Genomic DNA, 56,287 nt, shown 5'->3' on the forward strand with positions numbered 1-56,287 from the left:
AATGTTCAGCGCCGTTTCCATATTGGCCGCCAGCACTGCGCGCGCGGGGGGCAGACCATCGGGCAAAGGGGTCAGGGCTGCATCAGGCAGGCGAAACCGCGACTGGTGCGGGTGCAGTGCAAACACAATGCGGCCCGCAAGCGGGCCTTCCAGCACGCGCCCCACAGCGCAATAGCCGTATTTCACCGGAAACGGGAAATCCCCTTCTTGCGCAGGGCCGCGCATGCGGGTGTGCTCGCTTTCCGGCACGCGCCCTTCAAATACCAGCCGTTCCGTGCCGCGGCTGATGCCGGAATACAGCATTTCCACCAGATCGCCCTTGCCCATGGCACAAGGGCGCAATTCGGCCTGTTCCGGGCCGATACACCATAGCGCGTATTCCGTCATGGCAGCACCCGCCTTTGGTGGGGTACCATAGCCTGCAGCCCCGCGCCGCAGAACGCCCGCGCGCTGTCGCCTGAAAGCCCGCCCCACCCGTAGGTGTATGAAACAAAAGGCACTGGATGCATGGTAGTCCTGTTTATTGCCAAGCGTGTTGAGATGTAGCCCTGTATGGGCCAAGGCAAGCATGCCGCGCGGCAAAGTGTCGCCCAAGCCCCATTGGACCGGCGCGATACCGCGCTAGTTTACGCCAGAATGCAAGAAAGGTTGACCAGATGGACCGTTGGCTGGGCCTCGCCAGATCGTTGATTATTTATCACAATCCCGCGATGATGCGCGGGTGGCGCAGGTTTTACAGTGAAATCCTGCGGCCCGGTGATGTGGTTTTCGATGTGGGCGCGCATGTCGGCACCCGCGCGCGGGCCATGCGCCGCGCGGGCGCAAAGGTTGTCGCGCTAGAGCCGCAATCGCTGTTTGCCAGCTATCTGCGCTTTACCCTGCCGCGCGATATTGTGCTGCTGGAAGCCGCCGTTGGCGCGACCGAGACGGTTGCCGAAATGGCCGTGTCATCGCGCCACCCCACTGTGTCATCCCTGCAATCGAGCTTTGTGGCAGGTGCTGCGAAAGCGCCGGGGTTTGACCATGTGCGCTGGGATCGGGTGCAAAAGGTGCAGATGGTCACGCTGGACGGGCTGATCGCGCGGCACGGTTTGCCAAGCTATATCAAGATCGATGTCGAGGGGTTCGAGCTGGATGTATTGTCCGGCCTGTCGCGCGCGGTGCCGATGCTGTCGGTCGAGTATCTGCCGGGCTTTCCAGACCTGACCCATGCGGTGCTGGACCGCATAGAGGAATTGGGCAAATACCGCTTCAACCCTGTTGTCGGGGAAAACGCGGCGTTTCTGTGGCCGGACTGGCGCAGCGGGGCTGAAATGCGTGAATGGCTGGCGGGGTTGCCCACTGACGCCCCCTCGGGCGATGTGTTTGCACAGGTTGTGCTGGAATAACGCGCATCATTGGCCCCGAAGGCAGGCGGCGAAGGCCGGAAACAGGGCAGGGGTGGCGGTGATGACGGTGCCTGTGGCCTCTGGCCGCTCGGCCATATGCCAGCCTTCGACCTGCGCGCCCGCCTCGCGCAGCAGGACAAGCCCTGCGGCAATGTCCCAAGGCTGCAAGCGCCGTTCCCAGAACCCGTCCAGCCGCCCTGACGCGACATAGGCCAGATCGAGCGCCGCCGCCCCCATGCGCCGCACGCCTGCACATTGGGGCATAAGCCGCGCAATGTCGGCGGCGTGCGCGTCTATATGCGCCATGCCGCCGAAGGGGATGCCGGTGCCGAACAGGGCATCGCCAAGCCGGGCCGTTTCGGCCACCTGTATGGGCTGGCCGTTCAGCGTTGCGCCTGCGCCGCGCGTGGCGGCGAATGTCTCGCGCCGCACGGGGTCATGCACCACGCCAAGGGTCAGTTCGCCCGCATCTTCCAGCGCGATGGACACGGCCCAATGGCCGATGCCGCGCAGGAAATTGGTGGTGCCGTCCAGCGGGTCCACGATCCAGCGCCGCGCGGTTGTGCCTGCGGCGCCGGTTTCCTCGCCCAGCCAGCTGTCGGTGGGGCGTGCAAGGACAAGGGCCGCGCGCAAGTGGTCTTCGGCGGCGCGGTCGGCCTGAGAGACGAAATCGCCCGCGCGCTTGGTCGTCACGCGCAGTTGCGCGCGCGTGGCCCAATGGGCGCGCAATATCTCGCCTGCCTCTTGCGCCACGCGCAGCGCCAGTGAAAGGTCATTTTCCTGTGTCACGGTATGGTTTGCCTGTGGGTAGTGGGGGCTGCGTAAAACCTAGGGCACATCACGGCCACAGCCAGCCTTGCGGGCCACGATATAGGGGTTTTGGGCATAGGCCCCGAAAATGCGCTGCTCGACAATCTCGAACCCTGCATCTTCCAGTGCCTGGCGTAACTGCGCGACACTTAGCATCGTGGCGACCGGAAACACCCCAAACACCCGCAGCACCGCAAACAGCGCGCGCAGCCACAGTTTTACATCTGCAAAACACCATGTCTTGCAGATCAGCAGGCCATGCGGTTGCAGGCTGGCATGGATGCGGGCCAGCAGTTCGGGCATATCGTCCACCAGATGCAGCAGGTTGAAGGCGCAGATTGCATCGAACGGGCCATCTTCCAGCGCGTGCCGGGCGTCGGCAATTTTAAAGCTCACCCCCTCGGCCCCCGGTTTGGATTGCGCAATGCGCACCATTTCGCCCGAAAAGTCGGTGGCAACCCATTGCGCGACCTTCGGCGCAAGATGAATGGCCGTGCCACCTGTGCCACAGCCAAGTTCCAACACGCGGTCGGTGGTGCGCAGATGGGCCGCAGTGGCCGCCAGCATCGCATCATAGGCAGGCACGTCTTTCAGCGGGCGCGCGGCATAGCGCTGCGCGATCCTGTCCCAGAAGCGGCGGTTTTTGTGGCGCGTCATGGGGGCGGTCCTTCGCTTTGGGTCAGTAAAAGCCGATTTCGCGCAGCTCGATTTCCGCGTCATGGTCGCGCCCGAAGGCCACAATGGCAACAGAGCGCAGACTGCCCACACGCGGCACGGCCCGCAGCAACGCGCCAGAGGGGGAAAACGCATCCAGCGGAATGCGGATTTCTGCCCATGTGCCTGTCACGTCAAACCCTGCCTGATAATATTGCCACGGCAAAACTGTGCCGCTGGTGCGCAAATGCACAAAGTAGCGCTGGTCATTGCCGCGCACGACCAGCCGCAGGCCTTGGGTGCCATCTGGTGGCGGGGCTTGCAGGTCCAGCCGCATCTGGATGAAGCCGCCATTATTCGCCGTGCTGACACGTCCTGTCATGCGCGCAAAGGCGACACTGCCCTCTTGTCGCATTTCGACCTGCCCGGTCGAGATGCCGCCCATCACGCCATCCGAGAAGAACCGCCAGCGCGTTTCAGGCTGCATGGTGAAATCTTCGATCAGGGTCTGGCTGGCCAGCATACCGGGGGCAGTGGTGCAGGCCAAAAGCGTGGCGATGAGGACTGGTCTGAAAATGTGCATCTGGTCCTTGGGAGAGAGCGAGGGGCGCGCGGGCGGGTATATCCGGGGTGATATGACCCGCCGCGCCTGTGATCATCTGGTCAGAACAACCGGCACCTTGCAAGAGCGGATCATGGCCGTGGTGGTGGACCCGATGATCAGGGTGCGGATGCGCGAATGCCCGTATGCGCCCATCACCAGCAGGTCAATCTGTGCCTCATCGATCAGCTTGCCAAGCGCGGTTTCCGGCTGGCCCGCAATGACAGAGGTTTCAGCGTCCAGCCCTGCCGCTTTCAGCAGCGCTTTTGCGTCTTCCAGCCCCTTTTTCACCTCTGCCGTGGGGGTGCCCACTGTCACGACATGCACCTGCAAGCCCTGAAACAGCGGGCTGCGGGCAATGTGGTCGATGGCTTTCATTGCCGATACGCCGCCGTCATAGGCGACCAGCACTTTCGAGATGGGTTTGAACGCGCGCGAGGCTACGAAAACAGGTTTCGTGCTGGCGCGGATGATTCGCTCTAAGTTCGATCCAAGATGGCCCTTGGCGAAATCCGCCGCCTCGCCGCGCTTGCCGATCATGATAACGCGGGCGTCTTTTTCGATCTCGCCCACGGCCTCGACAATGTCGCCCTGCCGCAGGCGGGTGGTGATTTCATTGACGCCGGCCTTGTCCAGAATGGCGCGGGCATCTTCCAGAATGGCGCGGCCCCGATGGCTGGTCAGCTTGGCGCGCTGTGCGTCCAGTTCGGCCAGTTCCTGCAACAGGGCGGTGCGCGCGCCCAGTTTGATTGTGCCAGAGAAATCTGCCGCTTCGGGTGCGTCGCGCCGCCCAAGGACATGGATCAACTCTACCGGCGCGTCGGTGCGCTGGGAAATCCATGCAGCATGGTCGCAAACGCTGGCGGAATAAACAGACCCGTCAACAAGGGCCACGATTTTTTGTGGGTGTTCAGTCATGGTCTATCCCTTTTCAATGCGACATCAGTTTATCCATCGCGCCCGGCTTGTCATGGATGGCAAGCTTGTCGACGATGGTTTCTGTCGCTTCATTCATGCCGATCACCTCTACCTCGGCCCCGTCACGGCGGAATTTCAGAATTGCCATGTCCAGCGCCTGCACCGAAGAGATGTCCCAGATATGCGCGCGGCTGACATCGATGATGACTTTGTCCAGCGCTTCCTTGAAGTCGAACGCCTCCATGAAATCTTCGACCGAGCCGTAGAACAACTGCCCCTCGACCGTATAGGTGCGCATGCGCCCGTCTTTGGAAATATCGCTGCGCATGGTGAAGAGTTGCGCGATCTTGCCGGCAAAGAAAATGCCCGACAGCAGCACGCCCACCAGCACCCCAATCGCAAGGTTGTGGGTGTAGACAACAGTGACAACTGTTGCGACCATCACGATAGAGCTGGAGCGCGGATGCACCCGCAGCGCCTTGATAGACGACCAAGAGAAGGTGCCGATGGACACCATGATCATTACCGCGACCAAGGCGGCCATGGGAATTTGTTTCACCAGATCCCCCATCACAAGGATCAGAAACAGCAGATAGACGCCTGCGGCAAAGCACGACAACCGCCCCCGCCCGCCGGATTTGACGTTGATAATGCTTTGCCCGATCATCGCACAGCCCGCCATGCCGCCGATAAAGCCGGTTGCGGTGTTGGAAATGCCCTGCCCGATACATTCCTGATTGCGGTCCGAGCGCGTGTCGGTCAGGTCATCGACGATATTCTGTGTCATCAGGCTTTCCAGCAGGCCCACAACCGCGATGGCCATGGAATAGGGGAAAATGATCATCAGCGTCTCAAATGTCAGCGGAATGTTCGGGATCAGGAACATGGGCAATGTGTCGGGCAATTCGCCCATATCGCCTACGGTGCGCACATCCAGCCCCAGCGCCACCGCAACAATCGTCAGCACAACGATTGTCACCAAGGGCGAGGGGATGGCCTTGGTCAGCATGGGCAGGCCGTAGATGATGGCCAGACCAGCGGCGACCAGAACATAGGTGATTAACGACACCTCGCGCGGGTCCAGTTCGGGCAATTGCGCCAGAAAGATCAGGATTGCCAGCGCGTTGACAAAGCCGGTCATCACCGATTTCGACACATAGCGCATGACAAAGCCAAGTTTCAGAATGCCTGCGCCGATCTGCAACAGCCCTGCCAGCACAGTGGCTGCAAGCAGGTATTCCAGCCCGTAATCGCGCACCAGCGTGACCATCAGCACTGCCGTGGCCGCCGTTGCCGCCGAGATCATACCCGGCCTGCCGCCGGTAAAGGCGATCAGCACAGCAATCGAGAAACTGGCATAGAGGCCCACTTTCGGGTCCACGCCCGCGATAATGGAAAAGGCAATCGCTTCGGGGATCAGCGCCAGCGCCACAACCAGCCCCGCGATAAGATCGCCGCGCACATTGCCGAACCACTGGTCGCGGTAAGCATTTAGTGAAATCATGTCATAGGTTCCTGACCGGCAAAAGCTGCGCAACAGCGCGCCGGTATTTCATGGTGTTTATTCTGGTTATCCGGCGGATCAGCGGCCGGAAGAGCCACCCGGGCTTGCACCGGGTCCATGCGATTGGCCCGAGCCTTACGCGAAAAGATGCATCCTGAGCAACTTGAAAAGGCATAAATCCCGCCGCAGCGCAGGAAACCCCGCGCCTATGCGGCTTTTATAATCATCTGTCTGGCAAAAGGCGCATGGGATCGTGCGTGCCTTTCCGTCGGGGCGCAGTGGCGCATTTCAGGTTTTGGCACGCCCGCCTTGGTGCCCCAAAAGGCAAAATTCGCGCCTGCACAGACCCATGCGAACCCAGCCCATCGGCAGGATTCGGCCTGATGGGGTGCCTTTGTGTTTGTATCATGCGGCCTGCGACTATAGCTTCCCACCACTAGGATGCAGCCGGACCTTAGTACCAACGCGTAGCCGATCTGCTTCGTTCCACCATAATCTTCGTTCCGTGCCGCAAAAATTGCGCGCCACCATACCTGCATCATGTCGCATCAGACCCCTTCAACATACAGAAAGAACACAATGCAAACTCTTCTTGGCATTTCGGTACTGACCTGGGGCTTGGCCCTTTCGGCCTGCGCCCCTGTCCAGCCGGAAGTCTCTCGCTCTGCTGTCGCTCAGGTGCAAAGCAATCCGGCGACAGGTGACAAAGGCCTGATCACCCCGCCCGCTACGCCAGCCCATAACTGGACCTGCACAGCCTCTGGTGCGGGCATGGCGGGGAAATGTATGAATAACTGACATGCTGCCTGTGGTTGTCACGGGCGATCACAGACCCCCGGCCTTGCCCACGGCACACCCTTTCAGGCGCGGCGGCCCGTGGCCTTGTGCCCGCGCTTGGGATGGTACTGCATTGCCCCCGCCAGCTGCTATCGGGTGCCTTGAATCAGGTGGCGCACCCTATTCGGGGCGTTGGGCGCTGTTGCGCCAGTCAGGCAGGCCAAAATCATGCGGCCATGGCCAGACTTCCTGACTGTTGAAATAGATCACAGCGGTAAGTTCGGGAAACCTGTCTTCTGTCTGACGCACAGTGTTGAACCATTCGTCCATATATGCGCGATCCCCGACAAAGCCCAATTCTGCCACCATTATCGGTTTGCCAAAATCAGAGACACGGTTGTAGCGGGGCGCAAGGACTTCGGTGAAACTCTGCTCGCCACCAAGATGCAAGCGTTGAAACTCTTGCGCGCCAAAGACAGACAGGCCGATCACATCGACCACATCTTCGCCCGGAAAATAGGGCTCAAGCCCCTCTTCACCGGCAGGGGACCACATAAAGCTCAAGTCCGGCGCGACAGACCGGCAGACTTCGACCATGCGCCTGTATGCTGCGATATGGTCTTCTGGGTTCCACATTGACCATGGGAAATGGCCATTGGGATTGTCCATCTCATGCGCCCAACGCACGGTGACGGGGCTTTCCAGCGTGCCAAGAACAGTGCAGACGCGCCGCATAGTCGCATCGTGACGTCCCGCCAGAACATCGCGGCGCAATGTTTCGGCCTCATAGGGCGCACCCCAGACCCACGGCTCGATCGTGACAAGCATTGAGCGATTGCGTTGGCGGATATATTCATCGGCGGTGTGCAGCGTGTCCAGATCGACGCCTTCCCAAGGCAGAAAGACATGCTCGATGCTGACTTCGGGGTCTGCGGCAAAGCTGCCTTCGGGGTCGTAGACGCCGAAAATGGTGGTTCCCGGCGGGGCAGCCAGCGCGCTGCCCGCAGCCAGCAAAAGACCTGCGATTGCCGCAGATGTAACTTTTGGCGCCATTCCGGTGACAGGGTCACCACGGCACGGATGAATAGTGGATAGCAAGATTTTCATCATTCTCTCCAAGTGTCATTGGACACATTCATAAGGCAGGATCATTCCCACCAGACTTCAAGCCGGATACGTCCTGCGCCATCACTGTGCAGGCCGGCCCCTGAAACCGGATATAGAACCCGCGTAAGGTGCAAGGGTTCCAAGCCCATTGACAGAACATGCAGACTTTCAACGCCCCGCAGTGACAGCGATGACACAATCAATGCGGCAAGAACGGTGATCCCCGTGAACTGAACCGCCGCCGGACCCATATTCCGGCGCAGGGAAATTTTGTTCTCGCGGATGTGCCAGATCACCATGACAGCACAGATTGTGGTGTAGATGGCCAGATTTATCGCGGCCAGAATGTAGAACCCGCGCGCGTGCTGAAGCTCGCCCGCCAGAAGAATTGGCAAGCCCGACGCAAGAGCCAGCGCGAAATAGGGGGCAAGCACCCGAAACGGCAGCACGCGCGTTTCCTGTGCGCCCTTCGGGGTGACACGGAAATTCGCGCGGGTGCCGGTCAGGTAATCGAAAATGGCTGTTCCTGTTCCCCACAACACCCACGGCCACTGGATCGATATGAACAACGCCTTTTCCCAACTCAGGATCGCGCTGGTTTTCGGGCGGAAAAACCCATCGCGGCGTATGGCAAAGGCAATCCACACAATCACAAGGGTCGAGGGCAGGATATGCGCCACAAATATCGGGAATTTCACATCGACAAAGCGGAAATCAAACATCAGCGCCAGAATTGGCAGTGTGAACATCAGCGCCATAAACATGGCTTGTAGCGGATACCACATTTGCATGAAGATGAATTGCGCCCGCATCCGCGGGGGCAATCGCGCTATGTAGCGTGGCGTGTATACCAGCAAAACTGTCATCAGGCTGCGCGACCACTGGAATTCCTGCGTGACAAGATCGGTTACCGCCACAGGGCCTGCACCGATTGCGATTGCATCAATCGCATGCACGCCGCGCCAGCCATTGGCGTTGAATATCATCGTGGTCGAATGATCCTCGGCCAGTTCGGGGCCAAGCCCGCCAATCTGTTGCAATGCTGCCGTGCGCACCGCGTAATGTGACCCGATACAGACCGGCGCCAGCCCATTGGTATAGCCGGACTGCAAAATTCCATGAAACATGCCTTCAGCAGAAAGCCGCGTGCGCGCGGCCCAATTCTCTGATGCGTTCGACCCGCAGATGCTGGGCGCGGAAACATAGCCCACCCGCGCATCGGCAAAGGGGGCCAGCAGATTGGTCAGATAGCCGGGCTGCGCCACATGATCGGAATCCAGCTGCGCCACGAAATCATAATTCTGATACCCGTAATGGTCGTAGAAATAGGCCAGATTGCCTTCCTTGCACTTTGTGCGGCGGGGCCAGTCGGGCTGGTGATACTCTGCCACGCCCTTGCGGGAGGATATTTTCACCCCATGCGCCGCGCACCATTCCAGTGTTTCGGGGGTGGGGTCTTCGTCGGCCAGCCATGTGTCATGCGGGTAATCCTGCGCCAGCATCGCTTCCAGCGTTATGCGCAGCACGGCAAAAGGTTCGCTGGGGGTTTTGGTGGTGATCATGGCAACCCGGGGGGTGCCAAGATCCGCGATTCTGGCGCTGGAGACCCGCGCATGCAGGAACATTGACAGAAAATAGAGTTGCACAAAAAACAGCCAGCCGATTGCAACGCTAAGCACAACAAAGCTGAGCATGTTGATATTATGCGAGGGCGTGAACCACCACACCCAGAAATAGGCCGCCGCCGCCAGCCAGAGCGCGAAAGCAATGTGGTATTTGACACTCTGCGCCCGCGACAGCAGCGGCACCAGATAGCTGGGCGGTTCTGACGCGGAAGCGTGGGACATGTCACGCGTGGCTTGCATGCACGGCCCCTGTCTGGAATTGCCGCGCGGCATGCGCAACGATGGTGGCAATATCCGAGTGTGTCGTGACAAAGTTCAGCGCGCGCGCAGCATAGCTGGCATCGGCAATCATGACCGGCGGATCGCCTGCGCGCCGTGGCCCGAACCGCAACGGGATTTTGCGCGCCGTGGCGCGCTGCACCTCGTTTACGATGTCAAGGATCGAATGCCCCTGCCCGGACCCGATATTTACTGCCAGATCACCGCCCCCGCGCAACAGATGGGCAAGGGCCGCAACATGCGCCCGCGCCAGATCGCTGACATGGACATAGTCCCGGATACAAGTGCCATCCGGTGTGGGATAGTTCGTTCCGAACACCTGTAACATGCGGGTCTGTCCATAGGCCGCCATCAGCGCAAGCGGGATCAGATGCGTTTCCGGGTCATGCCGCTCTGCCAACTCGCCCGAAGGGTCGGCCCCTGCGGCGTTGAAATAGCGCAAGATCACATGGCGCATCCCGTAAGCGGCGCTGTGGTCTTGAATCATTTGTTCACAGATGCGTTTCGTCCGGCCATAGGGGCTAAGGGGGTGCTGCGCGGTGGATTCCGTGATCGGCAGCTTGTCAGGCACGCCATAGGTGGCGCAGCTGGAAGAAAACACAAAATGCCCGATCCCCGCTTGTCGGCATGCCTCTAGCACCGAGATCGTGCCACAGACATTATTTGCATAATACACCGCAGGGTCGGCAACCGACTCGCCCACATAGGCTTTGGCCGCAAAATGCATCACGGCTGCAATTCTGTGGCTGGTCAGGATGTTGCGCATCAGCGCGGTGTCACGGATATCGCCATGAATGCGGCGACCCCATTTCACCGCGTCAGGGTGTCCGGTGCTGAAATTATCGACGGTCACAGGGTTATGTCCGGCTGCGGCAAGGGCCTTGCAGGTATGGCTGCCGATAAACCCTGCGCCCCCGGTCACCAGAATGTTGACCTTGCCTGTCATGCGGCTGACTCGGCTCGGTGGCTATTGGCCTTCAACTGGCTGCGAAACCACGGGATTGTCGCATTCAGCCCCTCTTCCAGCGTGACTTTCGGCTGCCACCCCAGAACCATTTTTGCCAAGCCCAGATCGGGGCGGCGTTGTTGCGGATCATCCACAGGAATCGGGTTGTAAACGATTTTCGAAGTCGATCCGGTTTTGTTCAGGATAAGTCTGGCCAGATCCGCGATGGTGAATTCGCCGTCATTTCCCAGATTGACAGGGTAGTTCACATCATCAGGCGTTGCCATCAGCGCGATCAGCCCGTCCAGCAGATCGTCAACATAGCAAAACGACCGCGTCTGCGCCCCGTCACCGTAAATTGTGATCGGCTCTCCGCGCAATGCCTGAACTGCAAAATTCGAGACGACGCGCCCGTCATTCGGGGACATACCGGGACCATAAGTGTTGAAGATACGCGCGATTTTGACTGTCACGCCATGCTGGAGGCTGTAATCGTGAAACAATGTCTCGGCTGCGCGCTTGCCTTCGTCATAGCAGGCGCGGGGGCCGACAGGATTGACATTGCCGTGGTAGCCTTCGGCCTGCGGGCTGAACAGCGGGTCGCCATAAACCTCGGAGGTGGAGGCCTGTAGAATCGTCGCGCCATTGTCACGCGCAAGGTCCAGCAGGTTCAATGCGCCCAGAACACAGGTTTTCAAAGTATGTATCGGATCAATCTGGTACATGGGCGGCGATGCCGGACAGGCCAGATTGTAAATCTCGTCAACCTGCTTGCGCAGGGTTAAAGGGAAGGTGATGTCATGTTTGATAAAGCTGAAGTTGGGTTGGCCGGTCAGCAGGTCGATATTCGACAGATAGCCGGTCTGAAGGTTGTCGACACAGATCACATCGGCGCCAGACATCAGCAATCTGGTACACAGCCGCGACCCCAGAAACCCTGCCCCGCCTGCCACCAGAACCGTTTTCATGCTGCGTGCTGAAGTCATCATTTTGACACCCCGCGCGCGGGCATAACATTGGCCCCATGCTGTAGGTCAATCGGTGCGGCATTGCTGCCTGTCTTGCGATCCGTGGGCATAGCTTGCAGGACCAGAGCACTTGTAAGTTTGCGGTTCATCGTTGAAAGCCCTTTGTGATCGTTGAACTGATAATTTTCAGGCCGATGCCAGACCACACCAGCAGGTCTAATCAGAATTGGCCGTCCCCGCATAAGTCGCAGGCGTCCAGTTTGTTCCTGCGCAATCGTCAGCGACGGGGATTCTTGCTATTTTGGCAACATCTGGGCCACAGGTGTGCCATCCTGATGGTGCGTGCCATTGCCTTGGCCGCGCACAGCCAAGGGCAGTTGCGCTTGATTAGCGCGGCAAGCTGGCTAAGTCTGCGCATGCGTTTATGCTGCTTGCAGCTTGCAGATGCACAACACGAAAGGCGGGCATTATGAAACGGCGGGTCATGCTTGGGCATACGGCTTTGGCGGCGTTCGGGGTCGCGTTCGGGGCATTTCCGCGACAGGCGGCAGGCCAGACCCCTTCAGGCCCAGATGCACTGATCTTGCGCGCTCGTGCGCTGGCCGAACGGCCCCATGACACCGATGCCGCTTCGCTGCCGCCGCCCTTCGACAGCCTTGATTATGACAGGTATCGCGCGATCACCCCGCGCGCCGGTGCAGCGGCGGGTTTGGATATTGGCGGCGGGTTCAGGGCGGATCTGCTGCCGCCCGGCTGGCTGTTTTCGACACCTGTACAGATTTCCTTGCCGGGGCGGCGCGCGCAGACGGATTTCGACCCCGGAAGTTTCGAGTTTGACGCGCGGTATTTTCCGCAGGGCGCACCCGTTGGGCCATTTCCGGGGCTGGGGCATTCCGGCTTGCGCATTCGCTATCCGCTGAATGCGCCGGATCGTCTGGATGATTTGATCGTGTTGCAAGGGGCCAGCTATTTTCGCGCCCTTGCCCGCGATGTGGCCTATGGGCTGTCTGCGCGCGGGCTTGCCTTGGGCACGGGCGGCCCCGCCCCCGAGGAATTTCCCGTCACCCGCGAGATCGAGGTTTTCGACACGCAAGACGGTGTGTTGCATTTTGGCTGCCTGATCGACAGCCCGCGCGCAGCGGCGGCATTTATCGTGTCCTTGCGGCCCGGCAATGCCGACAGCCCCGCAACAGTGATGCGCTGCGATTTGCACCTGTTTGTGCGCGAGACGGTTTCGGATATTGGCATCGCGCCCCTGACATCGATGTTTCAGCATAACGATATGGGACCGGCCCGCATTGACGATTTCCGCCCAGCCGTTCACGACAGCGCTGTGCTGGTCATGGAGAATGGCGCGGGCGAGGGGCTGTGGCGGCCGCTGGCCAATCCGGACACTGTCCAGATGTCGGCCTTTCAGGACGCGGGCCCACGGCGCTTTGGTTTGCTGCAAATCCCTGACAGTTTTGCCGCCTTCCGCGATGCAGAAGGGGCCTATCACCGCCGCCCTTCGGCCTTTGTGGAACCTTTGGGAGATTGGGGCGCGGGGGCCGTCCAGTTGCTGGAAATCCCTACGCCAAATGAATATGCCGACAATATTGTGGCGTTCTGGCGGCCTGCCGCCCCTTTGCAGCCGGGTGTCGCGCATCATTTCGCCTATGATCTACGCTGGGCCCCAGCCGGACTGGCGGCCATGCCACCCGCGCAATCAACCCCGCTGGTGGCGGTGCACAGCGCATCAGGCGTCAATCCGGAAAACCCTGCAAGCAGGTTATTCGTGATTGATTACGCCGCCGCAGGCGATGGGGGCTTGCCGGACCCTGCTGATCTGGACCTGTTCATCGCGCAGCCAGAGGGGGCAGAAATTTCGGGCCAAACGCTTTACCGCATCGACGGTGCGCGCCCGAAACTGCGCGCCAGTTTTGTGCTGATCCCGTCTCGGGCCACCAATCAGGCCGAATTGCGCGTGCAACTGCGCGGCGCAGGCCGCGATGTGGCCCCAGTCTGGCTATACCGTTGGGGCCGCACTGCAAATGGCGGCCCCTAAGTAGCCCCGCGCGATGCGGCCATCCTATTTGCAGGGGTAAAACGGAACGCGCGGCGCTGGGCCACGTTTCTACCTTGTTGGGCGCACAAACGATCGGCTGTCGGTCTGCGTCGCGCCCGTAGGAGGAATTCGACATGAACAAGCTACTTTCAACCACGGCCCTTGTGGTCGCACTTGGCTTTCCGGCGGTCACGCTGGCACAGTCAACAGATACCGCCACCCAGTCTGACACCCAGCGCCAGAACGGCATGACATCCGGCTTCATGGCCGAGCGTCAGCAATCCGATATTTTCGCATCAGAATTGATCGGACATGTGGTTTATGCGCGCCGTGCAGGCGATGGCACTGGCGCTGCCGATGATCAGGCCGCGACGGACACTCAGCAAACCGCACAAGACGAGCAGGCCCGCAGCGATGATGACCAGCAGCAGGCGCAAGACGACGCGTCGCGCATGAACGGCGACGCCAATCGCGGGATGGCCACGATCAACCGCAATGATCTGGAGAATATGGAACAGATCGGCCAGATCAACGAGATCGTGTTGTCCGATAACGGCGAAGTTCGCGCGCTTGTCATTGGTGTGGGTGGTTTCCTTGGCATGGGCGAGCATGATGTCGCGGTGACACTGGATCAGGTGAGTTTCGCCACTGACGCCGAGGACAGCTCGGAGATGTATATCATGCTGCATACTTCAACAGATATGCTGCAAGACGCGCCATCCTATGACCGGACCACCACACGCGGTGGCCAAGCGGGCGATACACAAGCCCGCGCGCGGGACCAAAACGGCCAGATGGCGGCCACCCGTGACACACAGGCCAATGCCGAAGGCCGCACCGGCTTTGCTGCGCCCGATATGCAGCGCGACGGGTATAACCGTGTCGAAATCCGCGATGTCTCAACCGAGATGCTGATGGGGCAGACTGTCTATGATGTGGCCGATAATGATGTGGGCACTGTCGATGACATGATCCTTGATGAGGACGGAAGCATTACCAATATCATCATCGATTTTGGCGGGTTTCTGGGCATTGGCAGCAGTCAGGCCGCGATTGGCTTTGACGAGCTGACCATCATGTCTGACGAAGGCTATTCGGATGTGCGCATCTATGTCGATGCGACCCGCGACCAGATTCAGGAATTGCCGCGCTATTCGGCTTCTAACTGAATGTAACATGGCTGCGGCCCGTGCCACTTGCGCGGGCCTGCGGTGACCACCTTTGCACAGCAAAAGGCCGCACAAGCGATTGTGCGGCCTTTCCTGTGGTGCAAAACCTGCGGTCAGGCAGCGTGATGCGGCATGGCTTTCAACTTTTCTTTTGTCGTATCCAGATGCACGCGGGTATCCGACCCGTCAGAGCGGCGCAGAATGGTTAGCTGGCTGAAGGGCAGCAGCACGGAATGTGCGCCCATGCCAAGAAAGCCGCCGACATCGACCACGGCATCTGTGATCTTGTCATCTGTGCCGATTTTCAGCGAAGAGATGGTGCCGATGGCTTCATCCTCGCGGCCATAGACGGTTGCGCCTTCAACCTCCGATACAGTCATGTTGTGTATTTCCGCGCGGTCATATCCGTTGCGAACAAAGCCGAAGGCACCGCCGACTCCGGTTCCGTGCGGTGTATCTGCTGGTTGTGTCATGGAAATCTCCTTGCCCCCGAGGTTACGGGGGAATCTGGCAGCAGGCGCCCCCTGCTTGGGGTCTGATGCGGCTTGTTCGGTCAGGACTGTCTGCGCGCGAGCTTGCGCGCGATGGGCAGTGTCAAACCCCGACCAGCCACATTAGAAGAACGCCCGCGCCCCCCTGCCGTTCCCCGTTGCAGCCTTGCGCCGCGCACTCACCCCAGAAAGAACCGCACCATCTGCGCCGAGGCATTTGGCCCTGTGCTGTCGGTATATGACCCGGCCTTGCGCCCCCCCGACCACGCATGCGCCCCGCCGGTCAGCATCCATAATTCCAGCGGTCCATGGGTTTCGGTGGCGGCAAAGTTGGTGCGTTCATAATCGCGCCCGCGCACAGAACTGGTGCTGGTTTTTGCGGGCATGGGTGTTGCGCCGATTGCCGCCGTGACGATGGTGGCCGCATTGGCGGGGTGAACTGTCCGGTCACTGTCGCCGTGAAAGATAATCCGGCGCACGGGCTTGTGGGCCGGGTTTGCGCTGGTGCGTGCCGCCGGATCACGCCGGTTGGACTTGCCCCCGCGCCGCATTGCCGACATGGCAGAGATCACATTTCGGGCAGACCCGCGGGCAAGCCCCGAATGCACCCCTGCGCCGGCGTAAATATCGGGATAGGTGTCTGCCAGAATGGCGGCCATCGCCCCACCCGCTGACAAACCTGCCACGAAGGTATGATCACGGTCGAGATTGAACTCTCGCATCAATTTGCGCGTCAGGGCTGCCAGAATGGCAGGCTCGCCCGCGCCGCGTGTCTGGTTGGCCAGTTTAAACCAGTTCCAGCACTGCGCCGGGTTATAGCGTTTGGTCTGTTCCGGATAGGCAATGACCAGGCCATGTTTTTCGGCCAGTGCGTTCATATTCGTGCCTGCGGCAAAGTCATCTGCGGTTTGCTTGCAGCCATGCAGCATGAGAATCAGCCCGTTGAGTTGCCTGGGCTGGTTGGCAGGCAGATACAGCTTGTACCCCCGAGAGCCGGAAACACTGCGGTGCCGCCGTGCCAGATACTGGGCGTCTTGCACCAAGGCGGGCGCAGGCATATGCCGTTTCGCACCCGTCAAGGCGCGCGCCGCCCGTTTGGGTTTGCGCCCCCTTTCGGGTGTTTGTTTGAGTGGGGTGAACGGGGCATAGGCGGCATTGACCATGCTGAGGGCCACCGCCTTTTGCACTTTGCGCAAAGCTTTGGTTGGTGCGCGGGGGCGCATCATGCGGGTGGTGCGGCGCAATGTGGCCGCGAAACTGCGGGGCATGGGAAAATCCTGTATGAAAAGTGGCCGGCAGCGGTATGCAGGTGCACAAGGCCACCAGCCGTACTGCACAGTAACACGGTTGGCCCTGTTGCGTTCCGAAATTTGCTGCAACGCGATTTGGCGTTATGCGCCTTGCGTATCGGCCGCCAGTGCAAGGCGCACAAGGTCGGGCAGCGATGTCGCGCCGGTTTTGCGCATGACCGAGGCGCGGTGGTTCTCGACCGTGCGCTGGTTGATCCCCAGATCGGCGGCAATGATCTTGTTGGGTGCCCCTTCCAGCACGCGCGCCAGAACATCGCGCTCTCTCGTGGTCAGCTCGGCGAAGCGCTGCTGCGCAACTTCGCGCGCGCCCGCCAAGGCCCGCCCGCCTTTGGCTGTGACCATCGCCTGCCGCACGCTGCCCAGCAATTCTGCAGCACTTGCGGGTTTTTCGATCAGGTCCGACGCGCCGGCTTTCAGCGCGGCCACAGCCAATGCGGCATCGCCATGTCCGGTCATCATGACCATAGGCAGGTAGGAGTTGCGCGCGCGCAGCTGCTCGATCAGGGTGATCCCGTCCATGCCGGGCAAGTGGTTGTCAACCAGCAGGCAGGCGGCCTTTTCCGGTTGGGGTGTTTCCAGAAAATCCTCAGCCGAAGCATAGGTGACGACCTTCCAGCCCTCGGCCTCGAACAGGCGGCGCATGGTTTCGCGGATCATCGGGTCGTCATCGACCAGATGCACAGTTGTGCCGCGTACCTCTGGGGTTTGGAGTTCGGTTGCCTTTTCGGAGCGGGTTTTTGTTATGATATCTGAAATCAGCCGTGTCAGTATTTCCGGGGCGACGGGTTTGACAAGGTGCCGAAAGCCGGAGTCAGAGATATTTTGCGCCGTAACAGAGGTGATATCCCCTGTCAGAATAAGGGTGGGCACAGAAATACCCCAGATGCGCATCAGATCCTGCGCAAGCTCCAACCCGCTTATACTGCTGCGAAAGTCGAAATCCGTCAGCAGAATATCGGGCAGGATGCAGTTCTGGCGGGACCAGGCCAAGGCCTCTTTCGGGGTCGCTTTGGCAATGACTTTATGCCCTTCTGCCGACAGGACTTCGGACAGCAGGTCGCGCAGGCGCGCTTCATCATCGACCACAAGAATGGTGCCGGTCTGTGGTTTGGACTGCGCATCGCTTTGGGCTGATCCGGCATTCAGCGCCGGTTCTGCCTCTGCCCCCTTGGCGGCAAGCGGCACATTTATCGTAAACGTTGATCCCTTGCCCAAGGTCGAGCGCACGCTGATCGGGTGGTCCATCAGCCGCGCCAGCCTTTGCACAATCGACAGGCCCAACCCCAGGCCGCGATCTTCCAGCGCGGTTGTGATTTCGACCTGATGATAGGCGTCAAAAATTGCTTCTGTTTCAGACTTTGCAATGCCTATGCCAGTGTCGCAGACATAAATTCGCAGCGCATCGCCGTGACGCTTGCATCCCATCAGGATTTTGCCAGAGGGGGTGTATTTCACAGCATTGGACAGAAGGTTTCGCAAAATCTGTTCCAGTAACTGCGGGTCAGTCTGCACCAGAGTTTTGCACGGCACCCACCGCAGTTGCAGCCCCTTCAGGCTGCAATAGGGTTCAAATTCTTCGGTCAGGCGCTTCATCATCGGCGCTGTGGAAACAGGGCGCATCTCTGGCTGGACGATCCCGTTCTGGATGCGGTTCACATCGAGCATGGAATCCAGCATCGCTGTCATGGAATTCAGCGTCTGATCCAGCAAAGCGGCCAGTCGCGCGCCTTTGGTCGAGGGTTTGTGCCGCGCTTGCAGCTTGTGCAGCAGCGCCAGAGATTGCAGGGGTTGGCGCAAGTCATGGCTGGCCGCAGCCAGAAACCTTGATTTCGCCTTGGTTGCGCGGTCTGCCTCGCGCATGATGGTGACCAGCGCCGCATTGGTGCGCTTGCGTTCGGTGATATCGACATAGGTGATGACAACGCCTTCCACGCGCCCGCCTTCGGCGCGGTAGGGCTGGATGCGGCGCAGAAACCATGTGCTGTCGCTGCTTTCGATCTCGCGCTCTTTCGGTTCAGAAGAGGCAAGCACATCCATCGCATCCTGCGCCAGATTGTCATCTTTCGAGACAGAGGCAAGGTCCGCCAGCGGGCGGCCCACATCTGTGGGGATAACGCGAAAGATCGCGCGCGCAGCAGGTGTGAAAAAGCGGATGTTCAGGTCAAGGTCAAGAAACAGCGTGGCAACATCGGTGCTGTACAGCACATTCTGCAGGTCATCTGCTGTGGTGCGGTGCCGCTCCAGCGTTTCCTGTAGCTGGCTGTTAAGGGCGTTCAGTTCCTCGTTCAGTGATTGCAGCTCTTCTTTCGAGGCCAGCAATTCTTCGTTGGTGGACTGAAACTCCTCATTCACCGACAGCGATTCGGCGGTATCAACGGCATGCGCTTCAACCTCGTGTTCCAGATCGCGCAGCGCATCGGACAGGTCGCGCCGCGTCGCGTCAAGTTCCGCCTCTAGCGTTGCGATGCGGTCTTCAACGGCCTGCGCGGTGGCATCGGCAGAGGGTGGTTGGCTAGGCGCGGCGGGGGTGTCGATGAAACAGGCCAGCAGCATCGGTTCTGCCTCTGTCGAGATGGCATGCAGGGTTATGTCAAAGCTGGCCGCACCCGATACGCGCCCGCCCGACACGGTGACACGCGGATTGTCCTTGGTGCAGGTGGCTGCCGCATTGCGCACCCGCGCGCGCAGCACTTTGGGCAGCATTCCGATGACACCTGTATCCGGATGGCCTTGGGTAAGTGTCAGGTATTTTTCTGTCGGGCCAAGCACATAGAGGACTTCCAGCTTCTGGTTCAGCAACACCGCTGCGGGGGCATGATGTTCCAGCACAATGCGGCGGCACAGATCGGCCAGCGCCGTGTTGCGCCCAGAGGCCGATACCGGCGCGGATGCGGCTTCTTCGTGCTTGGGTGGGGAGAATTGCAAATCCGCAGGGTGGCTGTGCCCGATCCGGCGCCACAAGCGGGCATCTTTATCTTCGGACGCGAAACATCCGTCACTTTCACCCGGCATCTCGGCTGTTCCCAACAACAACAACCCGCGCGGGCGCAAGGCAAAGCAGCAGCGCGCAATCACGCGTTTTTGTGCCTCTGGCCCCAGATAGATCAGCACATTGCGGCACGAGACCAGATCAATCTTGGAAAAGGGCGGGTCCGACAACAGATCGGCCACAGTGAAAACGATCACATCGCGCAGGGCCAGCGTTACGCGGTAGCCGCCCTTTTCGGGGACAAAAAACCGCTTCAGACGTTCGGGCGAGATGTCGGCCTCGATCTCTTTGGGGTAGAAGCCCGTGCGTGCCGCTGCAATGGCTTCGGGGTCGATATCCGAGGCAAGAATCTGCAACTGCGCATCGGATTTGGCCGCCTCCATCGCCTCCAGGCACAAGATGGCGATGCTATACGCCTCTTCTCCGGTGCTGCATCCGGCAACCCAGACACGCAACGGGCGCCCTTCGGGCAAGTCGCGGACAAGATCGGGAATTGCCTTGGTGGCAAGATGCGTGAACACGGGTTTGTCGCGGAAAAAGCTGGTGACATGGATCAGCAGATCGGCTGCAAGCTGGGCGCGTTCCTCGGCATCTGCTTGCAGCATGCCAAGGTAGCGGGCCATTTCCCCCAGACCAAGCCCAACAAGGCCCATCCGGCGCGCGATGCGCCGTTCCAGCGTGCCGCGCTTGTAGAGGGAGAGATCTTGCGCGGCGTATTTGCTAAGGTAGGCCAAGATATTGTCATAGCGGTCTGTGCTGGGGGGCAGGGGCTGCGTGGCGGCCTTGTCCGGCACCGGATGCGCGCCTGTGGCGGTATCGTCCAGAAAGTCCTGTACCGCCGCGCCCATCTGGCCAATCGGCAGGGCATGTGCGACATGGCCCGCCGAAACCGCGCTTTGTGGCATGCCGGAATAGCTGGCCTCATCAGGGTCTTGCGCAATCACAAGGCCGCCTGCTGCATGTATTTCGGCGCTGCCCTTGGTGCCATCTGTGCCGGTTCCCGACAACACGATACAGCCTGCGCGCGCGCCCGCATCCTGTGCGAGAGAGCGCAAAAGCACATCAAACGGCATCCGCACGGCCTGTCCATCTTCGGGCGTGGACAGGTGCAAACAGTTTTGCGCGACAGTCAGGAAAACGCCGGGCGGGATGACATGCAGGTGGCCGGGCCGCAATGCCATGCCATCTTTGGCCTGCACCACTTTCAGGCTGGTGTGATCGGCCAGCAGATTAACCATCATGCTGTCATGCGAGGGGTCCAGATGCAGCACAAGGATGAATGCGGCAGTCATGCCTTTAGGCAGGTCTTTCAATAGCGCACGACATGCTTCCAACCCCCCGGCAGAGGCCCCGATGGCGATGACAGGCACACCAGTTGACCGGCTATTATCCGACATGGGCATCTCCGACGAGGGTTGGGTTGCGCAGCCCGCCTTAAGTGCGGTCACTGCGTTGTGTCAGCGTCCCACGCAATTGTTTTTGCATTCTAACAGAATTTTCGGATCAAGTATGAATGATTTAACATAAACGATCGCTCTATAGGCGAAATTTCACACATAACTAATTTATGAGTAGATTCCGATTCTATTTCGTCACCCCCCCAACCCGTAGTGTCGAATCACGATGTGTAATGTGCCCCGTGTGTGTTGAGAAAACTTGGCAGCCGGAACTGGGAAGACGCAGAAGGGGAGCTTCCTCCTCCAAGAGTATCTGCAGTGTGACCCTGTAAAAACCTGACTGTCCAGAAATCTCTGTGGGCCGCCGAATTGCCTGTGGCTGCGGCGACCCGCGAGCAGATGGCTGAAACCTGAACTGTCGGGCGCTGTGCAAAAGCGCCTGTATCAGTGCGAACCATGAAGGGAGACTCTTTTGAACCAGATCATCTACATCGTCGGTGCTGTTGTCATCGTCATCGCATTACTCAGCTTTATCGGTTTGCGCTGACACGGTGCAATGGCGCCAGCACTATTGTGTTTTCTGATCCGCTTTGGCGCAGCGCTTGGGGGCAAGGGCGCGATCGTGCGTGCTTTTGTGGGGGCCTCAACGCGGCACTGCTTTGCGGTGCGCCGAATGCTCGACCACTGACAGACCCAAAGACGAAAGGAAGACGACATGCACTATGAAAACCAATCGACGCTATTTATCCGCATGCTGACCGAGGCATATGAGGCGCATCTGTCCCGGCGCGCAAGTGAACTGTCGCATCAACACAAAGCCAGTGCAGTGCGGTTTCAGAACCGCCAGATATCGACCCTGAACGAATTCTTGCGCGGAATGGACCTGTTGGACACAGACCACCTGACCGCGCCCGACCCCCAGACCAATGGCCCCGATGACCGCGACCAGCAAACGGGCTTGCGCATGCAGCCCGGCTGACCCGCTCAAGCGGCGTCTATTCCTGCGCAATCGCCGCGCGCCCCCGTGCAAACACACACCCATAGTTTACAGGAGCGACAAAATGACGATCGAAACGCTGGATGACCTGTTTCTGCACACCCTCAAGGATGTGCTGTATGCCGAACGCAAAATCCTGAAGGCTTTGCCAAAGATGGAACGCAAGGCGACCGATACCAAGCTGAAAGCAGCCTTGTCGTCGCACCGCGATGAAACCGAAGACCACATCTTGCGACTGGAAGATGTGTTTGAAGGGCTTGGCAAGCCCGCGCGCGGTGCGAAATGCGACGCAATGGTCGGGCTGCTGGAAGAGGCAGAGGGGCTGATGGCCGATATCAGCGACCCCGAGGTGATGGATGCTGCGATCATCTCGCTTGCGCAAGCGGTCGAGCACTATGAAATTGCCCGCTACGGCACATTGGTGGCTTGGGCCAAACAGCTTGGCCAGACCAAGGCGGCAGGGCTTTTGAAAGAAACCCTCGATCAGGAATATGGCGCCGACAAGGCCCTGTCCAAACTTGCAGAAAAACGCCTGAACGCAGCCGCCGCGGCCTGACGCGTAGCCTGCGCCTTTCATAGGCGATCACTCACTTAGCGACATGCCAGCCCCGCCATCGGGATGCACGCCTATGGGCGGTGGGCAGGCATGCCAGCAATTAGCAGGAAGCGAGAACATGACTGCCATGACGGATAACCACCCTTTTCATACCCTGCTGCCGCAGCAAGCCCATTGCCTGCGCCTTCGCGCGCTGAAACTGACAGGCAACAAACACCGCGCCGAAGATCTGGTGCAGGCCACGTTTCTGAAAGCCTGGGCCAAGCGTGACAGCTACAGACCCGAAAGCAACCTGCGCGCATGGCTGTTTACCATTCTGCGCAACACATTCCTGTCCGACCTGCGCAAATTCCGCCGCGAGGTTGAAGATGTCGATGGTGCCTGCGCCCGTGCCCAGTTCGAGGAACCAAGGCAGGATCATGTTCTGGCGTTGAAAGAACTGATTTCGGCTGTGGCGACCCTGCCAGACACCCAGCGCCGCCCGCTGGTGCTGATGGGCGCTTACGGGTTCTCGCAGCTGGAAGCGGCTGAGGCCTGTGGCTGCACTGTCGGCACGATCAAAAGCCGTGTCAGCCGTGGCAGGGCCACGCTGTCGCGGATGATCACCGATGATGATGCCCTTCTGCCAGACCATCCCTTGCACACCCTGCGCACCCCCCGCCACCCTGAAATGGGCGCTGGGCTTGACAGCGCTTCGGGGTGACAGCTGAATGGAGGCTCTCTTGGAACATGGTAAAACCAGACCAGCCAATCCGGCACCAACTGTGTCAGCGCTGTTGCACGCCGCCCAAGGCGCAAATCTGCGCATTGCCACTTTGGCAGAGCTGCAACAGCTTGCGCAAATGCTGGAAGTGTCATGCGAAGCGGCAAGAGTGGCCGCGCTGCGCAATGTGATGGGGCTTGGCCCGTGGCGGCAGGGGGCTGGCTCAGCAGATCAGAATTGCGGGTTTGCACGGCTGTTTTCCGCGCTGCGCCGAACGCGGGCAGAACTGAAGCGGCGCGCGGTGCGTGTATCTGCCGCGCCGGACAGGGGTATGCAGCGCAGCCTGTCACAGCGGATCTGACTGCAAAAGCCCCTGTGCCGCCAAAAGCTTGGGGAGAATTGCGCCGGGGCGGGGTCAGGCAGGGGTATTGGTCACGCTGACCAGAACATCCATTGCCAGCAGTTTCGCGCCCTCATGCGCGAAGGTGCCCCGCACGGGCAAGGCTTGCGACGGCCTGCGGGTTGTTGCCACGCGGATCAGGTTCCGGCTGGCAATGATCCGGTTGGTCGGGTCGAACTCGACCCAACCTGCGCCGGGAACAAACACATCTGCCCAAGCATGCGTGGCCCCGCCGCCGGTCATATCCTCGCCCGAAGCGCTGTCTGCGATTTCGTCATGCAGGTAGCCTGTCACAAACCTTGCGGCAAAGCCAAGCGCGCGCGCGGCATCCATGAACAGCAGGGCAAAGTCGCGGCATGTGCCGCTGCCCTGCCGGATCGTCTGCGCAGGGGTCTGGACCCCTTCTGCCTCGCGGCGGGCATAGGCAAAGCGGCTGTGGATCGCGCTGCTTAGCGCGCCCAGAACCTGCATGGTGCCATTGGGAAGCTGCGGGATGGCCTGCGCCACCCACGCGGCCACGGCCTGTTGGTCAAGCGGTTGGTCAGGGGTCAGATAGGGGCCAAGGTCGATCTGTTCATCGGGGCTGTATTCGACAGGATAAGCCCCTGTGAACCGCGCAATCCGCGCAAGCGGTTCATCCAGCCCGTAGCGGCGCAGCAAAAGTTCGCTTTCGATCAGCAGTTCATTCGCGGAATCGTGGAACGAAAGCAGCGCGACCGAGTTACCAAACGTATCGAAGGCCCAATGCACATCGGCACGCGGTGCAACAGTCAGGCTGGAATCCAGAATGCGCATGTCATGCCCGTCGCGGGGACGGATCATCAGGCGGTGTTCGCCAAAGGTCACCGGGCGGTCATAGCTGTATCGCGTACGGTGCAAGATGCGCAGGGTTCGGATGGCCGTATCCTTTCACTCGCCTGCATTGGCGGAAGGGTGCACAAGATGACGGTCGCAAGACCGGCACCGCGCTGGGTCACAGGAAAACACTATGTCACTTCTGGAAAGGCGGCAATGTTCATTCGCATCGGCTACGAAATCGTCATCGAGAGCAAGGCAGATACAGTTCTGATCCTTGCGCTCTCGCCGCATTCCAGTTTCGAGGGGCGGGTTATCGGGTCTTCGGCTGTGCAGGCAGAGCCTGACCTGCCGCTGGAGACATTCCTTGACAGTTTCGGCAACCGGCTGACGCGGCTGAAAGCACCAGCAGGGCCGCTGAAGCTGTGGTCTGATTGCATTGTCGAGGTGGATGGCAAGCCCGATATCTTCGACTGGAACGCACAGCAGCATGACATTATCGACCTGCCCCCCGAGGCGCTGCAATTCCTGACTGCCAGCCGGTATTGCGATTCCGACATCCTTGCCCCCGAAGCGTTGGCGCTGTTTGGCCATACCGATCCCGGTTGGGCGCGGGTGCAAGCCATCTGCAACCATGTCCATAACCACCTGACCTTTGGCTACGGGTTCGGGCGGTCAACCAAAACCGCAGGCGATGCGCAGCGCGAAAAGACCGGCGTTTGCCGCGATTTCGCGCATCTTGCCATTGCCCTGTGCCGCGCGATGAACATTCCCGCCCGCTATGCCAGCGGCTATCTGGGCGATGTCGGTGTGCCCTATTCCGGCCCCGGCGATTTCTGTGCATGGTTTGAAGCCTATCTGGGCGGGCAGTGGTATACGTTTGACGCCCGCTATAACGAGCCGCGCATCGGGCGTGTGCTGATGGTGCGCGGGCGCGATGCGGCGGATGGCGCGATGATTACGTCTTTCGGGGCGTATGATCTGAAATCGTTCTGGGTCTGGACGGATGAAGTGAAGGGCGCGCGCGACAGCGATGCCCTGCGCAAGATGCTGGAAACCCGCCCCGACACCAAACCCCTGACCTTGGCGCCCACTGGGTAAGGGGCCATCAGGACAAGGGCACCACAGTCATCGTCCCGTCAGTTTCCAGCACGATGTATTGAACCTGTGCGATGTCTATCTTGCCATTCGCGCGCAGAACCGCGCCAATCTCTTCGCGCGTGACGCGTTGTTTGCGCATGGCTTTGTCAAGGAAACGGCCCTGATGCACCAGCAGCGTGGGTTCGGATTTGATGAAATGCTCGAACCACTCTGACCGGACCGACAGCCATGTGATGACATATTGCAGCGCAATCAGCAGCGCCAGCGCCAGAATCCCCTCGGCCAGCGGAATATCCGCGTTCAAAAGCACTGTGGCGAGTGTAGAGCCAAGCGCGACTGTCACCACCAGATCAAACGCATTCATCTTGCTAAGCGTGCGTTTGCCGGAAATGCGCAGCATCAGGATAAGGATTGCATAGGCCAGCAGGCCCACAATGGCCACGCGGGCCATGCCCGCCCAGCTGTCAAACAGGACCGCATCAGCCATTGTCTGCCCTATAGGCTGGCCCCGACAGGGGTGTGTGGGCTGGTGGGCGCAAAGGGCTGGTCATATCCGCATGTGCCTTTAACCCTGAACAGCGCGCGCATCGCGGCCGCTGGTGCGATGGGTCCAGAGAATGCCCATGATCCGTGTGCCCTTGTGCGACTGGTGAAGCTTCACCCCTGTAATGCCTGCCCCGCGGGTTTTGTTCCACAAGGCAGGCAAACTGCGCGGGCCGCGCGTTAGCCCTGCCTGTGTTGCAAGAAGAAGCGCAACATCTCGCGCGAGGCGTTGGGGCCTGTGGGGTCGGTATAGCTGCCGCCCGATGCGCCGCCTGCCCATGCGTGGCCTGCGCCTTCAATTTCCCAATGCTCTGCCATGCTCTGCCCGCTGGCCGTCGCATAAAGGGTTTGGCGGTATACCCGCCCCCCGCCAGATGTGCCGGACACGCGCTTTTCGCTTAGGCCGGAATGGGCGCGCAGGGCTTGTCCTGTGACGGCCTTGCCGTTGTCAGGGTGAACTGTGGCGTCGGCCAGCCCGTGGAACACAATCGCCGGAACCCCCAAGCTGCGGCCCCCGCCACTTGCCCCGCTGCGCATGGCGGCAAAGGCTTGCGGCACATCCTGCGCGCCCCCGACCGGCAGGCCTGAATGCACACCAATGGCGGCAAGCAGGTCAGGATAGGCCGCGCCCATGATGGCCGCAGCCGCCCCGCCCGCCGACAGCCCCGCCGCATAGACGCGCGCCGGATCTGTGGGGTGGTCGCGCAGAATATCGGCGATGATACCGGCAATCAGCGCGGGTTCACCCCGCCCCTTGCCCTGATCTTCGGGCCGAAACCAGTTCCAGCATTTCTGCGCATTCGCCCCTTGGGGCTGTGCGGGATAGGCGATGATGCAGCCAAACTCCTCGGCCAAGGCATTCATGCCGGTGCCAAGGGCGAAATCTTCGGGCGACTGGGTGCAGCCATGCAGCATGACGACCAGCGGCATGGGGTCGGGCGCGGTGGCGGCGGGAATATACAGCCGATACGCGCGGGTTCCATGCGCGCCGCGATGCGACAGCGACAGGAATTGCGCCCCATCTGGCAGGTCAAGGGGGGCGGGTGTGCCCATGCTATGCCCGGGCATTCCGCCCGCTGCGATGTTGCGCAGTGTTTCACCCAAGCTTTCGCGCATCTTCTTGGCGGTGGGGTGGGGCTGCGCGGGGCTGTCACCCAGACGGGTGAAGGTGCCTTCCAGTGCACCTGTGTCGGGGTTTCGTGTCTCTGGCGCCTGAGCGCCGCTTAAAAGCGACTGGATCAGGGCGGTCGCTTCATCCAGTTTGCCAGCTTGGGTCAGTTCGGTGGCGCGGGCCATGCCGCGGCTGAAGGGCGTATCCATAAGGTGCTTTCAAGTTTGGGGGGTCAGCTGATGCGGTCTGACAGGGCTGCCTTGAGCGCATCATCAGCTTGCAATGTGCCCAGAACGGACAGCGCAGAGATCGTCTCTCGGGCCAGTTCGGGGGTGACGTCGGGTGCGATGACGACAAGGCCAAGCGCGCGGATATCCAGCATCTGGCCCGCGTCCTTTGCGGCGGTCAGTTCGGCATGGGTGATCCGCCGCAGGCCCAGATCCACGCTTTTGCGAATGATGATCTGGCGCACGGTTTCGGCGTGCCGGTCAATCTGGTTGCGGATGGCTGTGCGGATGAAATCGCTGCGGTTGGAATAGAACCCTTCCTGCACCAGCAATTCAACCTGTCCCAGATCGACATGGCCGATATTGATGGTAATCTTCTCGGACTCGGGTATTTTTGTTGCTGTCTTTGCCATTTCTTGCATCCATAAACCATCTGTATGGATGGTATATGGATGTTATTGCGCCAAGCGCAAGGGCGGCATAGCCCCGTTACGCCACGTCAGCCCGCCCCGAACGGTCAGCCGTTCGGGGCGGGGGGTCAAGATGGGGGGGGGTGGTAGGGTTACTTGTCGTCCATCGCTTCGACAGCGCCCTTGCCGCGGCTGTCGGTCGCAAGCGAAGATTTCGCAACTGCGGGGTTGTGCCGGCGTTTTTCGGTTTTGCGTTTGCTGAGCACTGCAAACACGATGACACACCCCAGTGTGAAAAGGGACAAAACGGCAATCAGGGGCAAGGTTTCCATAAGCAAGATCCTTTCTCATTGCTTTATGAAACCTCAATGCGCCAGACGGGCGGGGGTTCCCCAATGGCACTTGCCCTCACGCGGGCGTGACCTGTGCTGGCCCCTGTCAGCGGTGGTCAGGCTGCAATGGCTTGCGTTTTATATGCCCAGAATGGTGCGCCAGTCATATTGGGGCGTGAACCCCAGCATGGCTTTCGCCTTGGTGTTGGAATAAAATGTCTCTTGCGTGCCCATTTCGCGGGTGATGGGCACATCTGGATAGAACGCCGCGATCAGCTGCGCTGTTGTCTTGTCCACAGAATGGGTGTCATTGGCGGCGTTGAACACCTGAAACCCCAACCCGTCCACATGCAGACAGCGGTCTACCATATGCCCAAGGTCGCGCGCGTCGATATAGGCAAAAAAATTCCGCCGCCGCAAAGACGGGTCTTTCAGGAAGGCGGGGAACTGCGCTGCATAGTCTTCAGGCTCCATGACATTGTTGATCCGCAAGCCGTAGATATCTGCGCCACTGCGGCGCTGGAAACACTGCGCCGTCGCCTCGTTCACGACTTTGGACATGGCATAGCTGTCTTCGGGCACTGTCGGGTGCCCTTCGTCCAGGGGCAGGTAGTCGGGCTGGCGCATGCCATCGGCGAAGCACACGCCATATGTCGTCTCGGACGAGGCGAAGATGACTTTGCGCACGCCAAATTTCAGCGCGGCATCGATGACGTTATAGGTGCCAAGCGTGTTGACGCGGAAACATTCATTGTCGCTTTTCAACAAGATGCGTGGAACGGCGGCGAAATGCACCACCGCATCGAACCGCGGAACCCCTGTTCCTGCATCCAGTTCGTCGAAGCCTGCATAGCTTGACATGACATCGAACATCTGGCCCGCATCGGTGATGTCGGCGATCCGGTTATCAACTCCGTCCAGCGCCAGTGGCACAAGATCGACATTCAGCACGCGGTGCCCCCGCGCCAGCAGGTGGGCCACAGCGTGACGGCCTGCCTTGCCAGACCCCCCAGTGAACAAAATCCGCATTCAGCTGTCCCTTCATTGCACAGGCAAAACCTAGTGTTGCTGTATGCCAAGCTGAACCGCTTTTGGCAAATCCGCGCGGGCGCCAAAACACAGGCCGCGCGCATGGGGTGTTAATTGGCTGCCGGAATACCCATGTCTGACTATGGATGTTTTCAGAAACCTGCTGTGGCCTTGGGGGCAAAAGCGCGTGTTTGCCGGAATTTCGCGCGCAGGCAGTCAATTTGCGACCCTATCACATAAGTCAAATCATAGAATAAAAGGATATGACGCATGAAAGATCAGCTACTCGACCTTTCCAAGCCAGAGGCGGCAAGAGGGGACGGCCCGCGTGAACGGGCGTGCCTGCGCTGCAAGACCATGTTTTCCAGCGAAGGCTTTGGCGAACGCATCTGCAAACGCTGCAAGGGCAGCAGCACTTGGCGCAACCCTGCCTCTGCATCGGGTGGTGGTGGCGGGACAGGCAGCAAGGCAAGATCATCGGGGTCCAGTTCGTGACAGTGCTGACAATTACCCACAAGACCGGCTACCAGTATTCAGAGCCGGTTTTTCTTGGCCCGCATCGCCTGATGCTGCGCCCGCGAGAGACGCCGGAATTGCGGTTGCTGTCCTTCGATCTGTCTGCGACCCCTGATGCGACGATAAATTGGGCGCATGATGTCAGCGGCAACGCCATTGCCACGGCCAGTTTCACGGGCCTGACCGACAGGCTGGAAGTGGAAAGCCGGATGTCGGTGGATTTGACCGCGCCTGCATGGCCGGTTTTCGATATTGCCGCCTCTGCCCAGCGCTACCCGTTTTTATATTCCGACGAAGACTGGACCGATCTTGGCGCGCTGGCGCGTCCGCAATATGCCGATGCGGCGGGGCGGCTTTCCACTTGGGTGGAGGGGTTTGTCATGCAGCGCCCCACCGACACGCTGTCGCTGTTGCAAGATGTCAGCAATGGCGTATCCAGCCAGATCAGCTATCAAAGCCGCGAGGTGGAAGGCACACAAGGCCCGCTGGACACGCTGGACCGCGCTTGGGGGTCGTGCCGCGATCTGGCCGTGTTATTTGCCGAGGCCGTGCGCACATTGGGTTTCGGCGCGCGGATTGTGTCGGGCTATATGTTCGACCCGACACGCGCCTTGACGGGGTCTGCGGGCGCAGGTTCTACCCATGCATGGGTAGAAGTGTTTGTTCCCGGTGCAGGCTGGATTTCCTTTGACCCTACCAACCGTTCAATGGGGTCTGGCAACCTGATACCCGTTGCCGTTGCGCGCCATATCACGCAGGTCGCGCCGGTTGTGGGCAGTTTCAGCGGCACTGCCGGTGTGACGGTCAGCATGGCGGTAGAGGTCAAGGTCGCGGCCAGTTGACGGCCTGCGCCGCGCCCTTTGCCCCGCGTTATGGCGCTATGACCTGACGGGCCTTTGCGGCAAATGGCGGAAAACGCCCCAAGCCGAAACAATCAGGATCACCCCCAGCCCGATCTTGAGCAGCTGCGCAGGCACAAGCCCCAGCGCCAGCGCACCAAGTGCCGCCCCAAGCGCCGAGCCAGCGGCCAAAGGCAGGATGGTCGTCTGCCAGACCGCCCCCTCACGCAGCACAGCACCTTTCCCGAAATGCCGCGACAGGCCCACGATGATGGTGGGAATGCTGACCAGTATCGCCATTGATCCGGCAAGTTTCACATCTGCACCAAACAGCAGGATGAACACAGGTATAATCAACTCTCCGCCCGCCACCCCCAGCAGGGACGAGACAAGCCCGATCCCCACACCGCATGCGGCTGCGACAAGGACTGTGGTAACAGGGTCTTGCGCAACCAGCTGCACCGGTGCTGCAACAAACACCCCCTCTGCAATCAGCACACAGCCAAGGGCGACCAGAAGACTTAGAATAAGCCGCCCCAGCATTCTGTCGGACACCCTGCGCAGCCAACCCGCCCCCACCCATGCCGCTGACATGGACCCTGCCAGCATGCCGAAGATCGCAGGCAGGAAAGGGACAATTTCGGCCATAGGCACAGTGGCCGCGCGAAACGGAAACGCGGCCACCAGCACGACAAGACTGGCCACAAGGTTGACCGCGACAGCCTCTCTTGCAGAGAATCGCAAGATACCGACCAAAGCGGGCAAGCGGAACTCTGCCCCGCCAAGGCCGATCAGCCCGCCCGCCGTGCCAACCACTGCGCCAATGCCAAAGGACATGGCGCGCCGCGCAGGCCGCGTCACGGTGCCGCCTGTTGCACATAGCCAGTGCCAATATCCTCGGGGGCGAGCGCGACTGTTTTGATGATCGCGTGACACATCTCGCCAATCACCAGCCCCATCGCCTGAACCGAGCGGCGCGTGACGCGCGCGCTGAGCCTCTCGTCGCCCAAGGCCAGCGTCACCAGCGCGCCGGGACCATCGCCCAGCCGGATATCGGCTATCGTGCCGCGCAGGATATTCAGCGCCGACAGCCCTTGCGGGGCATCGCGCGACAAGATCACCTCTTGCGCGGCGATGCGCACGCGGATTGTTGCGCCGCATGTATCGCTGATCCGTGGCAACCATAGCGTGCCTGCATTGGTTGCCAGTTCGGTCAGGCCATCGTCATGATGGGCCACAACCCGCGCCCGCAGCACCGATGCCGCCCCCCGCACGCCAACCGCTGCCACATCGCCCAGCACCTGCGCAGGCGTGCCGCAGGCGGCCACGCGCCCTGCCTTCAGTGCCACCACAGTGGTTGCCAGACGCGCAACTTCCGCCGAGGAATGGCTGACATACAGAATTGGCACCGACACTTCATCGCGCAGGCGTTCAAAATAGGGCAGGATTTCTGCCTTGCGGGCCTCATCCAGCGCGGCCAAAGGCTCGTCTGCCAGAATCAGCTTGGGCGCGGCCAGCAGCGCGCGGCCAATGGCGACACGTTGCTTCTCGCCGCCCGATAGCGCGCCGGGGCGACGGTCCAGCAGCGGGCCTATACCCAGCATCTCGACGACGCGGGCCATATCCTCATGCCGCGCATCGCGCGGAGCGAACCAGCGCCCATAGGCAAGGTTCTGGCGCACGCTAAGATGCGGGAACAGGCGGCCTTCCTGAAAGATATAGCCGATCCGGCGTTTATGCGGGGCAAGGTTCTGGCGCGCCTGTGTGTCCAGCAACACCCAGTCATCGGCAACAATCCGGCCCAAATCGGGGCGCAACAGCCCCGCCACCGCATTGACCAGCGTGGTTTTGCCAGAGCCGGAGGCCCCAAACAGCACGGTCACACCGGCTGGCGCGCTAAACGCCACATCCAGCTTAAACCCCTTGAAGCTGTGCTGCACTACCACCTGCAATGTCATGACCCGGCCACCCGTTTTGCCACCCTGCGCGCCACAAATTCCGACAGCAACAGCGCACTCATGGCGATGATGATGGCGATGATCACAAGGCGGCTTGCCGCCGCCTCGCCGCCCGGCACCTGCAAAAACGCGTAGATGGCCGATGGCACGGTCTGTGTCTGGCCGGGAATGTTCGAGACAAAGGTGATTGTCGCGCCGAATTCGCCCATGGCCTTGGCAAAGGCCAGAATTGCCCCTGCAATCACGCCGGGCAGGATCAGCGGCAGGGTGATAGTGGCAAAAACCCACGGCTTCGATGCGCCCAGCGTGCTGGCGGCGGCTTCAAGCTTTGGGTCCACAGCCTCGATCGCCAGTCGGATGGCGCGCACCATCAGGGGAAAGGCCATCACCGCTGCCGCAACTGCCGCCCCTGTCCAGCGAAAAGACAGCACAATCCCGAACCACGCGTCCAGATAGTACCCGATACTGCCGCGCCGCCCGAAAGTCACAAGCAACAGATACCCTGTCACCACGGGCGGCAGAATCAGCGGCAGATGCACGATCCCGTTCAGAACCTGCTTGCCCCAGAAATCCCACCGCGCCAAAGCATAGGCCACGAAAATACCCAGCGGCAGGCTGACCAGCGTGGCCCAGAAGGACACGCGGATCGACAGCCGCACGGCCTGCCATTCTGCGGGGCCAAGCCAGTTTGCCCAGTCGCCCCCCATCAATCCAGCACGCTGAACCCATATGCATGCCAGATGGCGCGGGCCGTGTCCGAAGACAGAAATTCCAGAAACTCTTGTGCGACAGGGCTGGTTGACTGCGCTGTAATGGCGGCGGGATAGGTGATTGCAGGATGGCTGCCTTCGGGAAAGGTGCCGATAACGCTGACAGTGTCTGCAACCGCCGCATCTGTGGCGAAAACGATGCCAAAGGGGGCTTCGTTCTGGGCGACAAAGGCCAGTGCTGCGCGCACATTGTCGGCTTGGGCAACCTGCGGGGCGACATTGTCCCACAGCCCCAGCGACGTCAGCGCCGCCTTGCCATAGACGCCCGCTGGCACCGCATCGACCAGCGCCATGGCAAGGCGCGCATCCCCGACCATACCTGCCAGATCCAGTGTTTCATCCAGTGTTACAGGGGCCACATCGGTGCCATGGGCGATCAGCACAAGTGTATTGCCCAGAATATCGCGCCGCGTGCCCGCGCGCAGATCACCCGAGGTTTCGACCGCATCCATCCAGTCTGTGCTGGCCGATATGAAAATATCCGCAGGTGCGCCATGCTGGATCTGGCGCGCGAGTGCGGAAGACCCCGCAAAGGACATGGTGGCCTGATGGCCTGTCTGTTCTGACCATGCATGTGCCAGTGTGGTCGCGGCGTTTGTCAGGCTTGCCGTGGCAAAGACAGTGACCTGTTCAGCCTGCGCAGTGACAGGCGCCATAAGGCCGAAAGCGGCAAGTATCAGGGCGGTTGGCCTGCATGGAAAGGGCAACGGCATAAGGCTTCCCCTTGGGTTGTGTCGCAAAATATATCGCAGGAACGATGCCGGTTAGGCAAGCGATATTTTTTGCGGGGAATATCCCTTTTCGGGCCTGCCTGTGGGATGGGTGTGCCGCCTTTTCGAGAGCGTTCCGCCTTTTCGAGAGCGTTTTGAATATTCGCGCCAGCGCGACAGGGTTAAGGCGAGGGAAAAGAAAATGTGAGAATGCGGCGCTGTTGATACATCTGATCTGATTGTCGCGATAAAATCCCGTTTGACACACGGGTTTTTGGAAAACCGGCATAAGGCCCGTTCTTTGCATCGCTGGATACTGGAAATATTAACGGTGCTGACTGATATTCAAACAATCAGACACCGCCTATGGATTATCTCATAGGCGGTGTCATACTTAATTCTGATCATACCAGACAAGGGCGATATATTTTTAATGTTTTTCTGATACCTGATCTGGTTATGGGGTAATATCTGGCAAGCTTTTCAACTTTCTTGGTGTTCGAAACTTTTGGGTGGCGCGGGTGTGTCAGATGCCTGCTTGGTCAACCATGCGTCACCCTGAGGGTCCGCGCGCATAGGTTGGCCAAGCACTTCTCGCAGTTCATCCAGCTCTATGAAATTGTCAGCCTGTCGGCGCAAGTCATCCCCGATCATCGGGTTCGGCCCCCGCACAGTGGAAACGACAGAGACACGAACACCCTGTTTTTGAAGGCTTTTAACCAAGGGCTGATAATCGCCATCCCCAGAGAATAGGACCGCGTGATCCAGCCTTGGCGCAAGTTCCATAGCATCAACTGCAATCTCGATTGATATGTTTCCTTTAATTTTCCGCCTGCCTTTGCTGTCGGTGTATTCTTTCGCGGTTTTGGTGACCATATTATAGCCATTATAACTCAGCCAGTCGATAAGCGGGCGAACAGGCGTGAATTCTTCTATTTCCGTGATCGATGTATAATATGAGGCTCGCAGTAGCCTTCCTCTGCGTGCAAATTCAGCTCTCAAGCGTTTATAATCGATGTCAAACCCCAGATTTCGACTGGTTCCGTATAGATTTACACCATCGATAAAAAGCGCGAGGCGCTCATCTTTGTAAAACATGAATATCCCCTTTGGTCGCGCAGTGTCTTTCCGTGTCTTCTCTCGGACGCAACATGCTCATGCGCAGCCCTAGTTTCCCTGTGAAAGCGCTGCATGGCAATGGGGAATTAACAGTCTTTATGGTTGGTGGCGGAACAAAATATTCCGACATCATTCATTATCGTGGAATAGAAGCAAAAGTTAAATTCTGGCACGATCGCGCAGTGCTTTTGGTGTGGCGCCATGCAGTTGGGCGCATGCCCCAAGAAATGCCCGCCTTGTGGGCAGGGCATTGGCGCGGTGCTGTCGCACCCTTTGCGCGGATGGGGCGCGGGTACGGTGTGCTAGGCCTATTTTAGCAAATTTATCCGACCTTCATAGAGCTGTTACAATTGGTGCCTATGCGTTGCCCAGCGTGCTGCGGTTTGTGTTGGCGCGTTTTACGAAATTGAAGTCACACAATGTGACAGGAGATGACATGACACGTTTTTCGCTTCTGCTTGCCACGAGTGCGCTGGCCCTGACAGGTGCCGCAAATGCCCAGAGCATTGACCCCAACCTGCCATCATACGAGGCTGTCTCGGGTGTATCGGGCAACCTGACTTCGATCGGGTCTGATACATTGAACAACCTGATGACATTGTGGTCCGAAGGGTTCCGCGCCTTCTATCCGAATGTTGCAGTTCAGATTCAGGGCGCTGGTTCGGGCACTGCCCCACCCGCACTGGTTGAAGGCACTGCCCAGTTCGGCCCGATGTCGCGCGCGATGCGCGGATCAGAGATTGAAGAATTCGAAGCACGTTACGGCTATGCGCCCATCCCAATGCGCGGCGCGATCGACGCGATTGGCGTGTTTGTCCACCGCGACAACCCTGTAACTTGCGTATCGCTGCAAGAAATTGATGCCATCTTCTCGTCCACCCGTGCAGGTGGTGCAGATGCTGCCATCACGACATGGGGTGAAGTTGGTGCAGAAGGTGAATGGGCAGATCGTCCCATCGCCATGTATGGCCGCAACTCGGCTTCGGGCACCTATGGCTACTTCAAGGATGTGGCCCTGTTCGGTGGCGATTATAGCCCCGAAGTGCGTGAACAGCCCGGTTCCTCGACCGTGATTCAGGGTGTTGCAGCCGATCTGGGTGGCATTGGCTACTCTGGCGTGGGCTATGGCACAGCAGATGTGCGCGCATTGGAAATCCGCGGTGAAGATGGCAATTGCTACTCCACCGAAGATGCGCCCGAAGGCACCTATCCAGTCGCACGTTTCCTGTATGTTTACATGAACGTAGACCCCAATGCAGAGCTGGAGCCGCTGCGCGCTGAATTCGTGCGCTATGTCTACAGCCAGGAAGGGCAGGCCGATGTTGTGCGCGCGGGTTTCTTCCCTGTCACAGCACGCGTTGCCGATCTGGATCTGGAAGCTTTCGGCCTGAAGTAAGGTCTTGATCTTCACGGGTGGGGCGGCGTTTGCCGCCCCACCCTATTTTTGGTTTCAAAGTGACGGACAGGCAACATGAGCGATATGGCCCCCACCACCAGCGAGCGTGGCGCGGCGGCGCGAAAGCGGCGCATGACCACCCGAACCAGCGTGGTTCTTGGCGAAAAACTGGCAGGTGGCATCATTACTGTTGGCGGCCTGATGGTGATTGTGGCGGTTCTGGGGATCATGGTGTTCCTGTTCCGCGTGGTCATGCCCTTGATGGCGGGCGGCGAAATGCATGGCAATGTGCGCCATCAGCTTAGCATGCCCGCACCTGTCGCATGGGTGAATGGCGATGAATTCCAGACACTTGGGATTGTCGCAGATACAAGCGGCAATGTGCTGACCTATCACATTCCGACAGGGACAGAAGTTACCCGCACCACGCTGGATTTTGACGGGGCCGAAGTGACATCCGTTGCTGGCACGTTGGAGCGTGACCGCGTAGCCTTCGGGTTTGATGACGGGTCCGTACGCTTTGCCACGCTGGGCTTTGAAAGCAGGGCCACCGCGCGCAATCGCCTGCCCTCTGGCCTGATCCAGATTGACGCGCGCGACCGGATGCTGGACGGGTTCGTTTACACCGAAGTCGGCACCGGCGATTTCCGCACCAATTCCAGCATTGTCGAGTTGCGCTCGGTCGAGCAGGTGTCGGATGCCCCGATTGTTGCGCTGGATTACCGCATTGGCGGCACGGCAGAGCGCCCGATCATCGTGTTCGCCACGGTTGATGCAGCGGGCCAAGTGCGGGTCAGCCGCTCTCGTGTGCAGATCAATATGATGACGGGCGACGAGACGGTCACCACCACAACCACAGACCTGCCGTCGCTGGGCGTCGAGGCGGGCGAACAGGTGACGGGTTTGCTGATGTCGGGCAGTGCGGACCGCATCATCATTTCATCCGATAGCGGCTATGTTTACCGCTATGATTTGCGCAATATCGACGCGCCGGTATTGGCAGAACGTATCCGTGTGGCAGATGATGGTGTGGGTGTAACCGCGCTGACCTTTCTGACCGCGGAAGATGCGCTTGTTGTTGGCACGGATGACGGCGGCGTGGCGGTCTGGTTCCGGTTGCAGACTGGCACCACCGCCACCACGGACGGGCGCGAGATGGTGCGCGCACGCACACATGCGCCCATGCCTGCTGCCGTGATTGACGTGTCGGAATCCCAACGCTCGAAAGAGTTTGTGGCCACTGACATCGATGGCAATGTGTGGGTCTATCACTCTACCTCGGATCAGGTTTTGTTCCGGCTGGCACGGTCCGGGGCCACGAATGAACAGGCGCAGGGCATGCTGTTTCCCCGCGCCGATGGTGTGATGGTCGTCAATGACACAGGCGAATTCGAAGCGTGGCAATACACCCAGAAACACCCCGAAGTCACGCTGCGCGTGTTGTTCGGGCGCATCTGGTATGAAGGGTATGGCCAGCCGGAATTCATCTGGCAATCCACCGCCGGAACCGATTTGTCAGAACCGAAATATTCGCTTGTGCCGCTGATTTTCGGCACGATCAAGGCGGCCACCTATGCGATGCTGTTTGCCGTGCCCATCGCGCTGATGGCGGCGATCTATACATCGGAATTTGTGGACAGCCGTGTACGCGGCACTGTCAAACCGATGATGGAGATGATGGAATCACTGCCCACGGTTGTGCTGGGCTTCATTGCGGCGCTTGTGCTGGCCCCTTTGGTGGAAGAATGGATAGGCGCGGTTTTGCTGGGCTTTTTCGCGCTGCCCATGGGGCTGATGATCGGGGCGTTCGCATGGCAAGCCCTGCCTGCAAATATGGCGCTGAAATATGACGGGTTCCCGAAATTTGTGCTGATGGGTCTGTCCATTCTGGTAACAGCATGGGTCGCGGCCAGCTTGGGTGCCAGTTTCGAGCGCGTCTTGTTCTATGGCGATTTCAAGGGCTGGACGACCGGGCGCATTGGCACGGGTACACCGTTCATGTTCCTGATCCTGCTGCCGCTGTCCTATCTGGTTGTCGGCTGGGCGTTCCGGAAGCTGTATGGCCACCATTGGCGCGCCTTGATTGGCGGGATGGCGCGGTCGCGCGCGGGTCTGTTCGATGCGGGGCGCTGGGTGTCGATGTTGCTGGGGGCGATGCTGCTCTCCTATGCGTTTGCATCTTTCCTGACGCTTATCGGCTATGACCCGCGCGGCAGTTTCATCGACAGTTACCAGCAACGCAACGCGCTGGTGGTGGGGTTCATCATGGCTTTTGCCGTGATCCCCAACATCTACACGCTGGCCGAAGATGCGCTGAACTCGGTTCCCGGCCACCTGCGCGCGGCATCGCTGGCCTGCGGGGCAACACCGTGGCAAACCGCGCGTTGGGTGGTGCTGCCCACGGCGGCATCGGGCGTATTCTCGGCAGTGATGATGGGCATGGGCCGCGCGGTGGGCGAGACGATGATCGTAGTCATGGCGGCGGGCAACACGCCGATCATGGAATGGAACATCTTTTCCGGCCTGCGCACGCTATCGGCCAATATCGCCATTGAATTGCCCGAAGCGGTGAAAGACGGCACCAATTACCGCGTGCTGTTCTTGGCGGCGCTGACGCTGTTCATCATGACCTTTGTCATCAATACCGGCGCGGAGTTGATCCGCCAGCGCTTTCGCAAGCGCGCTTTCAATCTGTAAATCTTGGGCTTGGGGACAGATATGACCAGCTTGAACGAACAAATGCCGCCCGCCTCTGGCGCTGCCGGTGCTGCTGGGGTTGCGGCGAAAGACGCTGTGAAGGGGCGGCGGGTGCGCCGCTTCTCGGCGGATTTGTCAGCGGCGGGCGAGCCTGCGCTTTGGGGCTTTGGTGGCGCGCTGGCGCTGGGGATCATCCTGATCGCAGGGTTTCTGATGATGGTGCTGTATAATGGTGCCACAACATTCTGGCCCAAGCCGATTGATCGGGTTGAATTGACCGATGGCACTGTCATTGCAGGGGTTGAACGGCGCGGCACGATCTTCCGCCCCGACATGCCGCGCCTGACAGATGAGCAGCGCGCAGTGGTCGAGGAAAATGACGGATTTGCCTATCGCACCCTGTACCAGACGGCGAATTTCGACCTGTATGGCGACGATTTCCAATGGGTCGCAGATTTTGAAACCGCCACTGTCACCCAGCCCGAAGATTTCTATTATTTCGAGCGTCAGGTTTGGGGCGTGTTCGTGGGCCGGATTGCAGGCTTGCAGGTGGCCGGTCAGCAGATGGACTATGACGCCGCCACCTTCCGCCGCGAACAGGAAGCCGCGCGCGAACGCTTCCGCGAAATACGCCGGATTGAACGCAGCGAGATTGGCCGCCTGAACAATCTGATCGAACGCGAACGCCTGAACCAGCGCCGCGCGGTGTTGCGCCAAGGCGAAGAGGCTGCCGCTGCCGAGATTGCCGCCTCGCAAGAGCGCATTGCCGAATTGCAGGCTGAATTTCAGGTCTTGCAAGCCCGCGTGAATGAAATTCGCGCAGTTGACCGCAGCTACCGCGTAACCTTGGAAGAAGTCGGCGGTCGCACGATCGAGCCGGAAATGAGCCAGATCGTGCGCTATTTCCCTGCCAATACAGTGGGTGTGCTTGACAAGCTGGGCATCTATTTCTCGCGCTGGTGGGAATTTGTTTCGACCGAACCGCGCGAGGCCAACACCCAGGGCGGTGTGCTGCCTGCGATCTTTGGCACAGTCGCCATGACGCTGCTGATGGTGGTTTTTGTGGCCCCGTTCGGCGTGATCACCGCCCTTTACCTGCGCGAATATGCCAAACAGGGGCGCGTCACTTCGATTGTTCGTATCTCCGTCAACAATCTGGCCGGTGTGCCTAGTATTGTTTACGGCGTCTTCGGTCTGGGCTTTTTCGCCTATACAATGGGCGGCACGATTGACCAGTTATTCTACCCCGAAAGCCTGCCCAACCCGACATTCGGCAAGGGCGGCATCCTGTGGGCCTCACTGACGCTGGCGTTGCTGACGGTGCCGGTGGTGATTGTGGCAACCGAAGAAGCGCTTGCCGCTGTGCCGCGCTCCATGCGCGAAGGGTCGCTGGCTTGTGGCGCGTCAAAATGGCAGACCATCCGCTATGTGGTGCTGCCCAAGGCGCTGCCGGGCATTATGACAGGCATGATTCTGGCCATGGCGCGGGGCGCGGGCGAAGTGGCGCCGCTGATGCTGGTGGGTGTGGTGAAACTGGCCCCTGCCTTGCCGATTGACGCCTTCTACCCCTTCATCCACCTTGATCGCAGCTTCATGCATCTGGGCTTTCATATCTTCGATGTGGGCTTCCAGTCGCGCAACTCGGAAGCGGGCAAGCCGATGGTTTTTGTCACCACGCTGCTGCTGTTGACATTGATTGTCGCTATGAACGCAACTGCCATCATCGTCCGCAACCGCCTGAAGCGCAAATACGCAACTGGCCAGTTCTAAGAGAGCATCATGGACACTATCGAGTTTGAACCAACATCCTACCATGTCAAGAAAAGTGCGGACGGACCTTGCCTGAGCATCGAGAATTTCAACCTGTGGTATGGAGAGTCGCAGGCGCTGTTTGACTGCAATCTGGAAATCCAGAAAGGGCAGGTCACTGCGCTGATCGGCCCGTCGGGTTGCGGTAAATCCACCATGCTGCGCTGTCTGAACCGGATGAATGACCTTGTCGATGGTCTGCGGATCAATGGTCGTATCACGGTGGACGGGTTCGATATTTACGGCAAAGGCGTCGACGTGATCGCGCTGCGCAAGCGTATGGGCATGGTGTTTCAAAAGCCGAACCCCTTTGCCATGTCGATCTATGACAATATCACCTACCCGCTGCGGGTGGATGGGGTGACGAAGAAATCCATTCTGGATGAAACGGTCGAGCGCGCGTTGCAGCAGGCCGCCTTGTGGAAAGAGGTAAAAGACCGCTTGCAGGAAAGCGCATTGGGCCTGTCGGGCGGGCAGCAACAGCGCCTATGCATCGCGCGCGCTGTCGCCTCCGACCCCGAGGTTCTGCTGATGGACGAGCCATGCTCGGCGCTGGACCCGATTGCCACTGCCCGCATTGAGGAATTGATCGAGGAATTGAAGGGCACCTACTCCATTGTCATGGTCACCCACTCCATGGCGCAGGCCGCGCGGGTGTCGGATAACACGGCGTTCATGTATCTGGGCCGGTTGATCGAGTTTGGCGATACCGAAACGATCTTTACCAATCCGAAGAAAAGCCGCACCAATGACTATGTCACAGGGCGGTTTGGGTAAGTTTAGATGAACGACACAGCATTGCAGGCGCTGATCTCGGCCTTTCCCGATCCGGTGCTGCTGGTCGATCTTGAGGGGTTTGTCATCACGGCCAACCCCGCAGCGATAGACTTGTTTGGCGCGCGTATTCGCGGCGCGCAGTTGCGCGCGCATCTGCGCCAGCCCGATGTGTCGGCAATGCTGGAGCGCGCGCTTGCAGGCTCTGACGGGGAAAGCGCCAGCTTTCAGTCGCATGGCGCACAGGCGGAATCCATCTGGCAGGTGACCGCGCGGCGCATGGACGGGGCGCGCATTGTCATTGCGCTGCGCGACACGTCAGAACTGGAAGCGGCCAGCGCACAGCGGCGCGATTTTGTGGCCAATGTCAGCCATGAGTTGCGCTCGCCCCTGACAGTGTTGGCGGGATTTATTGAAACGCTGCAAGGCCCTGCAGGCGATGACCCGCAAACGCGCACAGAGTTTTTGGGCATCATGGCCGAACAGGCGGCGCGGATGACGGGCCTTGTGGCCGATCTGCTGTCACTGTCGCGGGTGGAAAGCGTTGAGAAAATTCGCCCACGTGGCATGGTTGCACTGGAAGGTGTCATTCGCGCGACCCTTGCCGCCCTACGCCCCCAGATCGAGAATGCGGGGTTGACCGTCACATGTGACCTGCCGGATATGCCGGAAATTCCGGGCGATTATGACCAGCTTGTTCAGGTCTATCACAACCTGATCGAGAATGCGCTGAAATACGGGGCCAGTGGCGGACGGGTTGAAATAACCGGCCAGCATATTGCCAATATGCCCGGCTATGATGGCGCGGTGTTGCGCCTGTCGATCCGTGATTATGGCGAGGGGATAGAGCCGATCTATATTCCCCGCCTGACCGAACGGTTCTACCGCGTGGACAAGGCCCGCTCGCGCGATAGTGGCGGCACGGGGCTGGGGCTGGCCATCGTCAAGCATATTCTGGGGCGTCATCGCGGGCGCCTGATTATTCAATCGCAACCCGGGCAAGGGGCACGATTTGACACAATCCTGCCCTGTCGCTGAAAATTGTCACATGCCTGTCATATCGCGGCAGTATCCCGTACTTGTGGAAAAGGACCAACACTATGAAACCGCATACGCTTTCGGCCTTTGATCGTGATCTTGAATCCATCAGCCTGAATGTCCTGACCATGGGCGGGCATGTCGAGGCGGCGATCATGAACGCCGCCCGCGCGCTGGAAAGCCGCGACGAAGACCTTGCTGCGCAAGTGGTGCAGGGCGACAAGGTGATCGACGCCGCCGAGGAAGAAATCAACAATCAGGTTGTGCGCCTGCTGGCCTTGCGCCAGCCCCATGCCGATGACCTGCGCGCCGCTGTGGCCGTTATGAAAATGGCGGGCGAGTTGGAGCGGCTGGGCGATTACGCCAAGAATATGGGCAAGCGCGTGCCTGTGCTGATCACCGCGCCCATGATCGAAGGCGCTGCCGGTGCGCTGCGCCGGCAGGCGCGGCTTGTGGGGCAAATGCTGAAAGACATGCTGGACGCCTTCGCCCGCAGGGATGCAGAGCTGGCGCGCGATGTCATCAGCCGCGATGTTGAAGTGGATGATATGACCAATGCGCTGTTTCGTGAATTCATCACCCATATGATGGAAGACCCGCGCAATATCACGCCCTGTCTGCATTACATCTTTATTGCCAAGAATATCGAACGCATGGGCGATCTGGTCACGCATGGTGCGGAACAGGTTATTTTCGTGACCGAGGGCAGACATGCCGAACTGCGCGAAAAGGGCCATTCCACAGCGACGATTGCCGCCCCGAAGGAGTGATTTGAATGTCGGATGCCGATACCCCGCTGGTTCTGATCGTCGATGACGAACCAGCACAGGTTGCATTGCTCAGCTATAACCTGAAAGCTGCGGGGTTTCGTATTGCCACGGCCAAGGATGGCGAAGAAGCCGTGCTGGCCGTGGCAGAGCTTGGCCCCGATGTGGTGCTTCTGGACTGGATGTTGCCGCGCCTGTCGGGGCTGGAAGCCTGCCGCCAGATCCGCGCCACGCGCGAGGGGCGCGAGGCGTCGATCATCATGGTCTCTGCGCGATCCGAGGAAGGCGACCGCGTGCGCGGGCTGGATACGGGCGCGGATGACTACATCATCAAACCCTATTCCGTGGCAGAACTGATTGCCCGCGTGCGCGCCAATCTGCGCCGCTTGCGCCCGACAAGCACCGGGCAGGTGCTGGAATTTAACGACATCCGGCTTGAACCTGACAGCTACCGCGTTACACGGGGCAGTGAAAGCCTGCATCTTGGCCCGACAGAATTCCGCCTGCTGGCCGCCTTCATGGAACGCCCCGGCAAGGTCTGGACGCGCGAGGCGTTGCTGGACAGGGTTTGGGGCCGCGACATCTATATCGACACGCGCACGGTGGATGTGCATGTGGGCCGGTTGCGCAAAACCCTATGCGCGGCGGGCGGCGAAGACCCGATCCGCACAGTGCGCGGTGCGGGCTATTCGCTGGCCGGATAAGCCCAGTCAGCCCTTTCACCAGGATCACTTCCTGAACATGCGACCGATCCGCTGTACCGTCAGGCGCGTGTTGTTTTGGCTGTCCGCCTTGTGAGATACCCTGCATTGCACTGAATTAGAGGCAAGGGGCATGCAAATTTAAGTCCTGCCGCCCAATGCTCCGCGCTTCCAACTAAAGAGAAGCTACGGTTCGTATCAGATAGCGGTAACTTCAGCGTTGGAAATAAGAACGCTGCAGAGAGCCCAATACCCATGTCAATGCAGTCGCATTTGGCGCGAAAACGATCTTTGGTTTTTACACCGCAATTGCAGCAGGCGATCAAGCTTCTTGTTCTCGATAACATCGGGCTTTCAGGCTATGCTCAAGCCCTTGCCGAAGAAAACCCGTTTATCGAGGTTTTGCAGCCGCAAGCCACACGCGCCATGCCGCGTGTCACAGGCCCCGGTGCAGAGGTTCGGGTTTATGACCCGATTTCGCTGATCGCAGATGCGGCAGCCGAGACGTTTCATGCGCAGGTTTTCAAGCAGGTTGATGAAGTTCTGGTCGCACCGGCTGACAGGGCCATCGGTTATGCGCTGGCGTCCCATCTGGAACCGTCAGGGTGGTTGCTTGCACCGCTGGACGCGATCGCGCGCAACCTTGGGGTGCCTGAGGATGGTGTCGCCCGCGTGCTTGCAACGCTGCATACTGTCGAGCCGCGCGGACTGTTTGCCCGAGGGTTGAAAGAGTGTTTGCGCCTGCAAATAGACGAAGACGCTTTGGACCGTGCGCAAATGTGCACGCTGATCGAGCATCTTGAACTGGTGCAAAAAGGGGCCTTTGCAGAGTTGCGCCGCAAGATTGGCTGCGCGAAAGACGAGTTGTCACAGTTGTTGCGTCGCCTGCGCGACCTGGACCCGAAACCCGGATTGCGCCTGTCGCACGGGAATTTTTCCCCGATCAGAGAACCCGACCTGCGCGCGTTCAAAGGCGCGGGTGGTAATTGGGTGGTGGAGTTGAACAACTCAACGCTGCCCACAATCTCGGTTGACGAAACCCTTGCGCGCCGCGTCAGAAAACTGGTGGCCAATGACCCGGACCGCGAATTCGTGCGCGACGCGCTTGGCACAGCGCGCTGGTTCACCCGCGCGATTGCGCAGCGCAACGAGACAAGCATAAAAGTGGCTGCCGAAATCGTGCGGTATCAGAAAGCATTTCTGGAACATGGGATGCCGCACATGCGGCCCCTCAAGCTAAAGACGATTGCAGAGGCGGTTGGCCTCCATGAAAGCACAATAAGCCGTGTGACATCTTCCATGATGATGCAGGTTCCACATGGCTGTTTCCCTCTCAAGATATTTTTCAGCGCCGCCATCGACAGCAATAATTGCGATGAGGGGGCCTCGGCGCATGTGGTGCGTGCGCGGATTCGCACTTTGGTGCAGCAAGAACCCCGCCGCTGCCCGCTAAGCGATGATACCATAACCCGCCGTCTGCATGACGAGGGGTTCCACATCGCGCGTAGAACTGTGGCGAAATACAGAAAGCTGGATCGTATTCCGTCCTCATCGCAACGCTGCCGCAGCTATTATCTGGTGGCGGCGCTATAGCCCTGACCATGCGACTGGTTTGCAGCGGTCAGCTATAGCTCCATTTCGGGTATTGGAAGGAATAATCTATCGGGGTCGCACTGGCCGTGATCGCTGCTTGGGCGGCTGCGGCATTGCGCGACCGCAGCAGTGACAACTCGGTTTTCAGAACCTCGCGCAGGCGCCGGATCGACGTTTCGCCACAATGGGGAAGGTGCCTGCAGGCATCAAGGAAATCGCTGAGAGCGAAAGCGTCAGAGACAAGCTGCTCTAGCGTGACGCGCTCTAGCAGCGGGCTTTCAAGAAATTCGCGCCGCACGCGCACTTTTGGATGCCGATCTCGCAGGATCTGGGCGATCGAGCATTGCGCCAGTTCATAACTGCGCGTTGCTATTCTGCAATAGGTCAAGATCGTCATACATGCGCGATATCCTTTTCACTCACCTGCGTTTTCTGTTGGTTTCGCGCGGTCATCCGTGGCGTGACTCGGCGCGTTGTTGGCTTTTGTAGGGTTTTTTAATCGCGTTTTAAAGATATCTTTCCGGTGCCAAAGCTCTATAAAGACATGATGCACAAACTATAGATAATCCATGTGCGGTATCGCATGGGGTGTTGCGCGTTCGTTTGGTTTTGCACCAAAAGACCCCTGATGATGGGATTGAAAACCTTTTTAGGCAGATTATGCTGAGACCGGACAGGTACAAGAAGAATATGCGATTGCAGCCTGATGCGTGACGCATCCTACCGATATTGCCATTTGTTCAGGCGCGCGTTCTGCGCGCTGGCTGTCTTGTTGGCAGTGTTTTCCCTATATGTCCCGGCAGGCTTTGCTGCGACCGAATTGATCGTCTCGGTCGAGAAGTTGGAAGATAGAACCGCGTCCTTCACCTTTGAAGATGTGATCAATATGCCCTTCCAGCCCGCGAGACAGGTTCTTGCAGAAGGGTATAGATCACCAGTCTACTGGTTGCGGGTGAAAGTTGCGCCTTCGCCCGATGGCACTGATGGGGTGATGCTTGTCCGTCCAACAATCTTGGATAAAGTCACCTTGTTTCAACCTGCCGAGGCAGAGGCAGGTGCCTGGGCCGTGCACCCCGCCAGCGGCGCTTATATCCCAGAGGCGCAAGTCTGGCCGTCAACGCACCGCACCTTTCGATTGCCAGCAAGCCCGTCAGAGGTAGAGTATTACCTGCGCGTGGAATCGGTCGGGGCGATTGCGGCGCATATCTCGGTTTTGCCTTTGGTCGATGCACGGTTGCTGAGCACGCAAATAAACATAACACAGCTTATATATCTGGCCTTTATGCTGTTTGTAATGCTTTGGGCTGTGCGGATGGCGTTTGTCACACAAGAGGGACTGTACTGGCTGTTTGCCATCACGCTTGTGGTTTTTATCATCCATAACATTCAGTTTTTCGGATATCTAGCGATCATCATTCCTCCGGATTTCAGAGAGATATTCGCAAGCCTGTTTCGGACAAATGTGTTTCTGGCGTCAATAGTGTCGGTCATTTTTCATAAAGCTGTCTTAATGCGGTACCGCCCGGCTTGGTTTGCCTTAAGACTGTTTGATGTCATGATGATTGGCATGATTGTAAGTATGCTGTTGTTTTGGGCTGGGTTTGGCAGCTTTGCGTTGCAGCTAAATGCAATATTTGTCGCTATCGCACCTTTTGTTTTTTTGCTGAATGCCTTTACCGCGCGTCGGGAAGCCTCGCCGGGGTTGGTCACCATGCGGGTGATCTATGCGCTTTTGTCGGGCGCCGTTTTGTTATGGGTCACTGCATTGCTGGGCTTGTCGAATGTCGGTGGCACTGCGCTTTACGGGGCAATGTTCCATGGGCTGGTGACGGCGCTGCTGATGTTTGTGATCCTGCATTTGCATGGGCGCAACCTAATAAATAACGCCCTGACGGCACGGATTGCGATGGCGGAAATGGAGCAGCGCCGCGACACAGAGCGCGAACAAGCCCTTATCCTGGAGCAATTCATCAACATGCTGACGCATGAAACACGAAATGCAATGGCCGTCGTCAATATGTCCGTATCAGCGCCAAGTTTTGGCGAACGGCAACGACAGCGTGTGTCTGATGCGATTGCCGCGCTGGATGGTATTGTCGAGCGGTGTAGCGAAGCCATCCGGCTTGACAGGAAAACCCATTCCATCAAGTCAGAAGTCTGCAATGTCGGCATGCTTCTTCAAACCCTGTGCGACACCAACCCACAGAGCGCGCGCCTTGTTATGACAGGCGAAGGGGCTTGCATTGTCAAAAGCGATCCGCTGTTGCTGGAAGTGGTCTTTCACAATCTCATTGATAATGCCCTTAAATATGCGAAAGATGACACACCAATCAATATCCGCTACGGATCGGACCAAAATGCGTGTATGATCTATTTCGAGAATGCAGTCGGCGCAGCATCCATGCCAGACCCCGCGCGTGTCTTTGAAAAATATTATCGTCATCCGAAAGCAAAAAACCAGATCGGGTCGGGGTTGGGGCTATATATTGTCGATGGGCTTCTGCGGTTGCTTGGCGGAGAGGTTTTTTACAGGTCAAGCGCGGAAACAGTGGAATTCAGGGTATCTTTGCCATGCTGAATATAGCGATTGTCGAAGACAACACCTCGCTGCGCGAGTCGCTGGTGGATCTTTTATCGGCTGTCGGGCGTCAGGTGACAGGGTTTGAAGATGCTGAAAGCTTCTGGGCCAAGACGACACTTGGCCCGCAAGATATTGTGATACTGGACCTTAACCTGCCCGGTGTTGACGGGCTTGGTGTTGCAAAACGCCTGCGCTCCTCCAATCCCAGTGTTGGAATCATCATGCTGTCGGCGCGTGGTGAACCGGAAGACCGGCGCTTTGGGTATGAAAGCGGCGCTGACATTTATCTGGCCAAACCCAGTTCTGCCGCTGAACTCACCTCCTCGGTCGAGGCGCTTGCGCGGCGGTTGAACCTTGCCAAGCCTGTGCCGCAAGGGCTGATGCTGGACACAGTCACCCTGACGCTTGCCGGACCAGCAGGGCAGGCGCAACTCTCTGCCAGCGAAGCTGAACTCCTGGTGGAATTCCAGCGCGCCCCTGACAACCGGCTGGATTTCCAGACGATCAGCGCGATTGCAACGCGCGATGTTGACCTGAGCAAGGCCGCGATCGAGGTGCGCATCGTGCGCCTGCGCAAGAAGCTGAAAGATGCAGGGGCAGAGGGGCAACCGCTGCAAGCGATACGGCATCGGGGGTATCAGCTTTCTGTGCCGCTTGTTATTGGCTGATGGCACAATACACCGGCGCGCGGGCCGCGCCATGCTGCGATACCATGCCCCCCCTGTTCCCCGCGCCCGATTTGCCCTATCTGTGCCAAGCTTGAAACAAAGGGCGGATCACGCGTGCGGATACGGTTTGATAAAGGTCCCGATGGTTGCGCCGCATGGTTCGACGATGCGCAGGCCTTGATCACCGCGCGCACCCCCGCAGAGGTGGGACAAGCCTTTGCCCAGATGAACGATGCGCTGGAACAGGGCAAATGGCTGTCGGGCTACGCCACTTACGAGCTGGGCTACGCGTTGGAGTCGCGCCTGCAGGGGCTAATGCCCGAAACCCGTATTCTGCCGCTTGTGTGTTTCGGGGTGTATGACAGTCCCACCGGCGCGGCCCCTTTGGCAGCAGGCCATGCAGCATTGCACAGCCTTGAACCGCGATGGGACATGGCCACCTATGCGCGGGCTTTCGCGCGCTTGCATGACTGGATCGGCACAGGCGACATCTATCAGGCCAATCTGACCTTCCCGATAGAGGCGCAAGTCTCTGGCGCGTCAGTTGCGCTATATGCCGCGCTAAGCGCGCGTCAGACGGTGGGCCATGGCGCGCTTGTCTTGCAGCAAGACTTGCCAGATTTGCTGTCGCGTTCGCCCGAATTGTTTTTCCGCATCACGCAAGACGGCCAGATTGCCACCCGCCCGATGAAAGGCACCATGCCGCGCGGCGCGACCAAGCTGGAGGATGCAGAGCTGCGCGCGCGCCTTGCCTCGGACCCCAAGATTCAGGCTGAAAACCTGATGATCGTGGATTTGCTGCGCAATGACATCAGCCGCCTGTGCAAGGTAGGCAGCGTCAAGGTGCCAGAGCTTTTCGCGGTCGAAACATATGCCACTGTGCATCAGATGACATCGCTTGTGACCGGCCAGTTAAGCGCTGGTCACAAGGTGGGCGATATGTTTCAGGCGCTGTTCCCCTGCGGGTCGATCACCGGCGCGCCGAAGCTGCGCGCGATGGAGATTATTCGCGCGCTGGAACCGTCCCCGAGAGAGGCATATTGTGGCGCGATCGGCTGGTTTGCGCCAGACGGGCGGGCAGATTTCAACGTGGCGATCCGTACCTTGATGGTGCAAAATGGCCGCGCGGTGTTGAATGTGGGCGGCGGTGTGGTCTGGGATTCGACTGCCTCTGCGGAATATGAGGAAGCATTGTGGAAAGCACGCTACGCAACCGCGTTCCACACGGAACCCGCCTGATCGAAACCTTTGGCTGGTATCCCGGCTTGCGCCATGCCGAGTTGCATCTGGCGCGGCTGGCACGCAGCGCCGATGCGCTGGGCTTTCCGTTCGATGCGCGCCGCGCACGCGCGTTGATGCAGCAAGACAGCGTTCTGCCCCTGCGCTGCCGCCTGACGCTGGATCACGCAGGCGCGCTGGATGTGACCACGGCCCCCCTGCCCCCTGCGCCACTGCGCTGGCGCGTGCGTGTGGCAGCGGAGAGGGTTCGCGCAGATGATCCGTGGCTGGCGGTCAAATCGACCCAGCGCGGGCTATATGACCATCTGCGCGCCACGCTGCCAGAGGGGGTGGATGAATGGCTGTTCCTGAATGAACGCGATGAACTGGCCGAGGGGACGATTACCAATATCTTTGTGGAAATGCCCGATGGCCGCAAGCTGACCCCTGCGCGCGACTGTGGCGTGTTGCCGGGCATCTTGCGGGCCAGTCTGCTGGCCGATGGCTGGGCCGAAGCCCGCCTGACCCTGCCAGACCTGCACCGCGCCACGCATGTCTATATGGGCAACGCCCTGCGTGGGCTGATCCCCGTGGATATTGTCGCGCGTTGACTTTTCGCGTGCACACCACAGTTTGCGCAACTGAAACACAGGATCGCCCTCATGACCAGACACGCCCCCGACCCCGCAACCACAAGCGAGATTATCGAGATGGCGTTAAGCGATCATGTCAGTTTCGAGCAGATCCGCGCGCAGCACGGGCTAGGTCCGGATGAGGTGAAAACCCTGATGCGCCAAAGCCTGAAACCCGGCAGCTACCGCGCATGGCGCAAGCGCGTGCGCGCGTTTGGCACACGGCGAGAGGCGTATAAATGAATGCGGACCCCCACCCATGGGCGGCGGAACTGGCAAGCCTGCATGCGCAGGTCTGGACGCGGCTTTTGCGCGGCGTTCATGACCGCCACGCCGCCGCACGCCACCTAACCCTTGCCACTGTAACGCCAGCGGGCATGCCACAGGCCCGCACAGTTGTCTTGCGCGCCGCAGACATGGCGGCGGGCAGTCTGGATATTCACACGGATCTGCATTCGGCCAAGGTGGCGCAAGTGCGCGCGACCCCTTTCGCCGCGCTGCATGTCTGGGACAGTGCCGCACATCTGCAACTGCGGCTAGAGGCAGAGGTGGCAATCCTGACCGGCGCGGAAGTGGCCCATATCTGGGCGCGTGTGCCTGCGCCATCGCGGCTGGCCTATGGCAGCACGCCCGCCACAGGCCAGCCGATTGCGCATTCGCTGGCCTATCGCAAAACCCCCGATCCGGCCAGTTTTGCTGTGTTGCGTCTGAATATCGGCGCAATGGATGTCGTGCATCTTGGCCCTGACCACCGCCGCGCGCGGTTTATGCGCGCGGATGGCTGGGCAGGGGAATGGCTGGCACCCTAGACGCGCGCAGGGGTGCTAAAGCAAACCCATGTGGTTGCGCCGCGCGATGCTGAACCCTAACATAGCCCAATGACCCGTGTTTTGCTGACAGCACTCATTCATCGCGCGCTGCTTCTGGGGGGCGCATGGCTGGCTTTGACCAGCGCGGCGCTTGAAGCCTTGGCGCCGGGCGCTGTGGCCGTTGCCGTGGCGGTATGGCTAAGCTTGCGCTTGCTGCCCCCGAAACACCCGTTCGCGCTATGGCGGCTGGCGCGCCATGTGCCGCGCTTTGTTGCAGGCTCGGTCGTCGGGGGTGTGGATGTGGCGCGGCGCGCGTTCTCGCCTGACATGCGCCTGAATCCCGGCTGGCTGGAACTTCCAAGCGATTTGCCGGATGGGGCGCGCGTGGCTTTGGGGGGCGAATTGTCGCTGATGCCGGGCACATTGTCCGCAGGCACCGAGGATGGCAAGCTGCTGGTCCATCTGCTGGACACAGACGCGGGCTTTGACCGCGCCATCCCGCGAGAGGCCGAGGAGATTGCCGCCATCATCGGCCAAGCCCGCAGCGCGCGCGGGTGACGGTCTGGCTGCATATCGTGGCCATTGTGCTGCTTGCCAGCCTTGGCGGGGCGCTGTGGCGGGTCTGGCGTGGGCGATCGCAGGCCGACCGGATGATGGCCGCGCAACTGATCGGCACCAGCGGGGTTGCAGTATTGATCGTGCTGGCGGCGTTGCAGGACTGGACACTTCTGGTCGTGGCTTTCGCGCTGGCACTGCTGGCGGCCCTTGCGGCGGTGGGTTTTGTGACGTCGCAAAGCCCCGATGGCGCGGGCGACCCGGAAGAAGCGCACCCCCCAAAGGGCTGGCGGGACAGGGGGCGGAATGGCTGATCTGGCAACCTATCTGCTGACAGGGCTGGGGCTTGTGTTTTTCATCGCAGGCACAGTGGGACTGGTCCGTTTTCCGGACCAGTTCAGCCGCCTGCATGCCCTGACCAAGGGCGACAATCTGGGCCTTGGTTTCATCGCGCTTGGGGTGGCATTTCAGGCCGAAAGCTGGGCGCAACTGGCCATGCTGGCGCTGATCTGGGTGCTGGCGCTGCTGGCCGCAGGCACGGTTGCGCAGCTTGTGGCCCGCGCGGCGCTGACCGAACAGGACAAGCCATGAGTGTGGCGCTGGACATCACGCTTTGCGCGCTGGTCCTGGGTGTGGGATGGGCAACTGTCGCAGGGCATGGCGTGTTTCGCGCGGTGATCTTTTTCATCACCTACGGGCTGTTGCTGGCGATTGTCTGGGCGCGACTGGGCGCCTATGACGTGGCCTTGGCCGAGGCCGCGATCAGTGCGGGTCTCACGGGCGTGTTGCTGCTGGCCGCGCATGGGCGCTTGCGCCGCCTGAATGCCAGTCAAGAGGTGCCCTTGCACCTGAACCTGCCTGCCGCTGTTGTGGCTGTCGGGATTGCTGCGGGGCTGGGCTGGGCGTGGTTCGCGCTGCCAGCCCCCACCGCGCCCGACCTGTCGCAGGCGCTGCCGCAATCGGGCGTGGGAAACCCTGTCACGGCAGTGCTGCTGAATTTCCGCGCATGGGACACGTTGTTGGAAAGCGTCATCTTGCTGGCCGCGCTGCTGGGCCTGTGGATGCTGGCGCGCGATCATGCGTGGGATAAACCGCTGGGCCTGCCCTACCATGCACGGCCGGGCGGTGTGCTGGCCAGTTTCGGGCGCGTTCTGCCGCCGATTGGGTTAATTTTCGGGGTATATCTGGTCTGGGCCGGGGCCGACACAACCGGCGGCGCGTTTCAGGGGGGCACAGTGCTGGCAGCGGTGTGCCTTGTCACAATCATGGCGGGAGTCTTGCACGCGCCGCGCGTGGAACAGGCGGCATGGCGCGCAGCCCTTGTGCTGGGGCCGGGGGTGTTTGTGTTGTCCGGCATCGCGGGTGCAGTATTCGCGCAAGGGTTTCTGGCGCTTCCCCCCGCGCTGGCAAAACCCGCCATCGTGACGATCGAAGCGGCGCTGACTGTATCCATCGCCGTGACGTTGGTTTTGCTGGTCATAGGCCCGCCCGATGAAGGGGAGCAAGACGCATGAGTCTGACGCTTTTTGCCCTGACAGGTGCGGCGCTGGTGGGCCTTGGTGTCTATGGCCTGTTGGCGCGCCCGCATATGCTGCGCCGGATCATTGCGTTCAACCTCATCGGCTCTGGCCTGTTTTTGTTTTTCGGCGCGGCAGCCGCGCGCGGCACGGGGCTGGACCCTATTCCGCAAGCGCTGATCATTACCGGCATTGTTGTGGCGCTTTCGGCCAGCGCGCTGGCGGTGGGGCTGGTGGTGGCGCTGGCGCGCAGTTCCGGCACGGCCTATCTGCCAGATGAAGAGGGCCGCTTGTGACTGCGCTGGTCGCCGGTCTGACCCTGCCGCTACTGGCCGCATTCGCCGCCATTGCGCTGCCCATGCGCGCGCGGGTGCCTGCGGCGCTGTTGGGCGCGGGGCTGACGCTGGCGGCATCGCTGTGGCTGGCGGTCGTGGTCTGGCAGACTGGTCCTGTCACCCTGTCGCTTGGCGGCTGGCAGCCCCCGATTGGCATAGCATTGCGCGCAGACGGGCTGGGTGCGGCACTTGGGGTGATGACGGCGCTGGTCATGACGGCAGTTGCACTGGCCGCGCGGCATGAAATGGCGGCAAGTGTGGCAGGCCCGCGCGCCGGTTTCGGGTTCTGGCCGCTGATGCTGCTGCTATGGGCCACGATGAACGCCGCTTTCGTGTCGCGTGATCTGTTCAACCTCTATGTGGTGCTGGAGTTGATCACGCTGAGTGCCGTGGCGCTGGTGGCGATTTCGGGCAAGGCCGAAGCGATTGCCGCGGCCTTGCGCTACTTGCTGTTCGCGCTGGCGGGGTCATTGCTGTATCTGGCGGGGGTGGTGCTGACCTATGCCGCGCATGGCACGCTGGACATCTCGCTTCTGGCTGCGCGCATGGCCGCACCCTCGGATGCGCTGGCCTTGGGGCTGATGACCGCCGGTTTGCTGGTCAAGACTGCGCTGTTTCCGTTCCATGTCTGGCTGCCCCATGCCCATTCTGCCGCCCCTGCGCCGGCCTCGGCGCTTTTGTCGGCGCTGGTGCCCAAAGCCTCGCTGCTGATCCTGCTGCGCCTGTGGTTCGAGGCGATGCCGGACCTTGCCGCCCCCGCCGCCCTTCTGACCCTTGCAAGCCTTGGCGCGATGGCGGTAATCTGGGGCGGGTTGTTGGCCTTGGCCCAAGCGCGGCTGAAGCTGATTGTTGCCTATTCGACTGTTGCACAGCTTGGCTATATCTTCTTGGTGTTCCCCCTTGCTGGTGGCGATGGAGGCGCGCAGGTTTGGGCTGCGGGCGCATGGACCGGGGCCATATTCCAGACCCTTAGCCACGGGCTGGCCAAGGCGGCCATGTTTCTGGTGGCAGGCATTTACCTTGTGGCTATGGGCAGTGACCGCCTGAGCGATTTGCGCGGCATGGCGCGGGCCTTGCCGATGACGGGCTTTGCCTTTGCGCTGGCGTCGATCACGCTGATGGGCTTGCCCCCCTCGGGCGGGTTTACCGCGAAATACCTGCTGATGACGGCGGCCTTTGCGTCTGGCCAATGGGCATGGGCCTTGGTGCTGGCGGCTGGCGGGTTGCTGGCGGCGGCGTATCTGTACCGCCCCCTGGCCGCGATTTTCGCGCGCGAGAGTGCTGTTGCCCCGCGCGCCATCCCGCGCAGCTGGCAAGCCATCCCGCTTGGTCTGGCGGTGCTGTCGGTCGCCTTGGGCCTGTTGTCTTCGGTCCCGTTCGAGTTCTTGCAGATCGGCCGCCCCGACCCAGCGGCGGAGGGGTTATGACAACCGCGCTGCCTGTGCTGCTGCTGATGACCTCGCTTCTGCCTGCGGGGGTGACGTTCTTTCTGGCGCAAGACAGTCACGCCCTGCGCAATGCGTTGCAACTGGGTGGGGCGGTGCTGAAACTGGCGCTGATTATCTGGATGCTGTTTGCCGTGGCAGATGGCGCGGCATACGAGGCTGAGTTTCCCCTTGCCCCCGGTCTGGTCGTGTTGCTGCGGGTCGATGCGCTGGCGCTGCTGTTCATCTCGCTTTCGGCCACGCTGTGGTTTCTGACAACCATCTACGCGATTGCCTATTTCGGCACCAAGGCCGAGTTGTCGCGGTTTTTCGGGTTTTTCAGCCTGTGTGTCGCGGCCACAACGGGGCTGGCGCTGTCAGGGTCGCTGATTTCCTTTTTCATCTTTTTTGAATTGCTCACGCTTAGCACCTGGCCCTTGGTGGCGCATAAGCAAGACAAGCCGTCACTGCGGGCGGCGCGGGTTTATTTCGCTTATGCCCTGCCCGGATCGGCGGCGCTGCTCTGGGCGATTATCTGGCTGGAAAGTGCGACAGGGCCTGTCCTGTTTACCGAACCGCCAGACCTGAGCGGGCTGGACCCTGCCGCCCTGCGCGCCATTTTCGCGCTGTTCATCATCGGGGTGGGGGTAAAGGCCGGTCTGGTGCCGCTGCATGGCTGG

57 protein-coding genes and 1 other annotated feature (2 of these 58 only partly in view) are annotated in these 56,287 nt (G+C 60.0%); of the genes, 32 read left to right on the plus strand and 25 right to left on the minus strand.

Features of this window, described 5'->3' with window-relative positions; genetic code table 11:
• On the minus strand, positions 1-387 hold the 5' end (the start) of the coding sequence (locus BG455_RS01245) for a zinc-dependent alcohol dehydrogenase (protein WP_071468116.1). 567 nt of this gene lie to the left of the window's left edge; only the first 387 of its 954 coding nucleotides appear in the window; its start codon is at positions 385-387; its stop codon lies beyond the left edge, outside the window.
• A 269-nt stretch (positions 388-656) separates the two neighbouring features.
• On the opposite strand from BG455_RS01245, the gene BG455_RS01250 reads away from it, so the two are divergent.
• Positions 657-1,388, plus strand: coding sequence for an FkbM family methyltransferase (locus BG455_RS01250; RefSeq protein WP_071468117.1), 732 nt, complete (start codon positions 657-659; stop codon positions 1,386-1,388).
• A gap of 6 nt (positions 1,389-1,394) precedes the next feature.
• Here the strand turns inward: BG455_RS01250 and BG455_RS01255 are convergent, their stop codons facing one another.
• The 5 genes from BG455_RS01255 to BG455_RS01275 form a co-directional block, all read right to left on the minus strand.
• Positions 1,395-2,177 carry an inositol monophosphatase family protein gene (locus BG455_RS01255; RefSeq protein ID WP_071468118.1) on the minus strand — a complete coding sequence of 261 codons (783 nt, stop codon included), beginning with the start codon at positions 2,175-2,177 and terminating at the stop codon, positions 1,395-1,397.
• 39 nt (positions 2,178-2,216) lie between these two features.
• On the minus strand, positions 2,217-2,855 hold the full coding sequence (locus tag BG455_RS01260) for a class I SAM-dependent methyltransferase (RefSeq protein ID WP_071468119.1): 639 nt from the start codon (positions 2,853-2,855) through the stop codon (positions 2,217-2,219).
• Positions 2,856-2,877: 22 nt separating this feature from the next.
• The gene (locus BG455_RS01265; protein ID WP_071468120.1) at positions 2,878-3,435 is read right to left on the minus strand and encodes a CIA30 family protein; all 558 of its coding nucleotides are present in this window, start codon (positions 3,433-3,435) and stop codon (positions 2,878-2,880) included.
• Positions 3,436-3,507: 72 nt separating this feature from the next.
• Positions 3,508-4,371, minus strand: a complete 864-nt coding sequence (locus BG455_RS01270; RefSeq protein WP_071468121.1) for a universal stress protein — start codon at positions 4,369-4,371, stop codon at positions 3,508-3,510.
• A 13-nt stretch (positions 4,372-4,384) separates the two neighbouring features.
• Positions 4,385-5,875, minus strand: a complete 1,491-nt coding sequence (locus tag BG455_RS01275; RefSeq protein WP_071468122.1) for a SulP family inorganic anion transporter — start codon at positions 5,873-5,875, stop codon at positions 4,385-4,387.
• A gap of 64 nt (positions 5,876-5,939) precedes the next feature.
• Positions 5,940-5,995 (minus strand) — a sequence feature (sul1 is cis-regulatory element that is thought to sense ions involved in sulfur or methionine metabolism; They are found in Alphaproteobacteria).
• A gap of 459 nt (positions 5,996-6,454) precedes the next feature.
• On the opposite strand from BG455_RS01275, the gene BG455_RS17025 reads away from it, so the two are divergent.
• Positions 6,455-6,673, plus strand: a complete 219-nt coding sequence (locus BG455_RS17025) for a hypothetical protein (protein ID WP_143079857.1) — start codon at positions 6,455-6,457, stop codon at positions 6,671-6,673.
• A gap of 159 nt (positions 6,674-6,832) precedes the next feature.
• On the opposite strand, the gene BG455_RS01280 is transcribed toward BG455_RS17025, so the two are convergent.
• The 4 genes from BG455_RS01280 to BG455_RS01295 are packed head-to-tail and all read right to left on the minus strand — an operon-like array spanning position 6,833 to position 11,598.
• Positions 6,833-7,759 carry a glycoside hydrolase family 26 protein gene (locus tag BG455_RS01280; RefSeq protein ID WP_245735435.1) on the minus strand — a complete coding sequence of 309 codons (927 nt, stop codon included), beginning with the start codon at positions 7,757-7,759 and terminating at the stop codon, positions 6,833-6,835.
• Positions 7,760-7,800: 41 nt separating this feature from the next.
• Entirely contained in the window at positions 7,801-9,606 is a 1,806-nt protein-coding gene (locus tag BG455_RS01285) for a glycosyltransferase (RefSeq protein ID WP_111361229.1), read from the minus strand.
• 1 nt (position 9,607) lies between these two features.
• Positions 9,608-10,609 (minus strand): UDP-glucose 4-epimerase GalE, encoded by a 1,002-nt coding sequence (galE, locus tag BG455_RS01290; protein WP_071468125.1) that lies wholly within the window; start codon positions 10,607-10,609, stop codon positions 9,608-9,610.
• Entirely contained in the window at positions 10,606-11,598 is a 993-nt protein-coding gene (locus tag BG455_RS01295) for a UDP-glucuronic acid decarboxylase family protein (RefSeq protein ID WP_245735436.1), read from the minus strand. Before BG455_RS01295 ends, galE begins: the two co-directional genes overlap by 4 nt.
• Before the next feature lie 448 nt (positions 11,599-12,046).
• Between BG455_RS01295 and BG455_RS01300 the strand changes: the two genes are divergently transcribed.
• Together BG455_RS01300 and BG455_RS01305 are read left to right on the plus strand one after the other, a co-directional pair.
• Positions 12,047-13,621 (plus strand): OpgD/OpgG family glucan biosynthesis protein, encoded by a 1,575-nt coding sequence (locus BG455_RS01300; protein WP_071468127.1) that lies wholly within the window; start codon positions 12,047-12,049, stop codon positions 13,619-13,621.
• Positions 13,622-13,755: 134 nt separating this feature from the next.
• Positions 13,756-14,790 carry a PRC-barrel domain-containing protein gene (locus BG455_RS01305; RefSeq protein WP_071468128.1) on the plus strand — a complete coding sequence of 345 codons (1,035 nt, stop codon included), beginning with the start codon at positions 13,756-13,758 and terminating at the stop codon, positions 14,788-14,790.
• Between the two features lie 113 nt (positions 14,791-14,903).
• On the opposite strand, the gene BG455_RS01310 is transcribed toward BG455_RS01305, so the two are convergent.
• From BG455_RS01310 to BG455_RS01320, 3 genes are all read right to left on the minus strand, one after another.
• Entirely contained in the window at positions 14,904-15,263 is a 360-nt protein-coding gene (locus BG455_RS01310) for a PRC-barrel domain-containing protein (protein ID WP_071468129.1), read from the minus strand.
• A 197-nt stretch (positions 15,264-15,460) separates the two neighbouring features.
• Complete coding sequence (locus BG455_RS01315; protein WP_071468130.1) at positions 15,461-16,549, minus strand: extracellular catalytic domain type 1 short-chain-length polyhydroxyalkanoate depolymerase; 1,089 nt, start codon at positions 16,547-16,549, stop codon at positions 15,461-15,463.
• A 123-nt stretch (positions 16,550-16,672) separates the two neighbouring features.
• Entirely contained in the window at positions 16,673-21,028 is a 4,356-nt protein-coding gene (locus BG455_RS01320; RefSeq protein ID WP_143079858.1) for a chemotaxis protein CheB, read from the minus strand.
• 664 nt (positions 21,029-21,692) lie between these two features.
• Between BG455_RS01320 and BG455_RS01325 the strand changes: the two genes are divergently transcribed.
• The 4 genes from BG455_RS01325 (at position 21,693) to BG455_RS01340 (ending at position 23,594) form a co-directional block, all read left to right on the plus strand.
• Positions 21,693-21,956 carry a hypothetical protein gene (locus tag BG455_RS01325; protein WP_071468132.1) on the plus strand — a complete coding sequence of 88 codons (264 nt, stop codon included), beginning with the start codon at positions 21,693-21,695 and terminating at the stop codon, positions 21,954-21,956.
• An 82-nt stretch (positions 21,957-22,038) separates the two neighbouring features.
• Complete coding sequence (locus BG455_RS01330) at positions 22,039-22,530, plus strand: YciE/YciF ferroxidase family protein (RefSeq protein WP_071468133.1); 492 nt, start codon at positions 22,039-22,041, stop codon at positions 22,528-22,530.
• Positions 22,531-22,648: 118 nt separating this feature from the next.
• A complete protein-coding gene (locus BG455_RS01335; protein ID WP_071468134.1) occupies positions 22,649-23,233 on the plus strand; it encodes a sigma-70 family RNA polymerase sigma factor in 585 nt (194 codons plus the stop codon).
• A gap of 7 nt (positions 23,234-23,240) precedes the next feature.
• On the plus strand, positions 23,241-23,594 hold the full coding sequence (locus BG455_RS01340; protein WP_170124728.1) for a hypothetical protein: 354 nt from the start codon (positions 23,241-23,243) through the stop codon (positions 23,592-23,594).
• Between the two features lie 54 nt (positions 23,595-23,648).
• Here the strand turns inward: BG455_RS01340 and BG455_RS01345 are convergent, their stop codons facing one another.
• Positions 23,649-24,512, minus strand: a complete 864-nt coding sequence (locus BG455_RS01345; protein WP_211307050.1) for a transglutaminase family protein — start codon at positions 24,510-24,512, stop codon at positions 23,649-23,651.
• A 132-nt stretch (positions 24,513-24,644) separates the two neighbouring features.
• On the opposite strand from BG455_RS01345, the gene BG455_RS01350 reads away from it, so the two are divergent.
• The gene (locus tag BG455_RS01350) at positions 24,645-25,529 is read left to right on the plus strand and encodes a transglutaminase-like domain-containing protein (protein ID WP_084386066.1); all 885 of its coding nucleotides are present in this window, start codon (positions 24,645-24,647) and stop codon (positions 25,527-25,529) included.
• A gap of 7 nt (positions 25,530-25,536) precedes the next feature.
• On the opposite strand, the gene BG455_RS01355 is transcribed toward BG455_RS01350, so the two are convergent.
• The 5 genes from BG455_RS01355 to BG455_RS01375 form a co-directional block, all read right to left on the minus strand.
• A complete protein-coding gene (locus BG455_RS01355; RefSeq protein ID WP_071468137.1) occupies positions 25,537-26,016 on the minus strand; it encodes a DUF421 domain-containing protein in 480 nt (159 codons plus the stop codon).
• A gap of 236 nt (positions 26,017-26,252) precedes the next feature.
• The gene (locus BG455_RS01360) at positions 26,253-27,392 is read right to left on the minus strand and encodes an extracellular catalytic domain type 1 short-chain-length polyhydroxyalkanoate depolymerase (RefSeq protein WP_071468138.1); all 1,140 of its coding nucleotides are present in this window, start codon (positions 27,390-27,392) and stop codon (positions 26,253-26,255) included.
• Between the two features lie 23 nt (positions 27,393-27,415).
• On the minus strand, positions 27,416-27,823 hold the full coding sequence (locus BG455_RS01365; RefSeq protein ID WP_071468139.1) for a CopG family transcriptional regulator: 408 nt from the start codon (positions 27,821-27,823) through the stop codon (positions 27,416-27,418).
• 149 nt (positions 27,824-27,972) lie between these two features.
• Positions 27,973-28,152: a hypothetical protein gene (locus BG455_RS01370; protein WP_071468140.1), complete on the minus strand. Its 180-nt coding sequence runs from the start codon at positions 28,150-28,152 to the stop codon at positions 27,973-27,975.
• 138 nt (positions 28,153-28,290) lie between these two features.
• A complete protein-coding gene (locus BG455_RS01375) occupies positions 28,291-29,181 on the minus strand; it encodes an NAD-dependent epimerase/dehydratase family protein (protein WP_071468141.1) in 891 nt (296 codons plus the stop codon).
• A 270-nt stretch (positions 29,182-29,451) separates the two neighbouring features.
• On the opposite strand from BG455_RS01375, the gene BG455_RS17030 reads away from it, so the two are divergent.
• Entirely contained in the window at positions 29,452-29,676 is a 225-nt protein-coding gene (locus BG455_RS17030) for a hypothetical protein (RefSeq protein ID WP_143079860.1), read from the plus strand.
• The gene (locus tag BG455_RS01380; RefSeq protein ID WP_071468217.1) at positions 29,673-30,539 is read left to right on the plus strand and encodes a transglutaminase family protein; all 867 of its coding nucleotides are present in this window, start codon (positions 29,673-29,675) and stop codon (positions 30,537-30,539) included. Before BG455_RS17030 ends, BG455_RS01380 begins: the two co-directional genes overlap by 4 nt.
• A 36-nt stretch (positions 30,540-30,575) precedes the next feature.
• Here the strand turns inward: BG455_RS01380 and BG455_RS01385 are convergent, their stop codons facing one another.
• From BG455_RS01385 to BG455_RS01405, 5 genes are all read right to left on the minus strand, one after another.
• Entirely contained in the window at positions 30,576-31,397 is an 822-nt protein-coding gene (locus BG455_RS01385) for a sulfite exporter TauE/SafE family protein (RefSeq protein WP_084386067.1), read from the minus strand.
• On the minus strand, positions 31,394-32,494 hold the full coding sequence (gene modC / locus BG455_RS01390; RefSeq protein WP_071468142.1) for a molybdenum ABC transporter ATP-binding protein: 1,101 nt from the start codon (positions 32,492-32,494) through the stop codon (positions 31,394-31,396). Before modC ends, BG455_RS01385 begins: the two co-directional genes overlap by 4 nt.
• Positions 32,491-33,201, minus strand: a complete 711-nt coding sequence (gene modB / locus BG455_RS01395) for a molybdate ABC transporter permease subunit (protein WP_071468143.1) — start codon at positions 33,199-33,201, stop codon at positions 32,491-32,493. The genes modC and modB overlap by 4 nt, the downstream gene beginning before the upstream one ends.
• Positions 33,201-33,920, minus strand: a complete 720-nt coding sequence (modA, locus tag BG455_RS01400; protein ID WP_245735437.1) for a molybdate ABC transporter substrate-binding protein — start codon at positions 33,918-33,920, stop codon at positions 33,201-33,203. Before modA ends, modB begins: the two co-directional genes overlap by 1 nt.
• A 537-nt stretch (positions 33,921-34,457) precedes the next feature.
• Positions 34,458-35,072 (minus strand): LabA-like NYN domain-containing protein, encoded by a 615-nt coding sequence (locus tag BG455_RS01405; protein WP_071468145.1) that lies wholly within the window; start codon positions 35,070-35,072, stop codon positions 34,458-34,460.
• A 457-nt stretch (positions 35,073-35,529) separates the two neighbouring features.
• On the opposite strand from BG455_RS01405, the gene BG455_RS01415 reads away from it, so the two are divergent.
• The 8 genes from BG455_RS01415 to rpoN all read left to right on the plus strand — a co-directional run bounded on the left by BG455_RS01415 (position 35,530) and on the right by rpoN (position 45,868).
• Positions 35,530-36,489 (plus strand): PstS family phosphate ABC transporter substrate-binding protein, encoded by a 960-nt coding sequence (locus BG455_RS01415; protein WP_071468147.1) that lies wholly within the window; start codon positions 35,530-35,532, stop codon positions 36,487-36,489.
• 75 nt (positions 36,490-36,564) lie between these two features.
• Entirely contained in the window at positions 36,565-39,186 is a 2,622-nt protein-coding gene (locus BG455_RS01420) for an ABC transporter permease subunit (protein WP_211307051.1), read from the plus strand.
• A 21-nt stretch (positions 39,187-39,207) separates the two neighbouring features.
• Positions 39,208-40,956 (plus strand): phosphate ABC transporter permease PstA, encoded by a 1,749-nt coding sequence (gene pstA, locus BG455_RS01425; protein ID WP_084386075.1) that lies wholly within the window; start codon positions 39,208-39,210, stop codon positions 40,954-40,956.
• 9 nt (positions 40,957-40,965) lie between these two features.
• Positions 40,966-41,772, plus strand: a complete 807-nt coding sequence (pstB, locus tag BG455_RS01430) for a phosphate ABC transporter ATP-binding protein PstB (RefSeq protein WP_071468149.1) — start codon at positions 40,966-40,968, stop codon at positions 41,770-41,772.
• Between the two features lie 6 nt (positions 41,773-41,778).
• Positions 41,779-42,807, plus strand: a complete 1,029-nt coding sequence (locus tag BG455_RS01435; protein WP_071468150.1) for an ATP-binding protein — start codon at positions 41,779-41,781, stop codon at positions 42,805-42,807.
• A gap of 62 nt (positions 42,808-42,869) precedes the next feature.
• A complete protein-coding gene (gene phoU / locus BG455_RS01440; protein ID WP_071468151.1) occupies positions 42,870-43,577 on the plus strand; it encodes a phosphate signaling complex protein PhoU in 708 nt (235 codons plus the stop codon).
• Positions 43,578-43,582: 5 nt separating this feature from the next.
• Positions 43,583-44,278 carry a phosphate regulon transcriptional regulator PhoB gene (phoB, locus tag BG455_RS01445; protein ID WP_071468152.1) on the plus strand — a complete coding sequence of 232 codons (696 nt, stop codon included), beginning with the start codon at positions 43,583-43,585 and terminating at the stop codon, positions 44,276-44,278.
• A gap of 288 nt (positions 44,279-44,566) precedes the next feature.
• A complete protein-coding gene (gene rpoN / locus BG455_RS01450) occupies positions 44,567-45,868 on the plus strand; it encodes an RNA polymerase factor sigma-54 (RefSeq protein ID WP_245735438.1) in 1,302 nt (433 codons plus the stop codon).
• A 28-nt stretch (positions 45,869-45,896) separates the two neighbouring features.
• Here the strand turns inward: rpoN and BG455_RS01455 are convergent, their stop codons facing one another.
• On the minus strand, positions 45,897-46,265 hold the full coding sequence (locus BG455_RS01455) for a hypothetical protein (RefSeq protein WP_071468154.1): 369 nt from the start codon (positions 46,263-46,265) through the stop codon (positions 45,897-45,899).
• 309 nt (positions 46,266-46,574) lie between these two features.
• Here BG455_RS01455 and BG455_RS01460 point away from each other — a divergent pair, with 309 nt between their 5' ends.
• From BG455_RS01460 to BG455_RS01520, 13 genes are all read left to right on the plus strand, one after another.
• Complete coding sequence (locus BG455_RS01460; protein ID WP_071468155.1) at positions 46,575-48,446, plus strand: sensor histidine kinase; 1,872 nt, start codon at positions 46,575-46,577, stop codon at positions 48,444-48,446.
• Positions 48,440-49,117: a response regulator transcription factor gene (locus tag BG455_RS01465; protein ID WP_071468156.1), complete on the plus strand. Its 678-nt coding sequence runs from the start codon at positions 48,440-48,442 to the stop codon at positions 49,115-49,117. The genes BG455_RS01460 and BG455_RS01465 overlap by 7 nt, the downstream gene beginning before the upstream one ends.
• Before the next feature lie 114 nt (positions 49,118-49,231).
• Complete coding sequence (locus BG455_RS01470; RefSeq protein WP_071468157.1) at positions 49,232-50,356, plus strand: aminodeoxychorismate synthase component I; 1,125 nt, start codon at positions 49,232-49,234, stop codon at positions 50,354-50,356.
• Positions 50,311-50,946 carry an aminotransferase class IV family protein gene (locus tag BG455_RS01475; RefSeq protein WP_071468158.1) on the plus strand — a complete coding sequence of 212 codons (636 nt, stop codon included), beginning with the start codon at positions 50,311-50,313 and terminating at the stop codon, positions 50,944-50,946. Before BG455_RS01470 ends, BG455_RS01475 begins: the two co-directional genes overlap by 46 nt.
• Positions 50,947-50,997: 51 nt before the next feature.
• Complete coding sequence (locus tag BG455_RS01480; protein WP_071468159.1) at positions 50,998-51,210, plus strand: TIGR03643 family protein; 213 nt, start codon at positions 50,998-51,000, stop codon at positions 51,208-51,210.
• The gene (locus BG455_RS01485; protein WP_071468160.1) at positions 51,207-51,776 is read left to right on the plus strand and encodes a pyridoxamine 5'-phosphate oxidase family protein; all 570 of its coding nucleotides are present in this window, start codon (positions 51,207-51,209) and stop codon (positions 51,774-51,776) included. Before BG455_RS01480 ends, BG455_RS01485 begins: the two co-directional genes overlap by 4 nt.
• Before the next feature lie 69 nt (positions 51,777-51,845).
• Positions 51,846-52,334 (plus strand): Na+/H+ antiporter subunit E, encoded by a 489-nt coding sequence (locus BG455_RS01490; protein ID WP_071468161.1) that lies wholly within the window; start codon positions 51,846-51,848, stop codon positions 52,332-52,334.
• On the plus strand, positions 52,331-52,645 hold the full coding sequence (locus BG455_RS01495; RefSeq protein WP_071468162.1) for an MrpF/PhaF family protein: 315 nt from the start codon (positions 52,331-52,333) through the stop codon (positions 52,643-52,645). The genes BG455_RS01490 and BG455_RS01495 overlap by 4 nt, the downstream gene beginning before the upstream one ends.
• Entirely contained in the window at positions 52,638-52,922 is a 285-nt protein-coding gene (locus BG455_RS01500; RefSeq protein ID WP_071468163.1) for a cation:proton antiporter, read from the plus strand. The genes BG455_RS01495 and BG455_RS01500 overlap by 8 nt, the downstream gene beginning before the upstream one ends.
• Positions 52,919-53,845 (plus strand): hydrogenase subunit MbhD domain-containing protein, encoded by a 927-nt coding sequence (locus BG455_RS01505; RefSeq protein WP_071468164.1) that lies wholly within the window; start codon positions 52,919-52,921, stop codon positions 53,843-53,845. The genes BG455_RS01500 and BG455_RS01505 overlap by 4 nt, the downstream gene beginning before the upstream one ends.
• A complete protein-coding gene (locus BG455_RS01510; protein WP_071468165.1) occupies positions 53,842-54,144 on the plus strand; it encodes an NADH-quinone oxidoreductase subunit K in 303 nt (100 codons plus the stop codon). Before BG455_RS01505 ends, BG455_RS01510 begins: the two co-directional genes overlap by 4 nt.
• On the plus strand, positions 54,141-55,610 hold the full coding sequence (locus tag BG455_RS01515; RefSeq protein WP_071468166.1) for a complex I subunit 5 family protein: 1,470 nt from the start codon (positions 54,141-54,143) through the stop codon (positions 55,608-55,610). Before BG455_RS01510 ends, BG455_RS01515 begins: the two co-directional genes overlap by 4 nt.
• Positions 55,607-56,287: the 5' portion of a complex I subunit 5 family protein gene (locus BG455_RS01520; RefSeq protein ID WP_071468167.1), read on the plus strand. The gene runs 783 nt beyond the window's last position; the window shows 681 of its 1,464 coding nt (coding positions 1-681); it begins with the start codon at positions 55,607-55,609; the stop codon falls past the right edge of the window. Before BG455_RS01515 ends, BG455_RS01520 begins: the two co-directional genes overlap by 4 nt.

Origin of the sequence: Roseinatronobacter thiooxidans (genome assembly GCF_001870675.1) — a bacterium.
GTDB lineage: Bacteria > Pseudomonadota > Alphaproteobacteria > Rhodobacterales > Rhodobacteraceae > Roseinatronobacter > Roseinatronobacter thiooxidans.

What these genes read in the sequence shown, in the direction of transcription:
- BG455_RS01325 (WP_071468132.1), top strand. Translation starts at nt 21,693, where the DNA reads ATGCACTATGAAAACCAATCGACGCTATTTATCCGCATGCTGACCGAG.
- BG455_RS01310 (WP_071468129.1), bottom strand. Translation starts at nt 15,263, where the DNA reads ATGACACAACCAGCAGATACACCGCACGGAACCGGAGTCGGCGGTGCC.
- BG455_RS01370 (WP_071468140.1), bottom strand. Translation starts at nt 28,152, where the DNA reads ATGGAAACCTTGCCCCTGATTGCCGTTTTGTCCCTTTTCACACTGGGG.
- BG455_RS01435 (WP_071468150.1), top strand. Translation starts at nt 41,779, where the DNA reads ATGAACGACACAGCATTGCAGGCGCTGATCTCGGCCTTTCCCGATCCG.
- BG455_RS01480 (WP_071468159.1), top strand. Translation starts at nt 50,998, where the DNA reads ATGACCAGACACGCCCCCGACCCCGCAACCACAAGCGAGATTATCGAG.
- BG455_RS01355 (WP_071468137.1), bottom strand. Translation starts at nt 26,016, where the DNA reads ATGGCTGATGCGGTCCTGTTTGACAGCTGGGCGGGCATGGCCCGCGTG.
- BG455_RS01420 (WP_211307051.1), top strand. Translation starts at nt 36,565, where the DNA reads ATGAGCGATATGGCCCCCACCACCAGCGAGCGTGGCGCGGCGGCGCGA.
- BG455_RS01365 (WP_071468139.1), bottom strand. Translation starts at nt 27,823, where the DNA reads ATGGCAAAGACAGCAACAAAAATACCCGAGTCCGAGAAGATTACCATC.
- phoU (WP_071468151.1), top strand. Translation starts at nt 42,870, where the DNA reads ATGAAACCGCATACGCTTTCGGCCTTTGATCGTGATCTTGAATCCATC.
- BG455_RS01285 (WP_111361229.1), bottom strand. Translation starts at nt 9,606, where the DNA reads ATGTCCCACGCTTCCGCGTCAGAACCGCCCAGCTATCTGGTGCCGCTG.
- galE (WP_071468125.1), bottom strand. Translation starts at nt 10,609, where the DNA reads ATGACAGGCAAGGTCAACATTCTGGTGACCGGGGGCGCAGGGTTTATC.
- BG455_RS01280 (WP_245735435.1), bottom strand. Translation starts at nt 7,759, where the DNA reads ATGAAAATCTTGCTATCCACTATTCATCCGTGCCGTGGTGACCCTGTC.
- BG455_RS01505 (WP_071468164.1), top strand. Translation starts at nt 52,919, where the DNA reads ATGAGTGTGGCGCTGGACATCACGCTTTGCGCGCTGGTCCTGGGTGTG.
- BG455_RS01360 (WP_071468138.1), bottom strand. Translation starts at nt 27,392, where the DNA reads ATGGATACGCCCTTCAGCCGCGGCATGGCCCGCGCCACCGAACTGACC.
- BG455_RS01305 (WP_071468128.1), top strand. Translation starts at nt 13,756, where the DNA reads ATGAACAAGCTACTTTCAACCACGGCCCTTGTGGTCGCACTTGGCTTT.
- BG455_RS01340 (WP_170124728.1), top strand. Translation starts at nt 23,241, where the DNA reads ATGGAGGCTCTCTTGGAACATGGTAAAACCAGACCAGCCAATCCGGCA.
- BG455_RS01485 (WP_071468160.1), top strand. Translation starts at nt 51,207, where the DNA reads ATGAATGCGGACCCCCACCCATGGGCGGCGGAACTGGCAAGCCTGCAT.
- BG455_RS01330 (WP_071468133.1), top strand. Translation starts at nt 22,039, where the DNA reads ATGACGATCGAAACGCTGGATGACCTGTTTCTGCACACCCTCAAGGAT.
- BG455_RS01335 (WP_071468134.1), top strand. Translation starts at nt 22,649, where the DNA reads ATGACTGCCATGACGGATAACCACCCTTTTCATACCCTGCTGCCGCAG.
- BG455_RS01295 (WP_245735436.1), bottom strand. Translation starts at nt 11,598, where the DNA reads ATGATGACTTCAGCACGCAGCATGAAAACGGTTCTGGTGGCAGGCGGG.
- BG455_RS01265 (WP_071468120.1), bottom strand. Translation starts at nt 3,435, where the DNA reads ATGCACATTTTCAGACCAGTCCTCATCGCCACGCTTTTGGCCTGCACC.
- BG455_RS01350 (WP_084386066.1), top strand. Translation starts at nt 24,645, where the DNA reads ATGTTCATTCGCATCGGCTACGAAATCGTCATCGAGAGCAAGGCAGAT.
- BG455_RS01375 (WP_071468141.1), bottom strand. Translation starts at nt 29,181, where the DNA reads ATGCGGATTTTGTTCACTGGGGGGTCTGGCAAGGCAGGCCGTCACGCT.
- phoB (WP_071468152.1), top strand. Translation starts at nt 43,583, where the DNA reads ATGTCGGATGCCGATACCCCGCTGGTTCTGATCGTCGATGACGAACCA.
- BG455_RS01460 (WP_071468155.1), top strand. Translation starts at nt 46,575, where the DNA reads ATGCGTGACGCATCCTACCGATATTGCCATTTGTTCAGGCGCGCGTTC.
- BG455_RS01250 (WP_071468117.1), top strand. Translation starts at nt 657, where the DNA reads ATGGACCGTTGGCTGGGCCTCGCCAGATCGTTGATTATTTATCACAAT.
- pstA (WP_084386075.1), top strand. Translation starts at nt 39,208, where the DNA reads ATGACCAGCTTGAACGAACAAATGCCGCCCGCCTCTGGCGCTGCCGGT.
- BG455_RS01465 (WP_071468156.1), top strand. Translation starts at nt 48,440, where the DNA reads ATGCTGAATATAGCGATTGTCGAAGACAACACCTCGCTGCGCGAGTCG.
- pstB (WP_071468149.1), top strand. Translation starts at nt 40,966, where the DNA reads ATGGACACTATCGAGTTTGAACCAACATCCTACCATGTCAAGAAAAGT.
- BG455_RS01490 (WP_071468161.1), top strand. Translation starts at nt 51,846, where the DNA reads ATGACCCGTGTTTTGCTGACAGCACTCATTCATCGCGCGCTGCTTCTG.
- BG455_RS01500 (WP_071468163.1), top strand. Translation starts at nt 52,638, where the DNA reads ATGGCTGATCTGGCAACCTATCTGCTGACAGGGCTGGGGCTTGTGTTT.
- BG455_RS01315 (WP_071468130.1), bottom strand. Translation starts at nt 16,549, where the DNA reads ATGCCCCGCAGTTTCGCGGCCACATTGCGCCGCACCACCCGCATGATG.
- BG455_RS01260 (WP_071468119.1), bottom strand. Translation starts at nt 2,855, where the DNA reads ATGACGCGCCACAAAAACCGCCGCTTCTGGGACAGGATCGCGCAGCGC.
- BG455_RS17030 (WP_143079860.1), top strand. Translation starts at nt 29,452, where the DNA reads ATGAAAGATCAGCTACTCGACCTTTCCAAGCCAGAGGCGGCAAGAGGG.
- BG455_RS01275 (WP_071468122.1), bottom strand. Translation starts at nt 5,875, where the DNA reads ATGATTTCACTAAATGCTTACCGCGACCAGTGGTTCGGCAATGTGCGC.
- modA (WP_245735437.1), bottom strand. Translation starts at nt 33,920, where the DNA reads ATGGCGCCTGTCACTGCGCAGGCTGAACAGGTCACTGTCTTTGCCACG.
- BG455_RS17025 (WP_143079857.1), top strand. Translation starts at nt 6,455, where the DNA reads ATGCAAACTCTTCTTGGCATTTCGGTACTGACCTGGGGCTTGGCCCTT.
- BG455_RS01300 (WP_071468127.1), top strand. Translation starts at nt 12,047, where the DNA reads ATGAAACGGCGGGTCATGCTTGGGCATACGGCTTTGGCGGCGTTCGGG.
- BG455_RS01415 (WP_071468147.1), top strand. Translation starts at nt 35,530, where the DNA reads ATGACACGTTTTTCGCTTCTGCTTGCCACGAGTGCGCTGGCCCTGACA.
- BG455_RS01510 (WP_071468165.1), top strand. Translation starts at nt 53,842, where the DNA reads ATGAGTCTGACGCTTTTTGCCCTGACAGGTGCGGCGCTGGTGGGCCTT.
- BG455_RS01270 (WP_071468121.1), bottom strand. Translation starts at nt 4,371, where the DNA reads ATGACTGAACACCCACAAAAAATCGTGGCCCTTGTTGACGGGTCTGTT.
- BG455_RS01405 (WP_071468145.1), bottom strand. Translation starts at nt 35,072, where the DNA reads ATGTTTTACAAAGATGAGCGCCTCGCGCTTTTTATCGATGGTGTAAAT.
- modB (WP_071468143.1), bottom strand. Translation starts at nt 33,201, where the DNA reads ATGGGGGGCGACTGGGCAAACTGGCTTGGCCCCGCAGAATGGCAGGCC.
- BG455_RS01455 (WP_071468154.1), bottom strand. Translation starts at nt 46,265, where the DNA reads ATGACGATCTTGACCTATTGCAGAATAGCAACGCGCAGTTATGAACTG.
- modC (WP_071468142.1), bottom strand. Translation starts at nt 32,494, where the DNA reads ATGACATTGCAGGTGGTAGTGCAGCACAGCTTCAAGGGGTTTAAGCTG.